Source organism: Flavobacterium sp. (assembly GCF_039932285.1).
Classification (GTDB): Bacteria; Bacteroidota; Bacteroidia; order Flavobacteriales; family Flavobacteriaceae; genus Flavobacterium.
The window spans coordinates 1-57,671 of the sequence record NZ_JBDTQE010000003.1; the positions used below are offsets into that span (position 1 = coordinate 1).

The 57,671-nt window shown below is 32.2% G+C and carries 56 protein-coding genes and 1 riboswitch (1 of these 57 running past the window's edge); of the genes, 25 read left to right on the top strand and 31 right to left on the bottom strand.

The window, feature by feature from the left end; genetic code table 11:
- Positions 1–172: 172 nt before the first annotated feature.
- Positions 173–2,989 carry a TonB-dependent receptor gene (locus tag ABI549_RS01090; RefSeq protein ID WP_348074599.1) on the bottom strand — a complete coding sequence of 939 codons (2,817 nt, stop codon included), beginning with the start codon at positions 2,987–2,989 and terminating at the stop codon, positions 173–175.
- A 318-nt stretch (positions 2,990–3,307) separates the two neighbouring features.
- Between ABI549_RS01090 and ABI549_RS01095 the strand changes: the two genes are divergently transcribed.
- From ABI549_RS01095 to ABI549_RS01110, 4 genes are all read left to right on the top strand, one after another.
- Positions 3,308–4,417: an endonuclease/exonuclease/phosphatase family protein gene (locus ABI549_RS01095; RefSeq protein ID WP_348074600.1), complete on the top strand. Its 1,110-nt coding sequence runs from the start codon at positions 3,308–3,310 to the stop codon at positions 4,415–4,417.
- Positions 4,418–4,489: 72 nt separating this feature from the next.
- Positions 4,490–4,855, top strand: coding sequence for a hypothetical protein (locus tag ABI549_RS01100; protein WP_348074601.1), 366 nt, complete (start codon positions 4,490–4,492; stop codon positions 4,853–4,855).
- Positions 4,856–4,879: 24 nt separating this feature from the next.
- Positions 4,880–5,416: a 3-hydroxyanthranilate 3,4-dioxygenase gene (locus ABI549_RS01105; protein WP_348074602.1), complete on the top strand. Its 537-nt coding sequence runs from the start codon at positions 4,880–4,882 to the stop codon at positions 5,414–5,416.
- A 25-nt stretch (positions 5,417–5,441) separates the two neighbouring features.
- Complete coding sequence (locus tag ABI549_RS01110; RefSeq protein WP_348074603.1) at positions 5,442–6,437, top strand: NAD(P)H-dependent glycerol-3-phosphate dehydrogenase; 996 nt, start codon at positions 5,442–5,444, stop codon at positions 6,435–6,437.
- A gap of 155 nt (positions 6,438–6,592) precedes the next feature.
- Here ABI549_RS01110 and ABI549_RS01115 read toward each other — a convergent pair whose 3' ends face one another.
- The 4 genes from ABI549_RS01115 to ABI549_RS01130 all read right to left on the bottom strand — a co-directional run bounded on the left by ABI549_RS01115 (position 6,593) and on the right by ABI549_RS01130 (position 8,921).
- Complete coding sequence (locus tag ABI549_RS01115) at positions 6,593–6,973, bottom strand: hypothetical protein (RefSeq protein ID WP_348074604.1); 381 nt, start codon at positions 6,971–6,973, stop codon at positions 6,593–6,595.
- 30 nt (positions 6,974–7,003) lie between these two features.
- Entirely contained in the window at positions 7,004–7,411 is a 408-nt protein-coding gene (locus ABI549_RS01120) for a hypothetical protein (protein WP_348074605.1), read from the bottom strand.
- 90 nt (positions 7,412–7,501) lie between these two features.
- On the bottom strand, positions 7,502–8,521 hold the full coding sequence (gene pheS, locus ABI549_RS01125; RefSeq protein WP_348074606.1) for a phenylalanine--tRNA ligase subunit alpha: 1,020 nt from the start codon (positions 8,519–8,521) through the stop codon (positions 7,502–7,504).
- Positions 8,522–8,564: 43 nt separating this feature from the next.
- Positions 8,565–8,921: a hypothetical protein gene (locus tag ABI549_RS01130; RefSeq protein ID WP_348074607.1), complete on the bottom strand. Its 357-nt coding sequence runs from the start codon at positions 8,919–8,921 to the stop codon at positions 8,565–8,567.
- Between the two features lie 118 nt (positions 8,922–9,039).
- Here ABI549_RS01130 and ABI549_RS01135 point away from each other — a divergent pair, with 118 nt between their 5' ends.
- On the top strand, positions 9,040–9,558 hold the full coding sequence (locus tag ABI549_RS01135; RefSeq protein WP_348074608.1) for a CvpA family protein: 519 nt from the start codon (positions 9,040–9,042) through the stop codon (positions 9,556–9,558).
- 2 nt (positions 9,559–9,560) lie between these two features.
- On the opposite strand, the gene ABI549_RS01140 is transcribed toward ABI549_RS01135, so the two are convergent.
- From ABI549_RS01140 to ABI549_RS01155, 4 genes are read right to left on the bottom strand one after another with little or no spacing between them, the layout of a single operon-like run.
- Positions 9,561–10,472, bottom strand: coding sequence for a GYDIA family GHMP kinase (locus tag ABI549_RS01140; RefSeq protein WP_348074609.1), 912 nt, complete (start codon positions 10,470–10,472; stop codon positions 9,561–9,563).
- A gap of 4 nt (positions 10,473–10,476) precedes the next feature.
- Positions 10,477–11,793: a hydroxymethylglutaryl-CoA reductase, degradative gene (locus ABI549_RS01145; RefSeq protein WP_348074610.1), complete on the bottom strand. Its 1,317-nt coding sequence runs from the start codon at positions 11,791–11,793 to the stop codon at positions 10,477–10,479.
- 27 nt (positions 11,794–11,820) lie between these two features.
- Positions 11,821–12,102 (bottom strand): type II toxin-antitoxin system RelE/ParE family toxin, encoded by a 282-nt coding sequence (locus tag ABI549_RS01150; protein ID WP_348074611.1) that lies wholly within the window; start codon positions 12,100–12,102, stop codon positions 11,821–11,823.
- Entirely contained in the window at positions 12,092–12,325 is a 234-nt protein-coding gene (locus tag ABI549_RS01155) for a hypothetical protein (RefSeq protein WP_348074612.1), read from the bottom strand. The genes ABI549_RS01150 and ABI549_RS01155 overlap by 11 nt, the downstream gene beginning before the upstream one ends.
- Positions 12,326–12,480: 155 nt before the next feature.
- Between ABI549_RS01155 and ABI549_RS01160 the strand changes: the two genes are divergently transcribed.
- The 5 genes from ABI549_RS01160 (at position 12,481) to ABI549_RS01180 (ending at position 19,070) form a co-directional block, all read left to right on the top strand.
- A complete protein-coding gene (locus ABI549_RS01160; protein ID WP_348074613.1) occupies positions 12,481–14,646 on the top strand; it encodes a S9 family peptidase in 2,166 nt (721 codons plus the stop codon).
- 28 nt (positions 14,647–14,674) lie between these two features.
- Positions 14,675–16,351 (top strand): peptide MFS transporter, encoded by a 1,677-nt coding sequence (locus ABI549_RS01165; protein WP_348074614.1) that lies wholly within the window; start codon positions 14,675–14,677, stop codon positions 16,349–16,351.
- A 74-nt stretch (positions 16,352–16,425) separates the two neighbouring features.
- Positions 16,426–17,937 (top strand): peptide MFS transporter, encoded by a 1,512-nt coding sequence (locus ABI549_RS01170; protein WP_348074615.1) that lies wholly within the window; start codon positions 16,426–16,428, stop codon positions 17,935–17,937.
- Positions 17,938–17,985: 48 nt separating this feature from the next.
- Positions 17,986–18,441, top strand: coding sequence for a thioredoxin fold domain-containing protein (locus ABI549_RS01175; protein ID WP_348074616.1), 456 nt, complete (start codon positions 17,986–17,988; stop codon positions 18,439–18,441).
- A gap of 59 nt (positions 18,442–18,500) precedes the next feature.
- Positions 18,501–19,070 (top strand): thioredoxin family protein, encoded by a 570-nt coding sequence (locus tag ABI549_RS01180; RefSeq protein ID WP_348074617.1) that lies wholly within the window; start codon positions 18,501–18,503, stop codon positions 19,068–19,070.
- Position 19,071: 1 nt separating this feature from the next.
- On the opposite strand, the gene ABI549_RS01185 is transcribed toward ABI549_RS01180, so the two are convergent.
- Genes ABI549_RS01185 through surE form a run of 4 tightly spaced genes read right to left on the bottom strand, consistent with a single transcriptional unit; the run spans position 19,072 to position 23,309 of the window.
- Positions 19,072–21,105 (bottom strand): ComEC/Rec2 family competence protein, encoded by a 2,034-nt coding sequence (locus ABI549_RS01185; protein WP_348074618.1) that lies wholly within the window; start codon positions 21,103–21,105, stop codon positions 19,072–19,074.
- A gap of 16 nt (positions 21,106–21,121) precedes the next feature.
- Complete coding sequence (gene lpxB, locus ABI549_RS01190) at positions 21,122–22,246, bottom strand: lipid-A-disaccharide synthase (RefSeq protein ID WP_348074619.1); 1,125 nt, start codon at positions 22,244–22,246, stop codon at positions 21,122–21,124.
- Positions 22,247–22,259: 13 nt separating this feature from the next.
- Complete coding sequence (locus ABI549_RS01195; RefSeq protein ID WP_348074620.1) at positions 22,260–22,532, bottom strand: hypothetical protein; 273 nt, start codon at positions 22,530–22,532, stop codon at positions 22,260–22,262.
- Between the two features lie 3 nt (positions 22,533–22,535).
- Positions 22,536–23,309, bottom strand: a complete 774-nt coding sequence (surE, locus tag ABI549_RS01200) for a 5'/3'-nucleotidase SurE (protein WP_348074621.1) — start codon at positions 23,307–23,309, stop codon at positions 22,536–22,538.
- Between the two features lie 155 nt (positions 23,310–23,464).
- Here surE and ABI549_RS01205 point away from each other — a divergent pair, with 155 nt between their 5' ends.
- Positions 23,465–25,639 (top strand): carboxy terminal-processing peptidase, encoded by a 2,175-nt coding sequence (locus ABI549_RS01205; protein WP_348074622.1) that lies wholly within the window; start codon positions 23,465–23,467, stop codon positions 25,637–25,639.
- Between the two features lie 80 nt (positions 25,640–25,719).
- Positions 25,720–26,586, top strand: a complete 867-nt coding sequence (locus ABI549_RS01210; protein ID WP_348074623.1) for a DMT family transporter — start codon at positions 25,720–25,722, stop codon at positions 26,584–26,586.
- A gap of 4 nt (positions 26,587–26,590) precedes the next feature.
- Here the strand turns inward: ABI549_RS01210 and ABI549_RS01215 are convergent, their stop codons facing one another.
- The 7 genes from ABI549_RS01215 to ABI549_RS01245 form a co-directional block, all read right to left on the bottom strand.
- A complete protein-coding gene (locus ABI549_RS01215; protein ID WP_348074624.1) occupies positions 26,591–27,154 on the bottom strand; it encodes a ferritin-like domain-containing protein in 564 nt (187 codons plus the stop codon).
- Positions 27,155–28,210 (bottom strand): NAD(P)/FAD-dependent oxidoreductase, encoded by a 1,056-nt coding sequence (locus ABI549_RS01220; protein WP_348074625.1) that lies wholly within the window; start codon positions 28,208–28,210, stop codon positions 27,155–27,157.
- A gap of 189 nt (positions 28,211–28,399) precedes the next feature.
- Complete coding sequence (locus tag ABI549_RS01225; RefSeq protein WP_348074626.1) at positions 28,400–28,639, bottom strand: NifU family protein; 240 nt, start codon at positions 28,637–28,639, stop codon at positions 28,400–28,402.
- 77 nt (positions 28,640–28,716) lie between these two features.
- Positions 28,717–29,850, bottom strand: a complete 1,134-nt coding sequence (locus tag ABI549_RS01230; protein WP_348074690.1) for an Mrp/NBP35 family ATP-binding protein — start codon at positions 29,848–29,850, stop codon at positions 28,717–28,719.
- A gap of 239 nt (positions 29,851–30,089) precedes the next feature.
- Positions 30,090–31,238, bottom strand: coding sequence for a cystathionine gamma-synthase (locus ABI549_RS01235; protein ID WP_348074627.1), 1,149 nt, complete (start codon positions 31,236–31,238; stop codon positions 30,090–30,092).
- A gap of 145 nt (positions 31,239–31,383) precedes the next feature.
- Positions 31,384–31,839 (bottom strand): DinB family protein, encoded by a 456-nt coding sequence (locus tag ABI549_RS01240; RefSeq protein ID WP_348074628.1) that lies wholly within the window; start codon positions 31,837–31,839, stop codon positions 31,384–31,386.
- 12 nt (positions 31,840–31,851) lie between these two features.
- Positions 31,852–32,289, bottom strand: coding sequence for an acyl-CoA thioesterase (locus tag ABI549_RS01245; protein WP_348074629.1), 438 nt, complete (start codon positions 32,287–32,289; stop codon positions 31,852–31,854).
- Between the two features lie 123 nt (positions 32,290–32,412).
- Here ABI549_RS01245 and ABI549_RS01250 point away from each other — a divergent pair, with 123 nt between their 5' ends.
- The 8 genes from ABI549_RS01250 to ABI549_RS01285 all read left to right on the top strand — a co-directional run bounded on the left by ABI549_RS01250 (position 32,413) and on the right by ABI549_RS01285 (position 37,910).
- On the top strand, positions 32,413–32,769 hold the full coding sequence (locus ABI549_RS01250; RefSeq protein WP_348074630.1) for an ArsC/Spx/MgsR family protein: 357 nt from the start codon (positions 32,413–32,415) through the stop codon (positions 32,767–32,769).
- Entirely contained in the window at positions 32,762–33,643 is an 882-nt protein-coding gene (locus ABI549_RS01255) for a DMT family transporter (RefSeq protein ID WP_348074631.1), read from the top strand. Before ABI549_RS01250 ends, ABI549_RS01255 begins: the two co-directional genes overlap by 8 nt.
- Positions 33,643–33,951, top strand: coding sequence for a hypothetical protein (locus ABI549_RS01260; RefSeq protein WP_348074632.1), 309 nt, complete (start codon positions 33,643–33,645; stop codon positions 33,949–33,951). The genes ABI549_RS01255 and ABI549_RS01260 overlap by 1 nt, the downstream gene beginning before the upstream one ends.
- A gap of 59 nt (positions 33,952–34,010) precedes the next feature.
- On the top strand, positions 34,011–34,871 hold the full coding sequence (locus ABI549_RS01265; protein WP_348074633.1) for a YicC/YloC family endoribonuclease: 861 nt from the start codon (positions 34,011–34,013) through the stop codon (positions 34,869–34,871).
- A gap of 27 nt (positions 34,872–34,898) precedes the next feature.
- Positions 34,899–35,396 (top strand): MepB family protein, encoded by a 498-nt coding sequence (locus tag ABI549_RS01270; protein WP_348074634.1) that lies wholly within the window; start codon positions 34,899–34,901, stop codon positions 35,394–35,396.
- 22 nt (positions 35,397–35,418) lie between these two features.
- Entirely contained in the window at positions 35,419–35,994 is a 576-nt protein-coding gene (gene gmk / locus ABI549_RS01275) for a guanylate kinase (protein WP_348074635.1), read from the top strand.
- Entirely contained in the window at positions 35,987–36,610 is a 624-nt protein-coding gene (locus ABI549_RS01280; protein WP_348074636.1) for a hypothetical protein, read from the top strand. The genes gmk and ABI549_RS01280 overlap by 8 nt, the downstream gene beginning before the upstream one ends.
- 121 nt (positions 36,611–36,731) lie before the next feature.
- Entirely contained in the window at positions 36,732–37,910 is a 1,179-nt protein-coding gene (locus ABI549_RS01285; protein WP_011962518.1) for an acyl-CoA dehydrogenase family protein, read from the top strand.
- Between the two features lie 77 nt (positions 37,911–37,987).
- Here the strand turns inward: ABI549_RS01285 and ABI549_RS01290 are convergent, their stop codons facing one another.
- The 3 genes from ABI549_RS01290 to rplU all read right to left on the bottom strand — a co-directional run bounded on the left by ABI549_RS01290 (position 37,988) and on the right by rplU (position 39,560).
- Entirely contained in the window at positions 37,988–38,437 is a 450-nt protein-coding gene (locus ABI549_RS01290) for a 6-carboxytetrahydropterin synthase (RefSeq protein WP_348074637.1), read from the bottom strand.
- 154 nt (positions 38,438–38,591) lie between these two features.
- Positions 38,592–38,852, bottom strand: a complete 261-nt coding sequence (gene rpmA, locus ABI549_RS01295) for a 50S ribosomal protein L27 (RefSeq protein WP_011964306.1) — start codon at positions 38,850–38,852, stop codon at positions 38,592–38,594.
- A gap of 30 nt (positions 38,853–38,882) precedes the next feature.
- On the bottom strand, positions 38,883–39,560 hold the full coding sequence (gene rplU / locus ABI549_RS01300; RefSeq protein ID WP_348074638.1) for a 50S ribosomal protein L21: 678 nt from the start codon (positions 39,558–39,560) through the stop codon (positions 38,883–38,885).
- Positions 39,561–39,783: 223 nt separating this feature from the next.
- On the opposite strand from rplU, the gene ABI549_RS01305 reads away from it, so the two are divergent.
- Together ABI549_RS01305 and ABI549_RS01310 are read left to right on the top strand one after the other, a co-directional pair.
- Positions 39,784–41,109, top strand: a complete 1,326-nt coding sequence (locus tag ABI549_RS01305) for a pitrilysin family protein (RefSeq protein ID WP_348074639.1) — start codon at positions 39,784–39,786, stop codon at positions 41,107–41,109.
- 9 nt (positions 41,110–41,118) lie between these two features.
- On the top strand, positions 41,119–43,158 hold the full coding sequence (locus ABI549_RS01310) for a pitrilysin family protein (RefSeq protein WP_348074640.1): 2,040 nt from the start codon (positions 41,119–41,121) through the stop codon (positions 43,156–43,158).
- An 872-nt stretch (positions 43,159–44,030) separates the two neighbouring features.
- Here the strand turns inward: ABI549_RS01310 and ABI549_RS01315 are convergent.
- The 4 genes from ABI549_RS01315 to greA form a co-directional block, all read right to left on the bottom strand.
- Entirely contained in the window at positions 44,031–45,218 is a 1,188-nt protein-coding gene (locus ABI549_RS01315; protein WP_348074641.1) for a C1 family peptidase, read from the bottom strand.
- A gap of 116 nt (positions 45,219–45,334) precedes the next feature.
- Positions 45,335–47,248, bottom strand: a complete 1,914-nt coding sequence (locus tag ABI549_RS01320; protein ID WP_348074642.1) for a S9 family peptidase — start codon at positions 47,246–47,248, stop codon at positions 45,335–45,337.
- 64 nt (positions 47,249–47,312) lie between these two features.
- Positions 47,313–47,702 carry an HIT domain-containing protein gene (locus tag ABI549_RS01325; RefSeq protein WP_348074643.1) on the bottom strand — a complete coding sequence of 130 codons (390 nt, stop codon included), beginning with the start codon at positions 47,700–47,702 and terminating at the stop codon, positions 47,313–47,315.
- 98 nt (positions 47,703–47,800) lie between these two features.
- Positions 47,801–48,277, bottom strand: coding sequence for a transcription elongation factor GreA (greA, locus tag ABI549_RS01330; RefSeq protein WP_091475959.1), 477 nt, complete (start codon positions 48,275–48,277; stop codon positions 47,801–47,803).
- A gap of 164 nt (positions 48,278–48,441) precedes the next feature.
- Between greA and ABI549_RS01335 the strand changes: the two genes are divergently transcribed.
- Both ABI549_RS01335 and ABI549_RS01340 read left to right on the top strand, forming a co-directional pair.
- Positions 48,442–48,861 carry a hypothetical protein gene (locus ABI549_RS01335; RefSeq protein WP_348074644.1) on the top strand — a complete coding sequence of 140 codons (420 nt, stop codon included), beginning with the start codon at positions 48,442–48,444 and terminating at the stop codon, positions 48,859–48,861.
- A gap of 72 nt (positions 48,862–48,933) precedes the next feature.
- Positions 48,934–49,323 (top strand): hypothetical protein, encoded by a 390-nt coding sequence (locus ABI549_RS01340; RefSeq protein ID WP_348074645.1) that lies wholly within the window; start codon positions 48,934–48,936, stop codon positions 49,321–49,323.
- Between the two features lie 193 nt (positions 49,324–49,516).
- Here the strand turns inward: ABI549_RS01340 and ABI549_RS01345 are convergent, their stop codons facing one another.
- From ABI549_RS01345 to hflX, 4 genes are all read right to left on the bottom strand, one after another.
- Positions 49,517–51,679: a TonB-dependent receptor gene (locus tag ABI549_RS01345; protein ID WP_348074646.1), complete on the bottom strand. Its 2,163-nt coding sequence runs from the start codon at positions 51,677–51,679 to the stop codon at positions 49,517–49,519.
- Between the two features lie 85 nt (positions 51,680–51,764).
- A riboswitch (TPP riboswitch) is annotated at positions 51,765–51,859 on the bottom strand.
- Between the two features lie 39 nt (positions 51,860–51,898).
- Positions 51,899–52,651 carry a UDP-2,3-diacylglucosamine diphosphatase gene (locus tag ABI549_RS01350; RefSeq protein WP_348074647.1) on the bottom strand — a complete coding sequence of 251 codons (753 nt, stop codon included), beginning with the start codon at positions 52,649–52,651 and terminating at the stop codon, positions 51,899–51,901.
- Positions 52,652–52,693: 42 nt separating this feature from the next.
- Positions 52,694–53,905: a TCR/Tet family MFS transporter gene (locus ABI549_RS01355; RefSeq protein WP_348074648.1), complete on the bottom strand. Its 1,212-nt coding sequence runs from the start codon at positions 53,903–53,905 to the stop codon at positions 52,694–52,696.
- A 37-nt stretch (positions 53,906–53,942) separates the two neighbouring features.
- Positions 53,943–55,175 carry a GTPase HflX gene (gene hflX, locus ABI549_RS01360; RefSeq protein ID WP_348074649.1) on the bottom strand — a complete coding sequence of 411 codons (1,233 nt, stop codon included), beginning with the start codon at positions 55,173–55,175 and terminating at the stop codon, positions 53,943–53,945.
- A 174-nt stretch (positions 55,176–55,349) separates the two neighbouring features.
- Between hflX and ABI549_RS01365 the strand changes: the two genes are divergently transcribed.
- A protein-coding gene (locus tag ABI549_RS01365) for a fibronectin type III domain-containing protein (RefSeq protein WP_348074650.1) crosses the window boundary here: on the top strand, positions 55,350–57,671 show its start. 3,690 nt of this gene lie beyond the right edge of the window; the window shows 2,322 of its 6,012 coding nt (coding positions 1–2,322); its start codon is at positions 55,350–55,352; its stop codon lies off the right edge, out of view.

Below are 57,671 nucleotides of genomic sequence, written 5' to 3' on the forward strand. Positions count from 1 at the left end.
GCTACTAGAGTATATGGGCTAGTGCCAGGTGTGTCAAAATTTTCAGACAACAAAACAGTTGCTGGTGCTGGGTATTCAACGTCACTATCTTTAGTGCAACCAGAGAACATTGAAGCCACTATGGTTATGATGAATATTGCTTTTAATTTTATTGATTTCATAATTAATTGAGTTAGAAATTAAGATATAAATTTACAAAATATGTTCTTCCGAAGCCATAAAAATATTTAGGTGCAAAAGCAGGTGTTCCGCTACTTACATCTTGGTTCATTTGTGTGAAATTAGAATTTCTTGCTTGTTCGAAACCACCTGTTTTGTATAAAGTATCTAAAACATTGTTTACACTAGCAAAGAAGCCAAAAGTTTTATCTGCTATTTTCCAAGATTTACCACCTGTAATGTTTAATAAATTAAAATCGGCGAATTTTTCTTGTTTCAATAATTCAGCACCTCTTTCATAAGTAGCACCATCTACTGGAGTACCAGGTGTTAATAAAGGAGCATCATAATAACGTGAAGTTCTTGTAATAGGAGCCACATCTATGTAACTGCTTCCTAAATAATTGATGTTAGCACCAATATACCAAAACTTAGGATCTCTATATTCTAAACCTAATGAAGCTGCTGTTTGAGGCATTCCAGATTGTTTGTAGTTTTTAAGTTTTGCTTCACCAAAATTAAATATTGGATTAGTATTTGTTTCAGTTGCTCTACTATCAATTGAAAGTGATACATTAGGATTGTTATCATAAATGTATTCACCATAAGCTGCGCTTCCGCTTACCTTTAACGTAGAAGTTATAGGGTATTCGAAACCAAACTCTAAACCAATATTTCTTTTGTTGATGTTTGTTATTGTTTCAGAAACGAAAGCACTACTTTCATCAACCGTAGTTGTAGCATCATCTACACCAGCACCATCTCCAAAGAAAAATGCACTCTGAGTCTGATTTTGAATTTTAGAAAAATAAGCAGTTAATCTTGTTTTGAATTTTGGATTATTCATAATGTAACTAGCATCAGCACTTGTAATTTGCTCACTTCCAACACCACTTACTGTATTATTGTTTACACGAGCGTTATTAAACACATTTCTTAATGCAGGAGCTTTAGTCATAAATGCACCATTCACAACAAAAAATTGTCTACCAGTAATTTTGTAAGTAATACCTCCTTTGAAACCGAAATTTTCAAAAGAAACTTTTTCGCTTTTTCCTAAAGAGTTTCCAGGGTAGTAACCATTTTTGTATAAACCTTCTCTTTGGTATTGAGTATGAGTATAACTTTGAGCAATGTAGAAATCAACTTTTTTGTATACAAATTTAAATTGTGTAAAGGCATCAATATTATTTGACATTAAATTGTAATCGTAACCAAAAGAATCACCAACCCCTATTTTTCTGTTAGGATTATTCAAATCTTGTTGAATCTGATCAGTGTGAAATCCGTCTGAATTACCAAATAAATTGACATCAAGGAAATAATCACCACCTAAAAGGTCTAACATATTTTGGAAATTGTGAGATTTTAGATTTTTGTAAGTAGCTCCAGCATTTAAGACAATATTGTCGGCTAGCTGAGAGCTTAATATACCGTTTGCAGTAAGCAATTTATCATCTGTTCTTTCTTCATAAGAGGTATAGTAACTATGCCCGTCGCCAGAATGAGTGTTTGCATAAACCAATCCATCCCAGTTTATTTGACCGTCTGCAACAAAAGCAGCTCTTTTAGCATCAGCTTGTGCGTAATTAGGAGTTAAATTACCGTTATCGTCGTATATTGAAGTTTCGTAACTTGGTAAGTTTCTGTAATAAGTTGGATCTGGATTGTCAGCTCCTTGATAAGTTAATTTAGAGTTTCCAATTTTTCCAAACTGGTAAGCTACATTTAAATTCAAATTAGTTTTTGGTGTTATTTTCCAATAGTCACTTAAGATGAATATAGGCTCTTCAACTGTTTTTTCCCTTGAATTTCTTTTTTTACCATCTTGCCATCCCCAATATGAATTGTATTCTACATCTTTTAAATTTGTAACTTCATCAGTATTTGGAGAGTTTTTACCTCTTGTATTTTGTCCGAAGACAGTTGTAAGATTTAAGCTGTTATTTTCAGACAGTTTCTTTTCAATACTTGCAAAAAATGAATTTGCACTATAGGTTGTGCCATCAAAAACTCCTTCGTTTGCAAAACGTCTAGAAGCAGAAATAGTATATGCCCATCCGTCATTACGCATACCAGAAGCAATGGTTCCCATTAGTCTTCCTGTATAGTTACTGTTTGTTCCAGCTACAGATATTCTGTTTCCTTTTCTGTATCCGGAAGCTCTTGTGTTAATTTCATTACTTCCTAAAATTCCGCCAAAAGTATAATCTGATGGAGCGGAACCGTTAGTAAATTCTTGATTACGCGTGGCATCATTTAGTCCGCCCCAGTTACTATACTGTGGTCTGCCATCATAAACTTTGTTCATTACAATACCATTTATCATGGTAGTTCCGTACTCATTGTCAAGTCCCCTCATTTTAAATCTAGCCTGACCCCAATTGAAAGCGGCAGCTTGTTGAAAAACGTCACGAGAAGCTTGTAATAAGCTTGAAGTACTTTCTGAACCACTATTGTCGTCACCTAAATCATTATCAGTGATAGCAATTAAACTCGTTTGTTGTTCTTGAGTTAAATCTTCTTCCAGAACTACAACTCCTAAATCTAGCATTTCATTTGCTAAAATCTCAATCATAAGCAATTGGTTTTTATAACCAACACTTTTTATTTGTAACATTTGACTACCTACAGGAAGTCCAGCAAACGTAAATTTACCTTCAGCATTTGTGATCTGAGTAAAATTTGTGTTTTGAATCGAAGCAACAACGTTTTGTAATGGCTTTTGCGTTTTAGCGTCAACTACCTTACCAGAAATACCAGTAGCAGTTTGAGCGAAACCAAAAAAAGCTTGTAATACAAAGAGTGTACTAATAACAAGTTTTTTCATAAATTAAATTAAAGTTAATTCCATTTTTAAGTTTAAACAAATTTAAATGGGCGACAAATTTACGAGATTAAATTACATATTGAACATTTTTTACAAAACTTATGTTAAAATTGATGAAAATTTAATATTTTGTTGTTTAATCTCGATCTTTATTTATTCCATTTATTCAATTTTAATAAGGTTTAACAAGACTTTCTTAAGTTTTTTTTTAAAATATGTATTTCTTAACAAATCAAAATTAGTCTTTGTCTAATATTATTTTACATTTGTAGCCCCAAAAGTTAATTTTGCTTTTGTATTAACCAATTATATTGTTTTATGAAAATTAGAAATTTTTTTACACTTTTATTGTTTTTATCACTTACAATAAGTGCAAGTGCGCAAACCAAAAAATTTGCAGTTCACACAGTTGCATTTTATAATTTTGAAAATCTTTTTGATACTATTAATGATAGTAGAATTAATGATGAGGAATGGTTGCCAAATGGAGCTCAGAACTGGACTTCAAAAAAATACAAACAAAAAATACACAATCTTGCAAGGGTTATAAATGAAATTGGAACTGGTGGAGAAAATAAAAATTCACCAACCTTTGTAGGTGGAGCAGAAATTGAAAATAGAGGTGTTCTTGAAGATTTAATAAAAGATCCGCAACTAATAAATAGTGATTACGGAATTGTACATTTTGATTCTCCAGATCACCGTGGGATTGATGTGGCTCTTTTATACCAGAAAAAACATTTTCAGCCAACAAGCTATATCAATATTCCTTTACTGATATATAAAAAAGACACTAAAACTAAGGATGAAAAAGAAACCGAAGAAGATAAAGCGGATAAGGATAAAATAGAGGTTTCTAAAGATAATAGGGTTTACACAAGAGATGTTCTTTTAGTAACTGGCTTACTTGATGGTGATGAGATAAATGTAATGGTAAATCACTGGCCATCACGTTCTGGAGGAGAAAAGAAAAGTAGTCCGTTTCGTGAGGCTGCAGGAAGATTAAATCGTAAAATAATGGATTCTATTTATAAAGTAAATCCTAATGCTAAAATAATCTCGATGGGAGATTTAAATGACGGAACTTATAATAAAAGTGTAAAAGAAGGCGTTGGAGCGAAACTAAAAAAAGAAGAAGTAGAAAGATTTGGAGTTTATAATCCATTTGAAGAAATGGCAAGAAAAGGAAATTCTTCTTTGTTTTATCGTGATGCCGGAGATATCTTTGATCAAATAATGGTATCAGAGACATTAATAGAAAAAGATTATTCTTCATTCAGATATTGGAAAGCAGGTATCTATAATAAACCATTTATGATTACAACAACGGGGCAGTATAAAGGATATCCGCTACGACATGGTAACAATGAAGTCGGGTTTAGTGATCACTTTCCAGTTTATATTTATTTGATTAAAGAAGTAAAATAATTGTATACAATCTTAAAAATCGAATGTCTTAATAATTTAGACATTCGATTTTTCATTTATAGTTTATAAATCATGAAAACTTTTTTCGCTCTATTTCTTTTTATCACTTCACTAAATGGTTTTTCACAGGACACCATTACTACTGCACAAACAAAAGATTATATAAATAGCTTAGCTTGTGTAACAGGAAAGGTAGTGTCATACAAATTAGCTTCCGAAGGGAAAAGCACAAATTATATTAATATTGATGCTGCATACCCTAACAATATTTTTACAATTGTTTTTACAAACGATTATTTAGAAAAAGCAAAAATAAAAATTGAAGATTTAAAGGATAAAATTATTTTTGTTTACGGAAGAATAACAACTTACAAAAATGACCTAAAACAAATTCCACAAATTTTTAATCCACGGTGGATTGAAGTAAAAAAACAGTAATTTTATACTTTCAAAAATAAAATTATGGCAATTGCAAAACCATTCAATATTAATAAGTGGGTAAATGAAAACCGTCATTTACTAAAACCCCCCGTGGGGAATAAAAATCTATATGTAAACTCCGATGATTATATAGTTATGGTTGTTGCTGGTCCGAACGCCAGGAAAGATTATCATTACAACGAAACAGAAGAATTATTCTATCAACTAGAAGGTGACATTACAATTTATATTCAAGAAGATGGTCAAAAAGAAGCGATGAAACTTTCTGCAGGAGATATGTATTTGCATCCTGGTAAAGTGCCGCACTCCCCTGTTCGATCTGAAGGTTCTATAGGCTTGGTAATAGAAAGAAAACGAAATAATATAGATGCTAAAGACGGTTTATTATGGTTTTGTGATAATTGTAACACAAAATTATACGAAATTTACTTTGGCTTAAACGATATCGAAAATGATTTTCAGAAGCATTTCAAGCATTTTTACAATTCTAAAACATTAAGAACTTGCAAGAACTGCAATCACGAAATGGAAGCAGATCCAAAATATACTAACGATTAGTGCTGAAAAACAACAACATATATAAATGATTACAAAACCAAAATTTGCAGTAATAGGGGGAGGAAGTTGGGCAACAGCCATAACAAAAATGTTGTGTGTAAATCTAGACGAAGTAGCATGGTATATGCGTAATGTAGATGCTATTGCACATCTAAAAAAGCACCATCATAATCCAAATTATTTGAGTGCTGTAGCGTTTGACACAAAAAAATTAAGATTAACTTCCGATATTAATGAAGCTGTGGCTTATGCGGATTATATTATTTTTGCTATTCCATCAGCATTTTTAAGTGGTGAACTCGAAAAAATGACCGAAAGTCTTGAAGGTAAAATTATTTTTTCAGCAATAAAAGGAATTGTTCCAGAAACGAGCCTTATTGTTGGGGAACATTTTAATAAAACATACGATATTCCTTTCGATAATATAGGTGTCATTACAGGGCCATGTCACGCCGAAGAAGTAGCGTTAGAACGTTTGTCGTATCTAACTATTGCTTGTGGTGATGCCAAAAAAGCCAAAGTAGTAGCAAATTGTTTGTCGGGAGATTTTATTAAAGCAAAGATTTCCGATGACATTATTGGAACCGAATATGCTGCGATGCTAAAAAATATTTATGCCATTGCTGCAGGAATGGCTCATGGTTTGGGTTATGGTGATAATTTCCAATCGGTTTTGATGAGTAATGGTATTCGTGAAATGAAAAAATTCATCAAGAAAGTGCACAAAATGAAACGTAACATAAACGATTCGGCTTACTTAGGCGATTTGTTAGTTACAGGATATTCTGTATTCTCTAGAAACAGGATGTTCGGAAACATGATTGGAAAAGGATACACTGTAAAATCAGCTCAAATGGAAATGAGTATGGTTGCCGAGGGGTATTATGCGACAAAAAGTGCGTGGAAACTAAACCAAGACTACAAAGCCAAAACTCCTATTATTGATGCTGTTTACGAGATTTTATACGAAGGAAAAAACGCTAAAAAAGTATTTGAAAAACTGACTAATAAGTTGGATTAGAGAATAGAATTAAAAAAATATCTCGCCAACTTTATGGAGGCTGCATAAATTTACCGAGAAAGATTACAGAAAAAACTTCTTTTTAAATTTGAGATGGTAAATTAGGGAGGTTTAAGTTTTGTAGTTGTTAAAAAACAGTTATTGTAGAAGTGAATTTAGTTACCGTTCATTTTTTCTTCAAACTCTTTTATTGAGATAATGCCAAGTCTTGATAATGCCATAGAAAAGTATGGTTCAAATTTTTCTCCAATACCATTGTTTTTTAATTCTGTTAGCATTGGTATAGTATGTGGATGGTTTTTAAAGAGATGGATTCTTTTCAGAGCTACAAATTTTACATTAATATCTGAATCATCTTGGATTGCATATTTAAGAAACGGAAAGAAATCTAAATTTCCGCTATCTCCCAATATCATAATCACCCTCATTCTGTTCTCAGAGATTAATTTTGGAAATTCTTCTATTGTTGGAAGTCTTTTTGGTTCCGAATTATTTTTTTGTTCCTTCCTTCCGAATAGTTTGTCAAATATGCTCATTGTGTTTTTGTTATCATATAACTTATATTTTTACCTCACAATTACGCCATCTACAAATAAAATAGGCACTTCTTCTAGCGGATTATTGTTTGCGAAATTAGTTTTGAAAATAAATTTCTTATCATATAAAGTATTTTCGATAAAGTAGGTAACCATAAACTCATTGTTGAGTTTTAGTACACTTTTTTCTATCATTTCAACTTTTTTGACTGAAACTGGTGGAATTTCTACAAAAGCGTGACGAAGTGACGATGTTTTTTTCATTTCGCCATCAATAGTTCCAAAAGCTTTTGAGACCAACATAACGCCATCGAGCTGAAAATCGGAATCATTGATGAGATATATATTCCATATTTTTTCCATAAAGTCATCACTCCATTCTTGCACTGCAGCTAGGAAAACGTTTTCTACGGTTGGGATGTTAATATCTGATTTCATATTTAGTCTAAGGTCTTAAAGTCTAAGGTCATAAAATCTTATAGCGGTCATTTTGCTTTATGACTTTAAGACATTTGACTTTATGACTATTTATATATTGGATTTAAATTGCTCTAGAAAACGCACGTCGTTTTCGTAAAACATTCGGATATCGCCTATTTGGTAAAGCAACATGGCAATTCTTTCGATCCCCATTCCGAAGGCAAATCCGTTGAATTCATCTGGTTCGATGCCACAATTTTTTAGAACATTAGGATCTACCATTCCGCAACCACCTATTTCTAGCCAACCTGTTCCTTTTGTGATTCGGTAATCAGTTTCGGTTTTTAGTCCCCAATAAATATCTATTTCGGCACTTGGTTCTGTAAATGGGAAGTAAGATGGACGTAGTCGGATTTTCGATTTTCCGAACATTTCTTTGGTGAAATATAACAAGGTTTGCTTCATATCTGCAAAGGAAACGTCTTTGTCTATGTACAATCCTTCCACTTGATGAAAAATACAGTGAGAACGTGAGGAAACGGCTTCGTTACGAAAAACGCGCCCTGGAGAAATGGTTCTTATTGGCGGTTTGTTGTTTTCCATATAACGGACTTGTACCGATGAGGTGTGTGTACGCAACAAAATATCAGGATTGGTTTGTATAAAAAACGTGTCCTGCATATCTCTGGCAGGATGATATTCTGGAAGGTTTAATGCGGTAAAATTATGCCAATCGTCTTCAATTTCTGGTCCTTCGGAAACGTTGAATCCGATGTTTGAAAAAATATCGATTATTTGGTTTTTTACCAATGATATTGGGTGACGAGAGCCTATTTTTATTGGTTCTGATGGTCGTGACAAATCACCATAGAAGCTTTTTATTTCTTCCTTGCTTTCTAGTTCTTCCTGAATGGTTTTTACCTTTTCTTCTGCAATGGTTTTTAGTAAATTGATTACTTGTCCGAATTCTTTTTTCTGATCGTTTGGCACGTTTTTGAATTCGGCAAAAATATCTTTGACTAATCCTTTGCTTCCTAAGAATTTGATTCGGAATTCTTCTAGTTTTTCTTTGCTTTGTGTCGAAAATTCTTTTGCTTCGGCAATGTATTCTTTAATCTTGTCTGTCATCGTTCAGGTAATAAAGGTGCAAATTTAATGAATTTCTGCCAATTTATTCAATTAGTTTTTTCTCTAAAAAGTAGTTTACAATTGCATCTTTCATCAGCACCGACTGTTCTCCAGCTTTTAGAGGTGGTAATTCTTCTTTAACCCTATAATGAGGCCAACCATCTCCATCGAAAAACTCGAATTCATAGTAACCATAAGGTTCTAGTAATCTACAGATAGCAATGTGCATTAGGTTTAATTTTTCATCTTTTTTGTATATCTGACTGAATTTCCCCAATTCCTGTACGCCTATTAAATAAATAATGGCATCTAAATCTAGGTCTTCTCCTTGCGAAAATTGATCTGATAATATGTTTACAAGCTGTTCCCAGCGTTCTTTAAGTTGTATATCTCTTGACATTTTGAATATTATACTTTAGATTTTAGATTTATCCTAAAATCAAAATTATTGGCAAATATAAGAAGTTGAAAAGGGATTATTCCTTTATATTTGTTTTAAAAAATTAAATTAAGATATCATGAGCTTTTTAGATATTGTTTTAGGTGCCTTACTGGTTTATTCTTTGTATAAAGGTATAAAAAACGGTCTTTTTGTAGAATTAGCCTCTCTTATTTCGCTTGTACTAGGCATTTATGTATCTATTAAGTTTTCTTATTTAATTAAATCTGCTTTGGGGAATGTTGTCTCATGGCAACCCAAATATATAGAAGTTACTTCCTTTGCGATTACTTTTTTCTTAGCAATTGTTTGTATTCATTTGCTTGCAAAAGTTTTTACAGGAATTGCAGATTTTGCTTATTTGGGTTGGTTAAACAAACTTGGAGGAGCAGGTTTTAGTTTATTAAAAACGATATTGGCTTTGAGTATTGTTTTTAATCTTTTTCAGAAAATAAATGTAAATAATTTTATTGTAAAAGAAGAAACCTTAAATAAATCTATGTTTTACAATCCCATTCAAGAAGTTTCAAAATTTGTCTTCCCAACTTTAGAGGAATGGTATGATCATTTTAAAAATGAAAAGAATTCAAAAAAATAATTTTATAAAATTATGTTACTATATGAAATAACAACATCATAACCTTTATCTCCAAAATAAGCGACAGGATTATTCTTAGAGATAACCATTACAAAATCGCCGCCCCAAGCACCAAGACTTTTTATAGCGCCATCAAAATCTGGAAATAAAGCTTCTTTTACTTTTTGCATTCCTAGAATTTCGCCCATCAAGATTTCGTGTTTTTCTATTTGTTTGGTAAATTCGTTTAATTCCGTTGTATTAATTATTGCATCTGTAATTTCATTTATTTTTGAAATTGAATTTGCAAAAACATCTTTTTTGTTGCGATAATTTGCAATTGCCGTTTTGCTATTTTGCTTTTTGTTTAGGTAAACAAAATAAATATTGTCTGTGAAAGTTGGATTAAAATTAATGGCTTTTATAATAGGTTTTTCGTTTACCAATTGATATAAAACTGCCGAATCATTTTGAGCACAAGCAATGTCATAACCGCTTCCGCCGAAGGCATTTTGCAGCAGTTTATAAGCATCGATTTGCAACCAACTAGCGATATTATTTATTAAAGTTGACGAAGTGCCCAAACCCCAAAACTTAGGAAAAGTAAGATTTGTAGCAACGACATAGCCATCAGAGTCATTAATAAAACTGGAGTTTAATTGGTGAGATTCATGTAAAATTTCGACTAAAGTTGTTTTGACGGTATTATTTTCAAAAGACTTTTTACTTGTAATATCGGAAAATAAAATTGTGTCATCAAACCAAATGCTACCATCGGAATCATAGCTTTTCCAAATGATTTTTTTATCGGAACCATTTTCTACAATTAGATTTTGACCCATTTTTGTTGGTAAAGCCAAAGCAACTGCGCCATCTAAAACGACATATTCGCCTGTAATGAGTAATTTTCCGTTGCTGTAAAATGTTTTTTTCAAGAGATTATTTTCTTAAACCATCAATAAAAGCAACAACTGCCGAATGTGATACTGTATTTTCTTTGAAATGATTTTTTATCAAAACCCTTTCGTTTTCAGTAGCTTCAAACTGATTGATGATATTATTGAGGTGCATTTTCATGTGCCCTTGCTGAATTCCAGTAGTGGTTAAACTTCGTAAAGCAGCAAAATTTTGTGCCAATCCAGCGACAGCCACAATTTGCATAAGTTCATGCGCCGACGGTTTTCCTAACATTTCCAACGACATTTTAACTAATGGATGCAATGAAGTAAGCCCGCCAACGGTTCCTAATGCCAACGGAATTTCTAACCAAAAAGTAAAAATATCATTTTCTATTTTGGCGTGTGATAAGCTCGAATATTGCCCGTTTCTAGAAGCATAAGCATGAATTCCCGCTTCGACAGCACGAAAATCATTTCCTGTTGCTAGAACAACTGCGTCTATTCCGTTCATAATTCCTTTGTTGTGCGTCACGGCTCTAAAAGGTTCTATTTCGGCGATTTTGACTGCTCTAATAAATTTTTCAGCAAATTCTTGTGGGTTTTCTATATTTTTTTCGGCCAAATCGGAAATCGGACAAGAAACTTCAGCTCGAACAATGCAATTGGGTACATAATTCGAAAGAATACTCATTACTACTTCAATATTTTTTTCTGGTTCAGATAAAAATTCAGATTGTAAAGCTTCTTCTTTTAATGTTTTAGCAAATTGCTCTAAACAGGAGTTAATGAAATTAGCACCCATCGAATCTTTGGTTTCAAAAGTAGCGTGCAACTGATAATAATTTTCTAATTGAGTTGTTTTGTCACGCAATTCGATGTCGAGAATTCCGCCACCGCGTTTTTGCATATTTTTAGTAATGCTTTCGGTTTGGGCAAAGAATTTTGGTTTTATTTCATTGAAAAAGGCAATTAAATTTTCTGAATTACCTTTGAAAATAAAATGCACCTGTCCTATTTTTTCGGAATTCAAAACCGTGGTTTTAAATCCGCCACGAGTTCCCCAGTATTTAGCTGATTTTGATGCGGCTGCCACAACTGAACTTTCTTCGATAGCAAATGGAATTGTGTGATTTACACCATTTATCAGAAAATTGGGCGCAACACCTAATGGCAAATAAAAATTTGTAATGGTGTTTTCTATAAATTCATCATGTAACTTTTGCAATTCTAAATCGGAATTCCAATATTTTTTGATGGTTTTCGTAACTTCTTCTGTGTTAGTAAAATGAGTAGAAGCTATCCAATTTATTTTTTCTTCTTTGGTTAATTTTGAAAATCCAGTAATTGATTTTGGCATTTAAGTTAATGTTTTTTGTAAATGAATCTATAACGATTCCATGTATTTTATAAATTCGAAAACTTCTACTGTATCTTTAGGTTCATTAATAAAATAAACAATAGTATAACCTTTGAAAACGTAATCTCTAATTGAGATGTTATTAAAATATATAGATTTTTTATAGTTAAAAGGAAATTGTAAATCTTTTTTTAAGCTTTTTAGGAGGCTGTTTTTGAATTTTCTTGATGCTTGTGGTTTGTCTTTTGCAATATAAGAGACTTGCTCACTCAATAAATTAAAAAACTCTTTAGTAAAATCAACTCTCATATTTAGAAATTGTTTTTTCTAACATAGCGTCTAATTCGTCAATACTATAAAGTTCCGTTTCGCCGTTTTTTAATTTTTGATACGATTCATGTAGCCGTTTTTTAGTTTCTAAAAAATCATTATCCTCTTCAATAATATGCAACTCATTTTTAGAAAAAGAATTCAAAAACTCGATTAATTTTTCTTTAATATTTGGTTGAAATTCTATTTTTATAGTTTCCATAATCAGTTATATTGTAATTCAAAATTAGCAAAAAAAACGATATAAAATTATATTTTAGTACTTGTTTGTAATTTCTCAGAACAGAAATTAACACTCATAATTGCGATTATGTCCAAATTTTTCACTAAAATTGGCATGATTTATAATATTTTCAAATGAAAACAATACAAAAAGCATTCGTTTTATTCTTATTTACTTCATTATCAGCAATTGCACAGCAAAAAATTACTTTAGAGGAAATTTGGGGCGGAGCTTTTCGAACGCAAGGAATGACAGAGTTGGCAGCTTTGAAAAACACCAACCAATATACGGTACTAAATTCTGATAGAACTTCGAGTGTAATCGATTTATATGATTTTGCTACTTTAAATAAGGTTTCAACCTTAATAAACAGTAAAGATTTTTCAGAGTTACAAGGAATAGATAGTTATACTTTTAGTAGTGATGAGAAGAAAATATTGATTGCTAATAATTCAGATCAAATATTTAGACATTCTTCGGTTTCGCATTTTTACATTTATGATATTGCTACAAAGTCATTAACAAAAATTTCTGAGGATAAAATAGAAGAGCCTACTTTTTCTCCTGATGGTTCTAAAATCGCTTTTGCTAAAGACAATAATTTGTATGTATATGAATTAGCTTCTAAAAAAACGACGCAAATTACTAACGATGGCAAGAAAAATGAAATTATAAACGGAATTACGGATTGGGTTTACGAAGAAGAATTTGCTTTTGTTCGCGCTTTCGATTGGAATGCTTCGAGTGATAAAATTGCTTTTATTCGTTTCGACGAAAGTCAAGTTCCAGAATTTTCGATGAATATATATGGTCAGGATTTATATCCTGTTACCGATAAATTTAAATATCCGAAAGCTGGCGAAAAAAATTCGGACGTTTCGTTACATATATATGATGTGAAAACGGCAAATACCAAAAAAATAGATTTAGGAAATTACAACGATTTTTATATTGCACGTTTAGATTGGACAAATGAAGCAAATACTTTGTCGGCACAGGTTTTAAATCGCCATCAAGATAATCTAGATTTGTTATTTATCGATGGGAATACAGGTGCTAAAAAAGTAGTGCTTAACGAGAAAGACAAAGCTTATATTGACGTTACTGATAATTTAACGTTCCTAAAAGACAATTCATTTATTTGGACTTCAGAGAAAGATGGATTCAATCATATTTATCAATATGATAAAACAGGAAAACTAAAAAACCAAATTACAAAAGGCAATTGGGAAGTAACTAATTATTATGGTTTCGACGAAAAAACAGGCACAATTTACTATCAATCGGTAGAAAATGGTTCGATAAATCGTGATGTATATAGTGTCAAATTAAACGGAAGTGGCAAAACACGTTTAACGTCCTCGGTAGGAACAAATGCAGCAACATTTAGTCCAAATTTTCAATATTTTATCAATTCCTATTCTAGTGCTAAAAACGCACCAAAATATACTTTGAATGAATCTAAAACGGGAAAAACAATTAAGACAATTGTGTCTAACGAAGCTTTAGAGACCAAATTAGCTGCTTACAATTTGCCATCGAAAGAGTTTTTCGAACTAACTACAGCAAAAGGAAATAAGCTAAATGCTTGGATGATTAAGCCAAAAGATTTTGATGCTACTAAAAAATACCCAGTATTTATGTACCAATATTCAGGTCCAGGATCACAACAAGTAAATAATGATTGGAATGGTGCTGACGATTACTGGTTTATGATGTTGTCCCAACAAGGTTATATCATTGCTTGTGTTGATGGTCGTGGAACAGGTTTTAAAGGATCAGCTTTCAAAAAATGCACACAAAAAGAATTAGGAAAACTAGAAGTAGAAGACCAGATTGATGCTGCAAAAGTTTTTGGAACTTATGCCTATGTAGATAAATCGAGAATTGGAATATTTGGTTGGTCTTACGGAGGTTTTATGGCTTCAAACTGTATTTTTCAAGGAGCTGATGTTTTCAAAACAGCTATTGCCGTTGCGCCAGTAACTTCTTGGAGATATTATGATAGCGTTTATACCGAAAGATACATGCAAACCCCACAAGAAAATGCGAGCGGTTACGATAACAATTCGCCAATTAACCACGTGAATAAACTAAAAGGTAATTTTCTTTTAATACACGGAACTGCCGATGATAATGTGCATGTACAAAACTCAATGAAGATGATTGAAGCTTTAGTACAAGCCAACAAACAATTTGATTGGGCAATATATCCAGACAAAAATCACGGTATTTATGGCGGAAAAACAAGATTGCAATTGTACACTAAAATGACCAATTTTATTAAAGAAAAATTATAAATAAAAACTAAAACTAAAACAAATTAATATGAGTGAAGTAGTAGCGCAAAAAGGACATCCAAAAGGACTTTGGGTATTATTTGGAACAGAAATGTGGGAAAGGTTCAACTTCTATGGAATGAGAGCTATTTTAACCTTGTTCCTTGTGAATTCATTAATGATGAAAGAAGAAGATGCATCGTTAATTTACGGTGGATTTTTAGGTCTTTGTTATTTGACTCCAATGTTGGGCGGATTTATTTCAGATCGTTTCTTTGGAAACAGAAATTGCATCATGCTTGGTGGATTAATGATGGCTTTAGGTCAATTTTTATTATTTTTTAGCGCAAGTGTTTTTGGTTCAAATCTTTCTTTGGCAAATACATTAATGTGGTCAGCATTAGGAATTATTATTTTTGGTAATGGATTTTTTAAACCAAACATCTCTAGTATGGTGGGAAGTTTATATCCAAAACAAGAAAAAAGCAAGTTAGATACTGCATTTACTATTTTCTATATGGGAATTAACTTAGGAGCTTTCCTAGGACAGTTAATTTGTCCTATTGTTGGAGATGTGAAAGACGCTGGTGGAATTAGAGATATTCATGCTTTCAAATGGGGATTCTTAGCTGCTTCAATTGCAATGTTAATAGGGACTACTATATTTTATTTCCTTAAAAATAAATATGTAGTAACTCCGGAAGGAAAACCTCTAGGAGGATTGCCAAAAGACAATGACGATTCTCATTATGAAGAAGGAGAATCTCAAAAAGCGGTATTCTCTAAAAATGCCTTAATTGGTGCTTTAGTTGCGTTTTTTGCTTTAGGAGCAATTTTTCATTATGTTATTGATCAAAACTGGATTTACACTGTAATATATTCAAGTGGTATTACATTAGCTGGATTAATTATTTCAGATTCATCTTTAACTAAAGTAGAAAGAGATAGAATTTTAGTAATTTATATTGTTGCATTTTTTGTAATATTTTTCTGGGCTGCTTTTGAACAAGCAGGTTCCTCATTAACATTTATTGCAGACAATCAGTGTGATAGAAATTTCTTCGGATACAACATGCCTCCATCAATGGTACAAATCTTTAATGGTCTATTTGTTGTTGCTTTTGCAGTTCCTTTCAGTATGTTATGGGATTATTTAAGAAGTAAGGACAGAGAACCAATCTCCCCAATGAAACAAGCATTCGGATTGGCTTTAATTGCTTTAAGTTATTTTATTATTGCTCACAATGTAAAAGATTTAGGAAACAGTGGTTTATTAGCTATTAAATGGTTAATCCTATTGTATTTAATTCAAACTGCTGCCGAATTGTGTTTGTCACCAATTGGATTGTCTTTAGTTGGTAAATTATCACCAAAACGTTTTTCTTCATTATTATATGGAGTTTTCTTTTTATCTAATGCATCTGGTTACGCTTTAGCAGGAACTTTAGGTTCTATTATGCCAGCAACAGGAGATAAATTCAACAAAGCAAAAGAACTTGGAATCGATTTACAAGCTATTTTAGATAAAAAAATTGTACCAACTGCGGAACAATTAAAATTATTGGCTACTAATCAAATTAGCGATCATAACCCAATATTTGCTGGTTTTGAAATTCATAATCTTTTTGAATTTTTCATGGTATTTGTTGTGTTAACAGGACTAGCATCGTTAATATTATTTGCTCTAACACCAGTTTTGAAAAAAATGATGCACGGTATTCGTTAATCATTCAAAAAATAGTTATAATATCTTTCAAACCTACAAGATTTCTTGTAGGTTTGTTTTTTAAAATATGAAAAATGAGTCAAAACTTAACAATAGATCAAATACAAAGTTTTAAAGGGAAATATCCAAAGCAACTTTGGTATTTATTTTTCTCAGAAATGTGGGAACGTTTCAGTTTTTATGGAATGAGAGGAATGCTATATGTTTTTATGACTAGTCAGTTGTTAATGAAAGACACTGACGCAAATTTGCAATATGGCGCTACCCAAGCTTGGGTTTATGCTTTTACATTTATTGGAGGATTGTTTGCTGATAAAATTTTTGGTTTCAGAAAATCATTATTTTGGGGTGGTTTATTAATGATTGTGGGGAGTGTTATTCTAGCCATTCATCCTAAAGAATTTTTTTTCATTGGCGTTAGTTTTACTATTGTAGGTACAGGTTTTTTTAAGCCAAATATTTCTTCGATGGTTGGAAAATTATATAGAGATGATGACAATAGGAGGGATGCAGGTTTTTCATTGTTTTATGCGGGTGTAAATCTTGGTGCACTAATAGGTGGATATATTTGTATTGCTGTAGCAAATGGTAATCTTTGGACATCATTTGTTCCTGAAAATCTTAGATGGAATTATGCTTTTGGATTTGCATCAATAGTTATGGTTATTAGTTTACTGACATTTATACAAACTCAAAAAAGCATGGGCGATATTGGGCTTTCTCCATTATTGCATTTAGAAACTGCGAAAAGAAAAATCTTCGAAATTAGTACTTACATTGGTTCTATACTTATTATTCCAATAATAATGATAATGGTTTCCAATACTGTTTATACAGATTATTTTATGTATTTGATAGGACCAGCTTCAATCATTTATTTGGTTTATGAAATGAGGGGTTTTACGTCATCTCAAAATAAAAAATTAATTGCAGCGGTTATTTTTATGTTGTTTTCTGTCGTTTTTTGGGCTTTTTTCGAACAGAGTGGCGGTTCATTGAGCGCTTTTGCAGTAAGTAATTTAAACAACACTATTCTTGGTGTGCAATTAGATCCAAATGGAGTTAATAATGCAGCTAATTCATTATTTGTAATTGCTTTTGCAGCTTTAATTGGATTGGTTTGGTTGTGGATGCATAAAAGAAAAATAGAACCAAACACGGTTGTGAAATTTGGTTTGGCATTTTTGTTTCTTGCGGGTGGGTTTTATGTTTTCTATTACACTAAATTTTTTGCTGATGCTTTTGGAAAAACATCATTGGGATTATTCAGTTTTGGTTGGTTTGTAATTACTTTTGGAGAATTATGTTTGTCTCCAATAGGAATGTCGGCAATGACAAAATTATCTCCGCAAAAAACCCAAGCGGTTATTATGGGAATGTGGTTTTTAGCGAGTGCTTACGGACAATATTTTGCAGGAATTTTAGGTGCAAACATTGCTGAAGCCTCAGAAAAAGCATCCAATGTAGAAAAACTAATTGTTTATGCAGATGGTTATAAGCAACTCGCAATTTATGCACTAATTGCAGGAATAATTTTAATCTTAATATCTCCATTGGTAAAAAAATTAATGCAAGAAGTTAAATAGATTTAGTAACTTCGGCATTGTTTTTGATTATTAAATGAAAAAAGAATGATGAAAAAAATACTCTTAGCCTTGTTTCTAATCATTGGAACTATTTCTATCCAAGCCCAAGAAATTAGATGGATTGGCCTCGATGAAGCATTGGCTAAACAAAAAAAGAGCCCAAAACCTATTTTTATGGATGTATACACGGATTGGTATGCACCTTGCAAAATGCTCGATAAAGAAACTTTTCAAGATTCTGAGGTTATTGATTTTATCAATAAAAATTATTATGCTGTAAAGTTTAATGCAGAGGGAAATACTACAGTTAACTTTAAAGGAAATAATTTTTCCAATCCAGGATTTGATCCTAATAGAAAAGGAAGAAATAGTGCTCATGAATTAACCACCTTTCTAAAAGTTCAAGGTTATCCGTCTATATATATCATCGATAGAAATGGAGATACTCAAAAACAAATAATAGGTTATAAAACACATGAAGAATTGTTAAAAATTTTAAGATAACTATTTTAGTTATAATTTCTTTTTTACATTTACAGACAATAATTTAAAAAATAAGTCCAATGAATAAACTTAAATATTTACTTTTTTTAGTGCCAGTTGTGGCAGTAATATTATTTTCTAGCTTTAATTCTAATAAAATTCTAACAACAAAATCAACAACGGAAGATTTAGTTTGGCATACAGATATTAAAGAAGCAATGGATCTTGCTAAGAAAGAAGACAAACCATTGTTTTTATTCTTTACAGGTAGCGACTGGTGCGGTTGGTGTATTCGTTTGCAAAAAGAAGTTTTTAAAACGCCAGAATTTGAAGCTTGGGCTAAAGAAAAAGTAGTTTTAGTAGAATTAGATTTTCCTAGAAGAACAGAACAAACTGCCGAATTAAAAAATCAAAATAATCAATTGCAACAAGCGTTTGCAGTGCAAGGATTTCCAACAGTATGGTTTGCAAAAGCAGATAATAAAGCGGGAAAAATAAATTTCGAACAATTAGGAAGCACTGGATATGTTGCTGGTGGACCAAGCGTTTGGCTTTCTGGAGCAGATCAGATTATTGCAAAATTTGTTCACGATTCTAAAAAAGGATCAATGACCAAACCTGCTAAGATCAAAAAGATCAAAAAAAGCTAAATTATAATTTATAAAATCCCTTTTCATAAGTACTATGAAAAGGGATTTTTTCTTTAGTACAGGTTTGCTTCCAAATGACAACATAGCTTTTGTAATTAGAAGCATCGGCGATAATAATTTTTGGTTTTACAGAAGACAATAATCGTTCTAAATTTACTTTTGGAGAGTCTCTTAAAATTATAATATCTGGATTCATCGTGTTTTTATAAATACTGGATTTGTCAATAATCAAAATCTTATTGTTATTGAAATAAATTGTATTTTTAATCGATTTAGATTCACTTATTTTACAAAAATTAGCTATCGCATACGATTGAATCATTTTCTTTTCGAAGCCATTTTCTGTTAAAATGTTGCTTGTAAATAGCACAATTTTTTTGCCCATTCGTTCGCCAATAATCGTATTTTTTTTGGTATTAAAAACAATTAATTCCTTTTTATTTTCGGATTGCCAATTGGTAGTAAAAAACAATATCTGAAAAATTAAAACACTAGCTAAAGACAAAATCATTTTTGTAAAATTGGGTTTTTTAAACCAAATTATCCAAGAGAAAACAATAAGATAAGAAGCGATAAGTAACGAAAAACTTAACGGAATATCTTTAATAACAAAAGCTTCAATCGAAGCAATCCATTTGATATAAGTGTTGGTAAAAGTGATACTCAACTCTACTATTTTAGAAAGAAATAAAGGAACAAAATCAAAATATGCCAACAGCATAAGTAAAACACCTATTGCCATTATTACCGAAAGACAGGGAATTAAGACCAAGTTTGTTACAAAAAACAATCCTGGAAACTGATGAAAATAATAAATACTAAGTGGCATGGCTCCAATTTGTGCTGCAAATGAAACAGTGATAATGTCCCAAAAATAAGTAACGATTTTGTTTTTTTGTTCCCAAAGTGATTTAAGCATTGGCTGTAGCCAAAGAATAAAAAATAAGGCAATATAACTTAACTGAAACCCGATATCGAATAAAAATAAAGGTTCAACTAGCAAAATTAAAAATAAGGAAACTAACATAGTATGAAAAATATTTGTTTCTCGATTTAGAAACATACCTATAGCCACAAAACTAAACATCGCCGCCGATCTAACTACTGATGGTGCTAATCCAGCAACAATGGCAAATAGCCATAAGGAAACTAAAATTATGGTTAATCTAATGAAATTTCCATATTTGTTTTTGGGTAATGGTTTTAATAAAAAAGTGATAAATAAAAGTATAAACCCAACGTGCAATCCCGAAACAGAAAGAATATGAACTGCACCAGCATACTGATAATCGCGTAAGACTTCAGGCGAAATATCTTGTTGTTGACCCAATATTAGAGCTGATATTACTGCTAATTCTTCTTTTTTGAATCCGCTTTTTTCTAAATTTAAAATAATTTTATTTCTAAAAGTTGAAGTATAATACCAGATGTCTTTATCAATAATAGTACTAATTTTTAGTTGTGAAGTTTCTGCAAATAGTTGTGCATAAATCCCTTTTGTCTCTAGATATTTTCCGAAATCGAACTGATTTGGATTGTTAGGTTTAAAATTCTTAACTAATTGCTCTTCAATTCTAAGTCTGGTTCCAATAACAAAATCTCTAGTAATTGAATCTTTTTTTAAATTCAACAAAATTTTTCCAGAAGCAGTTTTGTTGTCAATTTGAGTTATTTCGGCAATATATCTATTTTTGTTAATTGTATTTTTAAGTTTTTCGGCAATAGTAACCTGTATTTGATGATTTGTATCAAAATTTGTTGCTTTATGAATATAGTGATTTGCTCTAAAAGTATCCTTATGAACTAAAGTTGTTGAAATTCCGATGACGAAAAATAAAATATATAGGGAAATTGAAAATGCTTTCTTCTGTTCGAACTTATGATAAGATTGAAACAAAAAACATCCAAAAACTATGGTTGAAATAGCTAGTAAACTGAAAACATATTTAATGTTGGGATTATAATAATAAGCGACTATAATGCCTAAAACAAACCAAAAACAAATTCTAACAATAGGGAATTGTAATATCTTCATATAGGAAAGATACTAATTATTTCGTTCGAGCTTGCATCTCTTTAACGATTAAATGTGCTGTTTTGTCGCTTGCTCCAGCACCTCCCAATTGTCTTTCTAATAAATCATAATTCGCTAAAAGGGTATTTCTGTAAGAAGGTTCTATTATTTTTTCCAGTTCTATTTTTATTTTTTTTGAATTGCAATCATCTTGTATCAGTTCGGTAACAACTTCTTTATCCATAATAAGATTAACTAACGAAATATATTTAAGGGTTATAATACGTTTTGCGATTTGGTAAGAAATCCAACTTCCTTTATACAAAACTACTTCAGGAACTTTAAACAAAGCAGTTTCTAATGTTGCTGTTCCTGACGTGACCAACGCTGCATGAGAAACACTTAATAAATCATAGGTTTTGTTAGATATAAAATGTACTTGGTCATTCGTTAAAAATTGCTCATAAAACGAGTATTCCTGACTTGGTGCGCCAGCAATAACAAATTGAAAATCAGGAAAGTCTTTTACAATAGATAACATTTCGGATAACATTTTTTCAATCTCTTGTTTTCTGCTTCCTGGCAAAAGAGCAATAATAGGTCTTTTGTCCAGGTTATTGTTTCTTTTAAATTGTTCTGGGTCGGTTTTCTGTCGATTATTTATAGCGTCTATTAATGGATGTCCCACAAATTCTACCGGGAAATGATGTTTCTTTTCGTAAAAATCTTTTTCGAACGGAAGGATAACATACATCTTATCGACATCGCTTTTTATGGCTTTGATTCGGTTTTCTTTCCAAGCCCAAATTTGTGGCGAAATATAATAATAATTACGAATGCCTAATTGTTTAGACCATTTGGCAATTCTCATATTAAAACCAGGATAATCTATAAATATAATAGCATCAGGCTTAAATTTTAAAATGTCCGCTTTACAAATTTTAATATTATTAAGGATAGTTTTCAAATTTAAAACTACTTCTATAAAGCCCATAAACGATAAATCGCGATAGTGTTTTACTAAAGTCCCTCCTGTTTGTTTCATGAGATCGCCTCCCCAAAAACGAATTTCTGCTTGAGAATCTTCTTTATAAATGCCTTTCATTAGGTTCGAACCATGCAAATCGCCCGATGCTTCGCCAGCAATAATGTAGTATTTCATTTTTTGTTGATTTTTAAACAAACATTGTAATTATAGCCAAAAGAATAGTTGCTAGTACAACGCCACGAGCCATCAATTCTTTATTCATTTTTAACAATATAAAAAAAGCAACTAAATTAAGAATTGCACCCAATGTAATCACTTTTCCAAGAAAACCTTGACTTTTCATGCCGTTTACACCTTCTAAAAAGCTATATTCTGTACAAAAAGTAAAGAAAATATAGGTTCCTAAAAAAGTGGCAACAAATCCTATTAAAACACCTATAAGTAAATCTGTTTTCTTCATAATTTAGTTGTTTAAATTCCAATTATTTAATTGTTGAATCGCATGATGCGCTGTCATATCAAACTGAACGGGCACTACCGAAATATATCCGTTTTCTAAAGCCCACTCATCAGTATCTTCTCCTTTGTCTTGGTTTATAAATTCTCCTGTAAGCCAATAATAATCTTTACCTTGAGGTGTTTTGCGTTTGTCGAACTTTTCTTCCCACATGGCTTTTGCTTGTCGGCAAATTTTTATTCCTTTTATTTCGTCTTCTTTTCTTTTTGGGAAATTCACATTAAGAACTACACTATCTGGCAGTCCTTTTTGTAGAACTTCGAGTGCAATCTTTTTTATATAAGATTTAAAAGTTTCAAAATCGGCATTCCAATCATAATCTAATAACGAAAACCCGATGGCGGGAATTCCTTCAATGCCTGCTTCGACAGCAGCACTCATGGTTCCTGAATAAATCACATTTATCGATGAGTTTGATCCGTGGTTTACACCAGAAACACATAAATCTGGTTTTTGTTTCAAAATCTCATTTACAGCCAATTTTACACAGTCTACAGGAGTTCCAGAACAACTATATTCAGTTACAAGTGCGTTATCTGCAGAAATTTTATTCAAGTGTAACGTACTGTTTATAGTTATGGCATGTCCCATAGCACTTTGAGGACTATCGGGTGCAACTACAACAACAGTTCCTATTTCATGCATGACTTCGATAAGTGCGCGTATTCCAGGTGCCGAAATACCATCATCGTTTGTAACTAATATTAGTGGTTTTTTCATTCGTGATTCAAAGTAATATCTAAAAATTTAACATAAAAAAGTCAGGCTAAATTAAGCATTTTTACTCGTAAGTAACTAATTTTACATCTTTAACAAAAAATTATGTGGTAATTGTTATTGTGGCATGGTTTTTTATGTACTTTAGTTAAATATTTATGAATGCAATTTTGAACTTTATGAAAAGAAATTATAAAATAATTTTAGCTGTTCTTGCTATCTCCGCTACTTTGTGGAGTTTTATGCCAAAGAAAGAAAATGATCCGGAGAAAGACAAAATGCTTTTAGATCTTATAACATTTGTTATAGAAAAAGGTCATTATGATCCTGCCGTTATAGATGATAAATTTTCTAAAGGTGTTTATAAAGATTATCTCGATGCATTAGATCCTTCTAAAAGGTTTTTTGTACAATCAGATATTGATGAGTTTAAGATTTATGAAAATCAGATAGATGATATGATTCATGATCGTGATTTAACTTTTTTTAAATTAACGTATGATCGTTTGCAAAAACGTATGAGAGAAGTTGAAGTGGTGTATAAGTCACTAAACGAAAAACCGTATGATTTTAAGGCCGATGAAACTATTAATTTAGATTCTGATAAAAATGCTTTTGCTAAAAATTATTCAGAGCTAAAAAATAGATGGAGATTGCAAATGAAACTTTCTATATTAGCTACTGTAGTGGAAAAAGAAAAAATAGAAGCTTCAAAAAAAGAAAAAAACCCTAAATATGTTGCCAAAACTTTTTCGCAATTAGAGAAATCAGCAAGAGAAACAACACAAAAAACATTAAAAGACTATTTCGATTTTATAAAAGAGTCTAATGAAGATGATTGGTTCGTGGCTTATGTAAATGCGATAGTTACCCAATTTGATCCACATACTTATTATTTTGCACCAGACGAGAAAGAAAAGTTTGATGTAAGTATGAGTGGTAAGTTAGAGGGGATTGGAGCACGTTTGCAAAAAACAAATGATTTCACAGAAATTTCCGAATTAATTTCTGGCGGACCAGCTTGGCGAGGAAAGGAATTAGAACAGGGAGATTTAATCCTTAAAGTTGCACAAGGAAATAGCGAAGCTGTAGATGTTACTGGAATGAGGCTTGATGATGTGGTAAAAAAAATAAAAGGGCCAAAAGGAACTGAAGTAAAACTTACAGTTAAAAAAGTTGATGGTTCAATAGTTGTAATTTCAATTATAAGAGATATAGTAGAAATTGAAGAAACTTATGCTAAATCTAGTGTCGTGGAGAAAAATGGAGTAAAGTATGGAGTAATTTATTTGCCTAAATTTTATATCGATTTCGAGAATAATGACAATCGTGATGCAGCAAAAGACGTTGCCATTGAAGTTGAGAGACTAAAAAAATATGGAGTACAAGGTATCGTTATGGATTTACGTGATAACGGTGGGGGATCTTTAAAAACTGTTGTAGATATTACAGGTTTATTTATAAAAGAAGGACCGGTTGTACAAATAAAATCAGCTAAAGGAAAGAAAGAAGTTCTTTCTGATCATGATTCGAGCGTGCAATGGGACGGGCCGCTCGTTGTAATGATTAATAATTTTTCGGCTTCAGCCTCAGAAATATTCGCTGCTGCAATACAAGATTATAAAAGAGGTATAATTATAGGTAGTAAACAATCATACGGAAAAGGAACAGTGCAAAATGTAATCGATTTAAATCAGTTTGTTCGTAATAGTCCTAGTATGGGAGATTTTGGAGCATTAAAAACGACTACTCAAAAATTTTATAGAATAAACGGTGGTTCTACACAACTTGAAGGTGTCTCTAGCGACATTCAAACTCCAGATCGTTATTCTTATATAAAAATAGGAGAGCGTGACGTAGAAAATGCTATGCCATGGGATAAAATAGATCAAGCAAATTATGAGCCTGTAAAATCTATAAATAATTTTGAAACTGTAGTTGCTAATAGTCAAAAAAGAATATCAGAAAATATGCAATTCAAATTAATTGATGAAAATGCAAAATGGATAAATGATAGAAAAGAAGATAATATAGTTAGCCTGAACATTAATAAATTTAGAAATGACCAAGCTGTAATTGAAGAGGCAACCAAAAAATTTAAAGCGATTACTAAATTTCAAAATCAGCTTAAATTCTCTTCTCTACCTCAAGAAATGGAGCTTATTAAAAAAGATTCATTATTAGGTCAAAAAAGGAAAGATTGGCACGAAAGTTTATCTAAAGACGCTTATGTTGAAGAAGCTATAAATGTACTTGGAGATATAAAGAAACCAATGATTATTACAAAAGGTCTTACTATTAAAAACAGAAAAGATAAGTTGGCTAAATCATAATAAATAGAATTATAATTTATAATTACGCTCCGGAAAATTAAAAATTCTGGAGCGTTTTAGTTTAGTGAGAATATAGATTTATGAAACTTAAAGATAATAAATGGATTTTACTAATTACACTTTCGCTTATTTGGGGAAGTTCTTTTATACTAATGAAAAGAGGTTTAGTCGGATTAAATCCTTATCAGTTAGGTTCTTTACGTATCATTTTTGCGGCTATTTTTTTATTTACTGTAGGGTTTAAAAGCTTGGCTAAAATTCCTGTTATCAAATGGAAGTTTATAGTCTTAACATCCTTTCTAGGCACATTTCTTCCTGTTTTCTTATTTGCTTATGCACAAACAGGTATAAAAAGTTCTGTTAGTGGGATTTTAAATTCCTTAACACCATTATATACAATGATTTTAGGTGCATTGGCTTTTGGTTTTTCTTTCAGAAGAAATCAAATAACAGGAGTTGTTTTAGGACTTAGCGGATGTTTTATATTAGTGGTTAATGGAAATTCGGCACACGGTCAGAATAATTATTTTTGTACAACTTTAGTTGTTGTTGCTACCATTTGTTACGCTTTGAATGTAAATTTAATCAAAAAATATTTATCTGATATTAGTCCATTAAGTATTACAACGGGAAATTTCGCGGTATTATTAATCCCAGCAATTATTATTTTATTTAGTACTGGTTTCACAAATGTAATGACACAAACAGCTGTTCAGCATTCAGCATTGTTTGTTATAGTGCTGGGCATGCTTGGAACTGGGGTTGCTAATATTTTGTATTTTCAATTGGTACAAATAACATCACCATTAACGGCTTCATCGGTAACCTATTTTATTCCAATTGTGGCCATGAGTTGGGGAATTCTTGACGGAGAAATGCTTAATCCGTTGCAGTTTTTGGGTGCTTTTGTAATTTTAATAGGCGTTTATTTGGCCACTAGAAAGTAAAACATTATTTTTTGCAATAATGATCTGAATTTTCGAAAGGATATTTTTTCTCTAAATCAATATTGTTGAAACTTTGAGTGTTGCCCCAAGAAAAATATTTTTCGTAGTATGGTAGAAATTTATTGTTTTTTATTTTTTCTAAAAAGTAAATTTCATGTTCCTTTTCTTTTATTCCCATATCGTAAAGCAGCTCATCATAATCACTTATTTTAAGAGAATTAAAGTACTGTCTTATTCTGAAATACTCGCAAACATTTCCACTTTCTAATCTTCCAGCAAAATAAAAAGGCATAAACCAGCCTATAATATGACAACTTGCAGAGATTACTTTGCCAATGATATAAAACTTTAATTCATAGTATTTTGAAATTGAAATATCAAAATCGTTCATGATTTGTAGCACTTCCTTACGATGCAACCATTCGTCAATTTCTATTTGGCGAATTTCTTTTTTCTCTGTTTCATCTTTTACCGAAGCGGCATGGCCTTGATAAGCAAATGCTGCAGCTTTCTCCGCAGAATAAGCTTTTTTTAGTAAATCGATTAACTCTGGATGATTTAATGTCATTTACTCAATAGATTTTACGACTTGTTTCTCTGCTTCTTTTCTAGTTCCGTCGAAACCATCAATTCCTGAAACAGTAGTATATTTTAGGACGTATTTTTTCCCTGGATTCATGCGCTGATAAACACTTTGAACCATAAGAGTTGCTTCGTGAAAACCGCAAAGAATTAATTTTAATTTTCCAGGATACGTATTTACGTCGCCTATAGCATAAATCCCTTCGATGTTGGTCTGATAATCTAAAGCATTATTTACTTTGATGGCATTTTTTTCAATATCTAATCCCCAGTTTGCAATAGCTCCCAGTTTTGGTGTAAGACCAAAAAGTGGAATAAAATAATCACAAGGAACTGTCGTACGGGCTGTACCCACTTGAATATCTACCGATTGTATTCTTTCGGAACCGCTAAATCCTATGACCTCACCTGGAGTTACTAGTTTTATTTTTCCTGCCGATTTTAATTCCTGTACTTTTTCTACCGAATCTAAAGCACCGCGAAATTCGTTTCTACGATGTACTAATGTTACTTCGGAAGCTACGTTAGACAAGAAAATACTCCAGTCTAAGGCAGAATCTCCTCCGCCAGAAATCACTACTTTCTTATCGCGAAATTTTTCAGGATCTTTTACAAAATATTCCACGCCTCTATCATTTTCGTAAAAATCTATATCTTTTAGAATAGGTTTTCTAGGTTCAAAACTTCCTAATCCTCCTGCGATAGCAACAGAATTGGCATGATGTTTCGTTCCTTTGTTAGAAGTTACTATAAATGTTCCGTCTTCCAATTTATCAATAGTTTCAGCAGTTTCGTTAAGTGTAAAACCTGGTTGAAATTGCTTAATCTGCTCCATTAAATTAACAACTAAATCACCTGCTAAAACTGATGGATAGCCTGGAATATCGAAAATTGGTTTTTTAGGATATAATTCTGTTAGTTGTCCGCCAGGTTGTGGAAGTCCATCGATTATATGACATTTTAATTTGAGAAGTCCTGCTTCAAATACTGTAAAAAGTCCAGTTGGACCTGCTCCGATTATTAGTATATCTGTTTCAATCATTTGTTTAAGGTAAAAAGTTTATTCATTTAAGTGGTAAAGGTCTTGAAATGAAAACTTCTATTTTATGATTTTTATCATTTATGGATTTGATTTGCGTGAGGGGCAGAGGCGGTATCCTTTTTTGAAGAACGAAAAAAAGATATGGACAAGCCCGACCCAGTTTTTTATACTGGGTCATGCCATCGTTATTTATGCTACATTGACCACAGTTTCTATTTGTGGTGCATATTTTTTTATAGTAGTTTCTACACCAGCACGCATTGTCATTTGGCTTACGCTACAAGAAGTGCAAGCGCCTTCTAGTCGAACTTTAACGTGTTTAGAGTCTTCAATCGAAACTAATGCAATATCACCACCGTCAGAATTCAAAAAAGGTCTGATTTCTTCTAATGCTTTTTCTACGTTTAATGTTAATTCTTCTGGTGTCATTTTTTTAGATTTTTGGATTTTTAGATTTTTGGATTGTTCAAAAATACCATAATCGAACAATCTGAAAATCGAATAATCTATTTTTTATTTACTGCGCTACAACCAGCCATTGTAGTTATTTTAATTGCTTCGGTAACGGGTAATTTTTCGTTTCTAGCTACAGTTTCTCGTACTACATTCCTAGTTACTTCTTCAAAAATATTTTCGATTATTGATGCGGTTTGCAATGCTGCTGGGCGACCATAATCTCCTGCTTCGCGAATACTTTGTACCAATGGTATTTCTCCCAAAAAAGGTACTTGTAAATCTTCTGCAAGGTTTTTTGCGCCTCCGTTTCCGAAGATATAATATTTGTTGTTAGGTAACTCTTCTGGTGTAAAATAAGCCATATTTTCGATAATTCCTAAAACAGGCACATTGATGCTGTCTGACAAGAACATAGAAACTCCTTTTTTTGCATCGGCTAATGCTACTGCTTGTGGCGTGCTTACTACAACTGCTCCAGTTATTGGCAACGATTGCATAATTGATAAATGGATATCTCCCGTTCCTGGTGGTAAATCGATTAACATAAAATCAAGTTTTCCCCAAGCGGCGTCAAAAATCATTTGATTTAATGCTTTTGCAGCCATTGGTCCACGCCAGATAACGGCTTGACTTGGTGCTGTAAAAAATCCGATGGATAAAATTTTAACTTCAAAACTTTCGACAGGTTTCATTTTAGATTTCCCATCAACTTCAATAGAAATAGGTTTTTTGTTTTCTACATCGAACATGATTGGCATACTTGGTCCGTAAATATCGGCATCTAAAACACCAACTTTAAAACCCATTTTAGCTAATGTTACGGCTAAGTTTGCAGTAACGGTCGATTTTCCTACGCCTCCTTTTCCTGAAGCTACAGCAATAATATTTTTGATTCCAGGAATGGCTTTCCCTTTTATTTCGTTTGCTTTTTCAGGTGTTTCTACCTTGATATTTACTTTTACTTTGGCAGTAGCCAAAAAAGTATCTTGTATTAATTTTCGAATATCGTCTTCTGCACGTTTTTTGATGTGCATCGCCGGTGTAGAAAGGACTAAATCGACCACTACTTCGTCACCAAAAGTGATTACATTAGTTACTGCGCCACTTTCGACCATGTTTTTTCCTTCGCCTGCTATAGAAATGGTTTCTAAAGCTTTGAGTATTTCTTTTCTATCTAATTTCATATTGCATCTCTTGTCTTTATTAAGACTCATTTTAGATTACAAAGATAGTGAAGAAGTTGTAATATGACAAAGTAATCGCATTGTAAAGTTTTAGATTTGCAACTATTTTTTACATATTTAAAGTAACTAATTAGAAATAGAATATCAAATCTACGATTTCTTTTGAAAGTGTTTATTTGTAAAAAAAATGCCGAGATTGTAAAATCTCGGCATTTTATAATTTTATGAATAGTAATGTTTTACGATAATGCTTGTTTCAAATCTTCTATTAAATCTTCAGCATCTTCTACACCAACACTTAGTCTTACTAAATCGTCAGTAATTCCGATTTCTTTTCTTTTATCTTCAGGAATTGAAGCGTGTGTCATCAGGGCCGGATGGTTTGCTAATGATTCAACACCACCAAGAGATTCTGCCAATGTAAAAACTTTTACTTTTTCTAGAAATAAAATAGCATCTTCTTTTTTACCTGATTTGAATGTGAAAGTTACCATTCCGCCAAAACCACCAATCATTTGCTTTTTTGCAATATCATGATAAGGATGCGAAGGCAATCCTGGATAATACACTTTTTCAACTTTAGGATGATTCAACAAAAATTCAGCAATTTTTGTTCCATTTTCACAATGACGTTGCACGCGAAGGTGTAATGTTTTTATACCTCTAAGTACTAAAAAACTATCCATTGGTCCCAATGTTGCTCCTGTTGCAAATTGCTGAAAATGCAATTGACTTCCCAGTTCTTCATCTTTTACGATTAATGCTCCTGCAATAACATCAGAATGTCCGCCTAAATATTTAGTTGCCGAATGCATCACGATATCCGCTCCTAAATCTAAGGGTTTCTGCAAATATGGTGTTGCAAAAGTATTATCGACTGCAAAAAGGATTTTATGTTTTTTTGTGATTTTTGCTATCTCGGCAATATCAGCGATTTTCATTAATGGATTGGTTGGTGTTTCTACCCAAACTAATTTTGTGTTTTCGTTGATTAATGATTCGAATTTTGCCAAATCATTCATATCTACAAAATGAAATTTGATTCCAGAATTTGCATAAATACGCGTAAACATTCTATACGTTCCACCATACAAATCATCCATTGCGATAATTTCGTCACCTGCTTTAAACGAACGCAAAACACAATCTGTGGCAGCTAAACCTGAAGAAAAAGCCAATCCACGTGTTCCGTTTTCGATACTTGCTAAGGCGTTTTCTAGCGCGGATCTTGTTGGATTTGCAGCTCGAGAATATTCGTAATCAGGATTTAATGGTTGTCCTGGACTGGTTTGCACAAAGGTTGATGTTTGATAAACTGGAGGCATCACCGCTCCTGTACTCGGGTCGTGGTGCTGACCACCGTGTATAACTTTTGTATTGAATTTCATTGTATTAATTTTTGAATGGCAAATTTACTTTTTATTCTTAGGAAAATTAGGAAGTTTAACGATTTTTTAGCCCTGATAGTAGTGAAAATCCTTTTCTTTTTTCCTTTAAAAAAGAAAAGATTGAAACGAATAGCAGGATTAGCTCCTAAATAAATTTCTTAATCTGCATCATAATTCCTGTATGTAACGCCTCGTGATAATTATTGAATTCTGTTGCGTCTTTTGCACTTTTTACTGTAAATCCGACTCCTGTTGTAAACTCCATATAATCTTCGAAAAGATTGTTTGCAAAATCTTCTTTTGTTTGTTCTAAAGTAGAAAAAAGTAATTTTTTAATTGTATTTACTTCATCTTGTGAAATATTATGCTCTGGTTTTGTTCCTTTTTTATAAGTTTCGACCATTTCGTCCGAAATCATCATAGGCAAACCTGACAATTTATAAACTAACATTTGTTGTACAGTTACGATGTGACCAATATTCCAAATGAGATTGTTGGCAAATCCTTCTGGAATTTTATTTAATTGTTCTAAAGAATGGTTTTCTAGAAATTGTAACAACAAATTTCTACTAGATAGGTTAATTTCAAAAGTTGTTTGCATGTGTTTATTTTTTTATAAAATTATAAAATCCTCTGTTTTTGGAAATGAATTCATGACTTGCTGAACAATTAGCGGTGTTGGTTGCGCTAATTTTCTCAGATGTGTGTCCATCCAAGCGCCATCAATGGTTAGAGTTGCACAAATTACTCCTTCATCATTTTTTAGCTCGTGAATAATGGTCCATCGAGAAGCATCTTCTTTCAACTTTCCTACTTTGGTACTGATTAAAATTGTATCGCCCAAACGAATTTCTTTTCGGAATACACATTCTTCTCGAAAGATTATTGGTCCAAAATGCTGTTTCTGCATGATTTTCATGGTTACACCCTGTTGCTCCAGAATCTCAATACGGTGTTGGGCACCAAAATCGTAAAATACGCTATGACGCATATGAAAATTCGGGTCTAAATCCGACCAACGAATGGATATTTCTTTTGTAAAAACACTCATTTCTTATAAAATTTATTCAAAAATACTTAGAAAAATTAATATCTGTACTTCGATTGCATTTAAATTGAATCTATTTTGATGAAAACCGTATTTTTGCAAATGAAATTGATAAATACTCAAATAATGAACAAAATATATTACCTCGCTTCTTGTGACACATGCCGAAAAATAATAAAAACCTTACCCAATGCGGATAAATTAACATACATTGATATTCGTCAGAATCCTATTTCGGAAGCAGATTTAGCAGAAATGTACAAACTTTCAGGAAGCTACGAAGCGCTTTTTAGTAAGAAAGCCCAATTATATAAATCGATGGATTTAAAAAACAAAAATCTTACCGAAGATGATTATAAAAAATATCTTTTAGAACATTATACCTTTTTGAGTCGCCCAGTTATTATTCTTAATAATGAAATTTATATTGGTAATACACAACCCAATATTCTGAAATTAACGAAAGCTATGACAAGTGTCTAAAAGAAATCTCGCCATTATTGGCGCAACAATCGTTTCTATAATATATGGTGTAACTTTTACAATTGCTAAAGATGTTATGCCAAAATATATAGATGCTTTTGGCTTTATTTTACTTCGTGTTGGCGGAACAACTGTGCTTTTTTGGATTATTTCTTTATTTATTAAAACAGAAAAAATCGAGAAAGCAGATTTTCCTAGAATTATCGCTGCTGCTTTTTTTGGTGTCGCACTCAATATGCTAACTTTTTTTAAAGGATTAAGTTACACTTCGCCTATTATGGGAGCTGTAATCATGGTTACAACGCCTATGATTGTTCTTATTCTGTCTGCCATTTTGATAAAAGAAAGAATGAAAACAAAAAAAATCCTAGGTATAATATTAGGATTAGCAGGAACATTATTCCTCATTTTATATGGAAAATCGATGAATAATGCGCCAAAAGCAGGCTTGGGAAATCTATTGGTTTTTATCAACGCTGTTTCTTATGGATTTTATCTTATTATTGTTAAAAAACTAATGGATAAATACAAGGCGCTTTCATTTGTAAAATGGATTTATTTATTTGGTTTTGTAATGGTTTTACCTTTCGGATATAATGAATTTCAAGACGTAAACTGGTCTGTTATACCTATAGATATTTTTTGGAAAATAGGTTTTGTAGTTTTATTTTCGACTTTCTTTACTTATTTATTGAATTTACTTTCGATGAAAGAGCTCAAACCTACAACAGTAGCTGTTTTCATTTATTTACAACCATTATTTGCAACTATATTTGCTATTGGATTAGGAAAAGACGAATTGACCCTTGTTAAAATTGGCTCGGCAATATTGATTTTTTCAGGAGTTTATCTAGTAACACAGAAGAAGAAATAATGAAATTTAAATATATTATAATTTTAGTATCCACGATATTATTATTTTCTTTTCAACAGAAAAAAAATGACACCATAAAAGGCATATGGACTAATAAATCTACAGAAAATGCCACATTTAAAATAAACAATAAAACAATTTATTATGTTGATGATTTTACAACTTATAAATACACATACAGTAACAATACAATAAAAATTTATTACTCTGATTATATTTATGAAGCTAAAGTTACCTTCTCAAAAGGAATTATGACACTTAAATCTTCAGATGGAAGTATTTCTAAATTTTGGCGATTTAAAGGATAATTTAAGAATTTACGCCAAAACTTTTAATTTCATTATCTTTGGAATCTTTATAAAAACATATGATACAATCCATGACTGGTTTTGGGAAAGCTTCTTTGCAATTACCAACCAAAAAAATAACAGTTGAAGTAAAATCTTTAAACAGTAAAGGTTTAGATTTAAATACAAGAATGCCATCCGTTTACCGTGAGATGGAATTGGGTTTACGCAACCAAATTGCACAACAATTAGAACGAGGAAAAATCGATTTTTCTTTGTTTATTGAAGTTACTGGCGAAGAAACATCAACTAAAGTAAATGCGCCAATCGTAAAAGCATACATCAGCCAAATGCGTGCTATTTTAGCTGATGCTGATGAAACCGAGCTCATGAAAATGGCTGTCAGAATGCCGGATGCTTTAAAAACAGAACGTGACGAAATAGACGAAAACGAATGGACAGAAATTCAGAAAGTAATCGTTGAAGCGTTACATAATATCCTAAATTTCCGTCAAGCGGAAGGATTATCGTTAGAAAAAGAATTTTCGTTACGAATAGCAAACATCCGTCAATATTTGAATGAAGCTATTGCGTTAGATCCAGAAAGAATTCAGAACATTAAAGACAAATTACAAACAGCCATTATGGAACTAAAAGTAAATGTTGATGAAAACAGATTCGAGCAAGAACTTATTTATTATCTAGAAAAACTAGATGTAACTGAAGAAAGAGTTCGCCTAAACAACCATTTAGATTATTTTCTTGAAACAATCAACGGAAGTGAAGCGAATGGAAGAAAATTAGGATTCATTACGCAAGAAATGGGAAGAGAAATAAATACATTGGGTTCTAAATCCAACCATGCTGGAATGCAAAAACTAGTGGTGATGATGAAAGATGAATTGGAAAAAATTAAGGAACAGGTTTTGAATGTGCTTTAAAGAAATATATAAAAGATTTTTATTTATATGAACTCCATTTTAATTCATACCAAAAACTTACTTTACAATCTATGCAATTTTGAATTATCAAATATTGAAAAAGAAAAAGAAAGTGCAGAATACGCTGCACATCGATTTGAGATTAATAATCTAAAAATCTTGTTCCGTCAAGCAAAAATTACGCCAACCAAAGTTGGTCAATTTGTAACTTTATGGAAACGGGCAAAAGAAAAAAATCCAATTGAACCTTTCGAAATCACTGATAATATTGATTTATTTGTAATAACGGTAAAAACAGAAAAACGATTTGGTCAATTTGTATTTCCAAAATCAGTTTTAATAGAACAAGGGATTGTCTCAAATAAAAAAGAAGGAAAGAGAGCTATTCGAGTTTATCCTCCTTGGGACAAAACAGAAAACAAACAGGCTCAAAAAACGCAAAAATGGCAATTGACTTATTTTTTAGAGATTCCTTTAGATAAAACAATAAATATAAATCAAGCAAAAAAACTTTATTTTCAATAGAAAAGTAAATAAAAATATAATAATGGACAAAGGAAAATTGCTCGTATTCTCAGCCCCTTCAGGATCTGGAAAAACAACCATAGTTAGGCATTTATTAAAACAAGAAGATTTAAACCTAGAGTTTTCTATTTCGTGCGCAACCCGTGAACCAAGAGGAGAAGAAATAGACGGTAAGGATTACTATTTTATCTCTTGGGAAAAATTCAAACAACACATTAAAGCCGAAGAATTTGTAGAATGGGAAGAGGTTTATACCGATAATTATTACGGAACACTTCGAAGCGAAGTAGAACGCATTTGGGCCAAAGGAAAAAATGTCATTTTTGATATTGATGTTTCTGGCGGATTGCGAATTAAATCAAAATTTCCTCAAGAAACATTGGCCGTTTTTGTAAAACCACCAAGTGTTGATGAACTGAAAAGACGTTTAAAACAACGCTCGACAGAAAGTGATGATAAAATAAATATGCGTATCGCAAAAGCACATGTAGAGCTAGCAACTGCTCCACAATTTGATGAAATTATTAAAAATTACGATTTAGATGTAGCTAAAGAAGAAGCCTATCAATTAGTAAAAAACTTTCTAAAAGATGAATAAATTACTGCTTTTTGTATTAGCCTTTCTAGTATTATCCTGCAATGACAAAAAAATATTTTTGCCTCTAGCAGACACCACTATAGTTTTGGATGTAAAAGATCATTCTCCAGTTTATATATTCTTTAAAACCGACAATAAAGACACGATAGCAGAAGTAAACAGAAAGAATACAATTAGCACTACAAACTGGATTTTTAATATTGACAAACGCTTGCCTCTAAAATTAATCGTTCCAGAAATTATTAAACTACAAGAAAAAAAGAATAGTAGTGCTCACAAAAATGAAGAAAGCGAAAATTATTATTCTTACAGCAATGATATAAAAAAGAGTTTGGCTTTTTTCCCATTCACAAACACACATTATTACTTCGATACAAAACCTAAATCTGGTGTCATTATTTTTTTTAATAAAAAAAACGAGCTTTTTATAAGTAAGGTTTTGGTGAAAAAATCAGAATTAGAAAAAAATTTTAGTACTTTAATTACTGTAAATTATATTCTATGTTTTGACAGAAATTGCAGTTATGAAAGTTATATTCAAAATAAAATTTTAATAGAAAAACTTAAAAAATCAAATACAAAATCAAGCATTAGCAATGAAGAATTTATTTTTTAAATAAGCTCATCAATCTATTTTTCAAAGTGTTTATATCCCAAAAATGATAAATTATAACATTTGTTCATTGATTTGTCATATTTGTTTTTGTAAATTTGCATCGATTTAAAAAACCATCAAAATGAAACCAGATTTATTCCAATCTCCTGATTATTACTTATTAGATGACTTATTGTCTGAAGAACATAAATTAGTCCGTGATGCTGCACGTGCATGGGTTAAGAAAGAAGTATCTCCAATTATTGAAGATTTTGCACAAAGAGCAGAATTTCCTAAACAAATTGTAAAAGGTTTAGGCGAAATAGGTGGTTTTGGTCCTTATATTCCTGTAGAATATGGCGGAGCTGGATTAGACCAAATATCTTACGGATTAATCATGCAAGAAATTGAGCGTGGAGATTCTGGAGTTCGTTCTACCTCATCAGTACAATCTTCATTAGTAATGTATCCAATTTGGAAATACGGAAATGAAGAACAAAGGATGAAATATTTACCAAAATTAGCTACTGGAGAATTCATTGGTTGTTTTGGTTTAACTGAACCAAATTATGGATCAGACCCAGGAAGTATGATTACCAATTATAAAGATATGGGAGACCATTATTTATTGAACGGTGCAAAAATGTGGATATCGAATGCTCCTTTTGCAGATATCGCTGTAGTTTGGGCAAAAAATGAAGAAGGAAGAATTCACGGTCTTATCGTAGAAAGAGGAATGGAAGGTTTTTCTACTCCTGAAACTCATAACAAATGGTCGCTACGCGCTTCGGCAACTGGTGAATTAATATTTGATAATGTAAAAGTTCCTAAAGCAAACTTATTACCAAACAAATCTGGATTGGGTGCCCCACTTGGCTGTCTTGATTCAGCTCGTTACGGTATAGCTTGGGGAGCAATTGGTGCTGCAATGGATTGTTATGATACTGCATTGCGTTATGCAAAAGAGCGTATTCAGTTCGACAAACCTATCGCTGGAACACAATTACAACAAAAGAAATTAGCCGAAATGATTACCGAAATTACCAAAGCACAATTGTTAACATGGCGTTTAGGAGTTTTAAGAAACGAAGGAAGAGCAACAACTGCTCAAATCTCGATGGCAAAAAGAAATAATGTAGATATGGCAATAAATATTGCTCGTGAAGCACGTCAAATACTTGGTGGAATGGGGATTACTGGAGAATATTCTATCATGCGTCACATGATGAATTTAGAAAGTGTAATTACCTACGAAGGAACTCATGATATTCACTTACTTATTACTGGAATGGATATTACAGGAATTCCCGCTTTTAAATAAAATACACGATTATAAAAACGAAAATCTGTCTAATTAATTTTAGACAGCTTTTTCGTTTTTAGTAATTATCATTTAAATTAATTATCATCTGAAAACCATTCTGCAAAAGAAGTTTCAGTTTCTTGTAATCTCAAAGAATATAATTTGATAGATTCTGGTAGTCTTCTCTTTATTTTTTCAGCAAAATCGATTACCATATTCTCACTTGTAGGCTGATAATCTACTAAAATCACTTCATGTCCACGAGATTTAAGTTCTTTTGCCAACTCTACATGAGGTGTAGTTTCGTTAAAAACAGTAGCGTGGTCAAAAACATCTACAATGTCTTCTTTTACAATTTTTTTTAAGTCAGAAAAATCGATTACCATTCCAAATTTCACATTATTTCTATCAGAAATTGGTATTCCTATAACTGTTACCGAAAGTTTGTAGCTGTGCCCGTGTACATTTTTACATTTTCCGTCATAACCATATAAAGCATGACCGGTTTCGAAACTAAATTGCTTGGTAATTCTTATTTTGCTCATAAAAAATCAAATTGTACGCAAAGGTATTAAATAAAAGTATTAACCGCTAATTCGCTGATTTTATTAATAATTAAAATTAGCGAATTAGCGGTTTGTTTTTATAAAAAAAACGTCCAATTTCTTGGACGTTTTGTAAACTATAAGTTAGCTTAGACTAAGCTTCGAAAGCAACTACAGAAACATAAGATTTGTTTTCACCTTTTTTCTGAAATTTCACTAATCCAGCAACTCTTGCATGTAAAGTATGATCTTTACCCATGTAAACGTTTTCTCCTGGATTGTGTTTAGAACCTCTTTGTCTAACAATGATATTTCCTGCTATTGCAGCTTGACCACCAAAAATCTTAACACCTAAGCGTTTTGATTCTGATTCTCTACCATTTTTCGAACTACCGACACCTTTCTTGTGAGCCATGACGTTTTGGTTTTATAAGTTAATAATTAATTAAACAGCTTTACCACCGTTTAATTCATCTTGTAATTTCTTTAATTCGTCCATTTTACCATCTGCAGCAAGTTGTGCTTGTTGCGCCCAAGTAGTTGGATCTAAATGTTGTACTTTAGCTTCTGCACCATCTAAAATCGCATTGATTTTATCCGCTTTAGTTTTAGCTAATTTTGCGAATGTATCTATTCCTGCAGCAACTAATACTTCAGCAGCTTTAGGTCCAATACCTTCAATAATTTTCAAATCATCAGCTTTAGCAGCTTTAGCTTTTGGAGCTTTAGCTTCTGCCACAGGAGCATCTACTAATTTTTCTGCTTTTGGAGCTGCAACTTTTTCTGCTTTTGGAGCTGCTTTTTTAGCACCTGAAGCTGAAATGCTTTCAATTACAATTTGAGTAAGATACTGTCTGTGACCGTTTCTTTTCTTGTAACCTTTTCTTCTTTTCTTTTTGAAAATAATTACTTTGTCTCCTTTTAAGTGTTGTAACACTTTAGCTTCTACTGAAGCACCTTCTATAGCTGGGGCGCCTAAAGTGATTGTGCCATTGTCGTCTAATAAAAGAACTTTATCAAAAGAAACTTTTGATCCTTCTTCATTAGTCAAACGGTGAACATAAACCTTTAAGTCTTTGCTTACTTTAAATTGTTGCCCTGCTATCTCTACGATTGCGTACATAACAATAATGTTTAGTTAATTTTTTTAAGTCTGCAAATATACAACTATTTATGAAACAAGCAAGTTGCCTGTAAAAAAATATTTAATTTCATAGAATTTCAACTTTTTATAAAATTAAGTTAAAAACAATTCAACTTTTTTTTAAAATAAAGTACATTTGATGTAACAAGAATGACTGTTTTAATACAAATAGTCAAAATCAACAAACATTTTATAAATTTTTATGAAAAAATCATTAATCACTTTAAGTTCAATGCTTATGCTAGGAGGGAATGCTATAGCTCAAAAAGTTGCTTTTGAGGAATATGATTTGAGCAATGGGCTTCACGTTATTTTACATAACGATTCATCTGCGCCAGTAGTAATTACATCTGTAATGTACCATGTAGGTGCAAAAGACGAACAATCAGATAGAACTGGATTTGCTCACTTTTTTGAACATCTTTTATTTGAAGGTACCGAAAATATAAAACGTGGGGAATGGTTTAAAATCGTTTCTGGAAACGGTGGTGTAAACAATGCTAATACTACCGATGATAGAACTTATTACTATGAAGTTTTTCCTTCTAATAGTTTAAAGTTAGGATTGTGGATGGAATCTGAAAGACTAATGCATCCTGTAATAAATAAAATTGGAGTTGACACTCAAAATGAAGTTGTAAAAGAGGAAAAAAGAAAAAGTTACGACAATAGACCTTACGGACAACTAATGGCGCAAGTAAAGAAAAATATGTTTATTAAGCACCCATATCGTTGGACTACTATTGGAGATATGGCACATTTAGATGCGGCAAAACTAGAAGAATTTCAAGCGTTTAACAAAAAGTTTTATATCCCAAACAATGCCGTTTTAGTCGTTGCTGGAGATATTAGCAATATTGCACAAACTAAAGAATGGATTCAACAATATTTTGGATCTATAAGTAAAGGCCCTGCGATTGTAAGACAAACTTTCGTAGAAGACCCAATTACAAAACCAATACTAGCAACTTTTGAAGATTCAAATGTTCAAATCCCAATGATGATAACTGCATACAGAACTCCATCAATGAAAACGAGAGATTCAAGAGTTTTAGACTTTATATCAACCATCTTGAGTGACGGAAAAAGCTCTAGGTTATATAAGAAAATTGTTGATGATAAGAAAATGGCACTACAAATTGGTGCCTTCAATAACAGTCAGGAAGATTACGGTACATACATCATATATGGTTTACCACAAGGAAAAAACACAATTTCTGATTTAGTAAAAGAGGTTGATGAAGAAATTACAAAGCTACAAACAGAATTAATTTCTGATAAAGAATTAGAAAAGCTTAAAAACAAATACGAGAGTAATTATGTAAACGACAATGCTAATGTAGAAGGAATTGCTTCTAATTTAGCTTCATATTATTTATTGTATGGTGATGTTAATTTAATTAATACCGAAAATGAAATGTACCAATCTATAACTCCAGAAGAAATTAGAGACATTTCTAAAAAATATTTAAATCCAAATCAAAGATTAATTTTAGACTACGTTCCAGCAAAAGCTGACAAAAAATAAATAATGAATATGAAAAATATAACCATTTTAATATCAAGTTTGTTACTAACTGTTATGATGCAAGCACAAGACAGAACACAACCCAAACCAGGACCATCACCAACAATTAATATCAAAAAACCTGAAAGTTTTACTTTGTCAAACGGATTAAAGGTACTAGTTGTAGAGAACCACAAGCTTCCTAGAGTTTCTTTTAGCCTTTCTACAGACAATGCACCCTATACCGAAGGTGCTAAAAAAGGAGTGAGTGATTTGTTGGGAGCACTAATTGGTAACGGATCAACAAAAACACCAAAAAACGCTTTTAATGAAGAAATAGATTTCCTAGGAGCAGATATAAGCTTCGCTCCTACTGGCGCTTTTGCTAGTGGACTTTCTAAATACGCCAAAAGAATATTAGAACTTACAGCGGAAGGATTATTGCAACCTAATTTTACACAAGAAGAACTTGATAAAGAAAAAGATAAATTAATAGAATCTTTAAAATCTCAAGAAAAAAGTGTTACAGCTGTAGCTGGTAGAGTAGAAAATGTTTTGGCTTTTGGGAAAAACCATCCATCAGGAGAATATTTGACAGAAGAATCTATTAAAAATATTTCTTTGGCAGACATTCAAGTAAATTACAATACTTATTTTGTTCCAGAGCATGCTTATTTAGTTGTCCTTGGTGATGTAAAACTAGCAGATGTAAAAAAAGAAGTTGAGACTCTTTTTTCAAATTGGGTAAGTGCAAAAGCGCCAAACGTAAGTTATTCGAATCCTAAAAATGTACAGTATTCGCAAATTAACTTTATAGATATGCCAAATGCAGTACAATCGGAAATATCGATAATAAATACTATAAATGTAAAAATGTCAGATTCTGATCTTTTTCCTTTAATTCTTGCCAATCAAGTGCTTGGAGGAGATTTTAATGGGTATTTGAATATGAATTTACGTGAAAAACATGGCTGGACTTATGGTTCTTACTCTAATATTGGTTTTAATAAATATGTGTCAACTAAGTTTAAAGCCAATGCACAAGTCAGAAATGCTGTAACAGATAGTTCTGTTGTTGAAGCGATTAAAGAAATTAAAAGAATAAGAACTGAAAAAGTAACTGATGAAGTTTTAAACAACGTAAAAGCAGGTTATGTGGGTAAATTTGTGATGCAAGTAGAGAAGCCAGAAACGGTAGCTAGATATGCTTTAAACATTGAAAAAGAAGGTTTGTCAAAAGATTTCTACGAAAACTATATTAAGAATATAAACTTGGTAACGGCTGATGATATTATGAGAGTGGCTAAAAAATATTTTTTAGCAGATAATCTAAGAATAATAGTAGTAGGAAAAGGTTCTGATGTACTACCTGGATTAGAAAAAACAAAAATACCAATGTTTTTCTTCGACAAATATGGTAATCCAGTAGAGAAGCCTGTAACTAAAAAAGTAGATGCATCAGTAACTGTAAAGTCTGTTTTGGATAAATATATTTCAGCCATAGGTGGAGAAAAAGCTGTAAAAGATATAAAAACAACATTTTCAAAATCTACAGCGACCATACAAGGTATGCCAATGGAATTGTCTGTCAAAACATCTGCGGGTAAGTTATTAGTCGAAATGAATGCAATGGGAATGACGATGATGAAGCAAATGGTAAATGACAAAACTGGTTATATGGAACAACAAGGACAACGTAAAGTTCTTGAAGGAGATATGCTAACTGAAATGAGATCTCAAGCACAACCGTTCCCAGAATTAACTCTAGCAACAAAAGCAGGTGTAACGCTATTACCTATACAATCTATTGAAGGTAAAGATGCATACGGAATAAAAGATGGAAAAAAAACCTATTTTTATGATGTAACAACAGGGCTAAAAATTGGAGCTTCAGAAGTTCGTGAAGCAAATGGACAGACAATGACTCAAAATTCAAGCTTTAGTGATTATAAAGATGTAAAAGGAGTAAAAATGCCACATAAAACAATAATGAATGTAGGAATAGATATAGAACTAACTACTACAGAGATTAAAGTAAATGAAGGTGTTACAGATGCTGATTTTCAATAAACTAGTTTAAATATATACTGTCCTAAAAACTGTATAGGTTTAAAATAACGGGGTTTAACTTTTTAATTAAAGTTAAACCCTTTTTTTAAATATAGTTAAGAATGAATTTAGTATTAATATCCAATTCAGCTTCGTCCTACTAATCGAATGTAATGAGTAAAAGGGTGTTAATCGGTAAATCGTAGTAAGTGACTTTAAGCCGCCTGTCATAATCTGGATAGTTATAAAATCTTATGACAGATCGTTAAAAGCATAAATTAATTCCTTACCTGCCATTGCACTATTTTATTTAGTTTAATATTTTCAGCAGAAAGAATTTTGTTTGAAGAAATGTTGTTGGTGTATGCCTAACAGAGATTGTTTTCGTATAGACTGTTACATTAGTACTCTGACTTCCAGCAAATATCCTTTAGCCGTAGTAGAAATATCTCTCCAAAAAAACTATAACCCGATTGCCATCACAAATAATGGACTGACTGTACTTACCTAGTATTGATGATAATTATCAAGATCTCCTTGATTGCCATAATTAGAACTTTCGGTATAGTTCCATTTACTGTCTGTACCATGTGCTCCATGCATCTGTAATTTGTTGTGGCTAATTCATTTTATTTAGTATTTAATGGTTGTTTTTTAATTTCAACAACATAAAAATCTACATTTCATATTTTATGTTGTTGTTTCCAAAAACACAAAAAAGCCCTTAGCTAGAATCAAGTATTTATACCTGTTTTATCAAAATTAAACTGTTAAAGGAAGTCAAAGCATATTGTTTTTAAATGTAGTGATACAAATAATTTTATTAAGAGAGGTTATATAAAAAAAGGAGCGTCATCTAGACACTCCTTACTTTGTAATATTTTATTTAAAAACTAAACTTTCAACTTCTTAGCCATGTCTGGCGAAAGTGCTTTTTTGTTTAGCATGATATCAGTAGTTTTATATTTTACAAATTCTTTTGTCATATATAAATAACCTTTGTAGTCGTTTGTTGTTCCCCAAGAGTTTTTTACGATATAATATTCTTTACCAGTTTGGTCTTTAGATAAACCTACAATATGCATTCCGTGATCATCAGTTGTGGTATAATTATCAAAAGCTTTTTGACGCATTTCTTCAGTAACAACGGCTTCTTTTTTAGGGCCGTTAAATAAATCTGCCTTTTCTTCTGGTGTCATGTCTTCCATTTTCTTTTCAGGAACAAAAGCGACTCCATTTTTCCAACTGAATGTTTTCTCACTCACATCGCCACCCCAAGCTACTGAATAACCTGATTTTAATGCATTGTCAATCACATCTGTTAGTTCATTAATTTTTACGTTATATACTTGGTCGAAAGCCCAGTTGTCTGGAACCATTAACACAAATTTCGAATAATAAGGATATTCTTGTAAAGATGAAATTTCGATATAATCATCGGCATTAATTCCTACTACTTCTTTTGCAAAAGATTCTGGTGTGTATTTTTTTCCGTTGTAATCGAAAGATTTAGGTGTTTGTCCTAAATAAGAATCAATTACAGCTGTATAGGCTTTTTCCCAGTTTGGTGTGAGTTCTCCGTTAGGATTTTTTACAACTGCTGCTAATAAAGCTTCGCCTAAAGCTGCCATTTCGCCAAATTTGTTTTTGTCGGTTCCGTAATTTAAACCTGTATAAACAGATTGTGGTACAGCGCCATACTTGCGATACATATTCATTACATCATGAAAAGCGCCACCGTCACCAAGTGTCACTGCGCCATGCATACGAACGTAATTTCTTCCTTTTTCTACATAAGCGTTACGTGCTGAGAAAATTTGAGACAATTCTACTGGTTTTTTACCCATTTTGATCATTTCTGATTCTAAAAATGAGTTTGCCGAATAACTCCAACAAGTTCCAGATGAACCTTGGTTTTTTATCGATGTGTTTTCGATATTCACAACATCTGTAAATTTGAAAGCTTCTTTGCTTTTTTCGCTCGCATTTATTTTTAATGAATTCACTAAATTGTCTTGTGCAAAGCTCGATGCACCCACAATTAATGAAGTCGCTATAAATAGGGATTTAATTGTATTCATAATTTTTGTTTTTTAATGGTTTGTAAAATTAAAAAATGTTCTTTCTTATTTTCTAATTTAACAACAATTTAGGTTTTAATTAAGAAAAAAAACCCCGAATGAATCGGGATTTTATATTACAATGTTTCTTTCAACCATTTGTAAAACTCTTTTTGCCAAACTTGTGCGTTTTGTGGTTTCAATACCCAGTGATTTTCTTCTGGGAAATATAAAAGCCTACTGTTTATTCCTCGCAATTGTGCTGCTTGAAATGCTTCTTGACCTTGACCGATTGGCACTCTAAAATCGTTTCCGCCTTGTATGATTAAAATGGGTGTGTTCCATTTCTCTACATAATTTATAGGATTGAATTTAGTATAGGTTTGTTGTGCAATTTTATTGTCTTTTTCCCAATATGCACCACCAAAATCCCAGTTGTTAAAGAAAACTTCTTCGGTTGTACCAAACATACTTTGGGTATTGAAAACACCATCGTGTGCGATAAAAGTTTTGAATCTATTATTGTGAATTCCTGCTAAATAAAACACAGAATATCCGCCGTAACTAGCACCAACACAACCCAAACGAGATTTGTCTACATATTTTTCTTTAGTAACATTGTCTATCGCCGATAGATAATCTTGCATCACTTGTCCGCCCCAATCACCAGAAATTTGCTCGTTCCAAGCTTGTCCGTGACCATACATTCCTCTTCTGTTTGGTGCTACAACGATATATCCTTGCGATGCCATAAGAGAGAAATTCCAACGGAAAGAATACGATTGTGTCAACGGACTTTGTGGTCCTCCTTGGCAATATAATAAAGTTGGATATTTTTTAGTAGCATCAAAATTAGGAGGAAGTATCACCCAAACCAACATTTTTTTGCCATCGGTAGTAGTTACATAACGTCTTTCGTATTTTGGCAAAGCCAATTTAGCGTATGCGTCATTGTTTACTTTGGTGAGTTGCAACCATGTTTTTTTCTTTAAGTTGTATGAATAAATTTCTAATGCGTGATTCATGTCTGTTCTTGTAACAATCGCATTATCGGCAGTGATATCTACAATATCATGCACATCGAAATCGCCAAAAGTAAGTTGTGTTACCGTAATAGCAATTCTTGTTACACCAGGAAAATTAACTTCAAATAATTGTTGTGTTCCATCTATTGCTGCAAGAAAATATACTTTTTTACCGTCTTTACTCCAAGAAAAACTAGCTACCGAATTGTCCCAATTTGCAGTTAGGTTCATTTTCATTCCTTTAAAATCGACAATAATATCGTTTTTATCGGCTTCATAACCATCGCGTTTCATTTGCAAATAGGTTAAATTACCTTGTGGCGAAAAAACTGGATTGGTGTCGTAACCTAAATTGGCTTCGGTTCTATTACTGGTTTTTTTGGTTTCAAGATTGTATTCGTAAATATTAGTATTGGTCGAAATAGCATATTTTGTCCCAGCTACTTTCTTAGACACATACAAAATGCTTTTGCTGTCTGGTGACCAAATATAATCTTCGTCGCCACCAAATGGTTTTTGTGGTGAATCGAAATTCTCACCAGCCATAATATCAATAGGAGCAGCTAGTCGAACATTGTCCGCAGGAACGCCACTGTAAAAAACATGGTTAAATTTTCCTTCGTTCCAAGTGTCCCAATGGCGATAATCTAAACCATTGTATATTTGAACATTCGATTTTTCTAATTCTGGATAATAATCTTTTCCGTGAACTTTATCAATTTTTACTTCTTCATTATAAACAAGATATTTTCCGTCGGGAGAAATGTTTTTGTCTGACAATAAGCTTTTAGTATCTGTTACTTCTGTTGCGTTTCCGCCAATTACAGGAATGGTGTAAAACTTAGAGCTCGATTTATTTTCTTCTATTGATGGTGTCGAAACGCTATATACTACGTTTTTTCCATCTTTAGAAATCCCTAAAGCTGTAACTCGTCCTAGTTTCCATAATAATTCTGGGGACATTGTGTTTTGTGCAACAACGTTTAAACTCATTGTGAATAGTGTTAAAATCAGTATTTTTTTCATGTTATGTGTGTTTATTAAATTAAAAAACCATCAGTAATTACTGATGGTTTGATATAAATAAAATTTATAAATTTCCCTGAATGGTTGCAACCAAAGCTAAAAATTCTTCTTGTGTTAGACTTACTTTTTTCACGAAACGCATTTCGTCCATTTCGTTAAGCGGAATAAGATGTACGTGAGCGTGAGGAACTTCTAATCCTATCACTGCCATACCAATTCGCTTGCACGGAACCGATTTTTCTAAGGCGATTGCGATTTTTTTGGCGAAAGCCATCAATCCCAAATACAAATCATCGTTTATATCGAAGATCTTGTTTATTTCTTGCTTCGGAATACACAAAGTATGCCCTTTTGCATTCGGGTTTACATCGAGAAAGGCAAGAAAATTGTCATCTTCTGCAATTTTGTAACAAGGAATTTCTCCGTTTACTATTTTGGTAAAAATACTTGACATTTTTTTTAGATTTTTAGATTTCTGGATTATTAGATTATTAGACTTTCCGTTAAATTTTAATCTAAAAATCTAACTTTCTAAAAATCGAATAATCTAAATTAATCTCTTGTAATTTCTAAGACTTCAAATTTTAAAGTTCCATTAGGAACAGTAATTTCGGCAATTTCTCCAACAGATTTTCCTAGTAATCCTTTTCCAATAGGAGAAGTTACAGATATTTTACCTGTTTTAAGATCTGCTTCACTTTCGGCAACTAAATGGTAAGACATTTCCATGCCATTAGATTGATTTTTGATCTTCACATGAGATAAAACCAATGCTTTTGAAACATCTAACTGAGATTCATCAATTAAACGAGCATTAGAATATACTTCTTCCATTTTTTTGATTTTCAACTCTAAAAGACCTTGTGCTTCTTTAGCAGCATCATATTCGGCATTTTCAGACAAATCACCTTTGTCTCTTGCTTCTGCAATGTCTGCCGATGCTTTTGGGCGTTCTATTGCTTTAAGTTGCTCTAATTCGTCTTTTAGTTTTTTTAATCCTTCGGCTGTATAATAAGATACTGTACTCATAATTTATTCGTTTATATAAATAGAAAAAATCCCATCGCGACGGGATTTCTTTCGGCAAAGATATTATTTTTTATTTCAGTTTGTAATTTTATATGACAATCATACTATTACAAAGTTAATTAAATTAAATTTGTTCTAACAATATAGACTAAAAAAATTTGAAAATGAAACCATATTTCCTCATAATAATAGCAATTTTTACTTTGTCTTGCCACAAAGACAAGGTTGTAAACGAGAATCCGTACTTGCCTAATTATTCTTTTTCGGTAGTTATAAATACGAGTTTGCCTTCTTATAGCAACCTTAATTTTCCTAGCAATCCAGTTTTGATTACCAATGCGGGAGCCGGAGTAAAAGGAATTATCATGATGAAAGTAGGAACCGATGATTATCGCGCTTACGAAGCTAGTTGTCCTAACCAATATCCGAGTGATTGTTCACAACTTACCATAAACGGAATTAATGGAAAATGTCCTTGCGATAATGTAGAATATAGCCTTTATACAGGAGTTGGCGCTGGGCAATATCCATTAAAATCATATAGAGTTGAGGTAAGTGGTGCTAATTTGAGGGTTTATAATTAATTCAAAATCATAGAAAGTTAGAAGTTATTTTTCACAAAACGCTGAAATTCAATAAACTAATACAATTATAAAATGAAAAAATATTCTTTATTATTTATATCTATTTCGTTATTACTTTTAAGTTGCAAAGAAGAAATTTTGAAGTTTTCAAAAGTAAATTCAAATCAAAATCTCGGAAATGGAGAATGGTTAGATTCGTCAGATACTTTAAATGGAATAAGTATTCGCGAAAATAAAATAGCTTTCTTTAAAAAAATGGAATTCAATTCTGAAGATATTTTCAAATATCATATTATAGATTCTGTTTATAAAGTAAATGAAACTGAAAAAAACGTCGTAGAATATTTATTGGTTGAAAAAAATACAGACACTTTGAAATTTAAAATAGTAAAAAGAGATAAGAAAGAAATTATTTTGAAAGATTCGAAAGAAATCACAAAAGAATATAAATTTTGGAGATAAATAATCCAGCTGCTAACAGTTGTTTCGCACAAATTCAAATTTTGTATTAAATTCATGTTCACGCTTCGTAAGAATTTTTCTCTTTAACAGAAAATAATCTGTTCCTAAGTTTGCAACCTCGTAAATTTAAAAAAAGAATCGCGCTAATTAGTACTAATTAGCGCGATTATTTTTGAATATTAACTCAATAAAACTAAAATTTCAGTGTTAAACCTGCTAAAATATTCGCACCTGCTTGCGGGTAATATCCAGCACCTTCAATCGTTTTTATACTTGATGGAATAGAGTTGTCGTCGTAAGTATAAAAATAACCATTTGAAATATATTTTCTGTTTAAAACATTGTTCGCTAAAACCGAAATCACTATCGATTTAAACACTTTTTTAGTTTCTATTTCGTAAGTAATATTCAAATCATTAATAAAATAACTATCTAGTTTAGATGCTTCTGAATCAATGTTTCCCATAAATTGCTCGCCTACAAACTTAGATAACAATGAGATTTGCAAAGGCTTTAATGGTGAAAAAGTTAAAATATTTCCAGCAATAATTTGTGGAGAATAAGAAACATTTGTTTCTCCTAGATTTTGCAAAACACCATCTCTTTGAAAATAAAAATCTTGATTCTTACTTTGGCTAATAGCCACATTTGGCTGAACCGACCACTTATTTGTAATTTCTATTTTTGCATCAACTTCAAGGCCTAATCTGTAACTTTTTCCGCTATTTTCTGCAATTGGAGTTCCTACATCGTTTAGTGCGCCTGTAAGTACCAGTTGGTCTTTGTAACGCATGTAATAAACATTTGTATTTAATTTTGTTTTTGCATTTGCAAAACGCCAACCTAATTCGAAATCGTTTAGTTTTTCAGGTCTTACATTTTGATTTTCAAAATCTTCACGTTTTGGCTCCCGATTGGCTTTAGCATAAGAGAAATAAATATTGTTTTTCTCGTTTGGTGCAAATGTTAAACCTGCTTTTGGATTAAAAAAATCGAAAGTTTGATTAACTAATGTTGGTTGAACACCGTTGGCTTTATAATTTACTTTTCTGACTTGTAAATCTCCAAAAAAGTTCAGTTTTTCTATGATTTGATAATTTGCTTTTGCAAAAATATTCACGTCTGTTTTTATCCCATAATTGTCATAATAATGATCTCCCAACTCGCTTGTAGAAGCCAGTCTTGCCCAGATTACTTTACCAAAATGTTTTCCTTCATATTTGTTTGCACCTCCACCAAAAATCATCGATAGTTTTTCGTTCTTGTAATTTGCAGAAAATGTAGTACCATAAAAATCGTTATCTAACCATTTCTGACGAATAATATCAGTTGTAGTTGCTAGTCCAACTGGTGTTAAATTATAATCAGCAAAATTAGCATCTTCTTTATAATTTTCATAAAAACCTTTTCCTTTTGTGTAATGAAACGCCAAGTTTGTATTCCATTTTTCCGAGACTTTCTCGTTCCAATGCAACTGATAATGATCTTGTTGGTAATTATCTACTTCATTGTCATAGAAACGAGTATTGCCAAATTCGTCAGTAAAAACTCCTGAAGAATTGTATGTTCTGTCATTTTCTAATTTATCTAAATCCTCTAAGCCATTCCATGATTGGTACGTGATTTCTTTTCCACCAAAAGCCAATGCTTTAATTCTTGTGGTTTTACCAATGTATGCGCCTTGCAAGAAATAAGATTTCAAATCAGATTTTGCTCTATCAATATATCCGTCGGAATTAATTTTAGACAATCTTCCTGAAATTTCGAAGTGATCATTCATTAATCCTGTATTGAATTTGACCGTATGTTTTCTTGTTTTGAAACTTCCAAATGAGTTTGAAATTTCTCCACCAGCTGATGCATTGTCAGATTCGGTTAATAGATTTAAACTGGCACCAAAAGCACCAGCTCCATTTGTAGAAGTTCCCACGCCTCGTTGCAGCTGAATACTTTCAACCGAAGAGGCAAAATCGGGCATGTTTACCCAATAAGTTCCATGACTTTCTGAATCGTTGTAAGGAATCCCGTTGATGGTTACATTTACACGAGTAGCATCTGAACCACGCACCCGAATTCCGGTGTAACCAACACCATTTCCAGCATCGGAAGTGGTTACGACTGATGGTAAAAAGTTCATCAAAATTGGAATATCTTGACCTAAATTTCTTTTTGTGATTTCTTTTTTTGTGAAATTAGAAAAGGTAACTGGTGTTTTTTCGTTGGCACGAGTGGCTTGCACCATTACTTCGTCTAGTTTTTTTGTTTTTGTAGTGTCTGCTTCTTGAGAATAAGAAAGACTAAAAGCAAGAAGACTGATGGAAAGCAAAAAGCTTTTGTAATTAAATAAATTTTTCATTCGTAAAGATTTTACGAATAAAAGGGGGAATTATTCTTTTTTTAAATTAATAAATTGATGTTTCCATGACATAACTAACGTGCACATTAGTTTTTGTCATTATTCCCTTGGCAACATTACTTGCCCAGGTTCTTTGGGTATAATCTCAGCTCGTTATTTAGAGCACCCCTTTGAGACGCTGCAAAATTAGTTTTTAAAGATAGATTACACAAATTTCTTTTAATATTTCTTAAGCTCGAAAGTATTTCCATCGAAAACACCATAGGTAAAATAACCAATCCAGTCGCCTAAATTAATATATTTTGAATTTTCTCCTACTTGAATCTCCATGGGTAAATGACGATGGCCAAAAACAAAGAAATCATAATGCTTAGTTTGTAGTTTGTATTTAGCATACTGCACCAACCATTCGTTGTCTTCACCTAGAAAACGAACATCCTCATCGCCCGAAATCAATTTGTTTTTTACCGATAAGTATTGCGCTAGTTTTACACCAATATCTGGGTGCAACCATCTGAAAATAAATTTAGAAAAAGGATTGGTAAATACTCTTTTCATGCGTTTGTAGCCTTTGTCGCCAGGGCCCAAACCATCTCCGTGACCAATAAGAAAAGTTTTATTATTGAAAATAAATTCTTTAGTTGTATGATAAACAGGGATGTTTAGTTCTTTTTCGAAATAATCACCCATCCATAAATCATGATTTCCTACGAAGAAATAAATAGGAATTCCGCTGTCACGAATTTCGGCTAGTTTGCCTAAAACTCGAACAAAACCTCGTGGCACAACTGTTTTGTATTCAAACCAAAAATCAAATAAATCGCCTAATAAAAAAATCGCTTCGGCATCTTGTTTTACTTCGTCAAGCCAAGCAACAAACTTTTGTTCTCGAAGAAAACTAGCTTCAGGAGTTGGCGCACCCAAATGTTGGTCGGAGGCAAAGTATATTTTTTTAGATGATGAAAGAGTCATAATAATACTGGTTTTTGTAAAGATAAGAATTACTTAGAAAATTTATTTATACTTTCTAAACGAAAAGTAGGCAATAATTGTACTCACAAACATTAATATCCCTCCTAAAACAAATGGGGCTCCTGGAAACTGAAAAGGTGCTTCTTTGTGTGTAAAAAAGTAAAAAACACTAGACATAAGAGGAGGCCCAATAATAGAAGACGCACTCATTAAGCTAGTTAATGTTCCTTGTATTTCTCCTTGTTCTGTAGCCGGTACTTGGCTAGAAACGACAGCTTGTAAAGCCGGACCAGCAATACCTCCTAGACAATAAGGAATTAAAAATACAAACATCATCCATCCTTGTGTTGCCGATGAAAATAAAAACATACCTATCGTATATAATGCCATTCCTACATAGATGCTTTTTTGGTTTCCTAATTTTGGATTTATCCAACGAATTAAACCACCTTGTACAATTCCTACCAAAAGACCAATAACGCCTAAAGAGATGCCTACCATTCTTTCATCCCAATTAAAACGGAGCATGGTAAAATAACTCCAATTACTTTGTACAGCATGAGAAGCAACGTACAAGATAAATATGGAAATTATTAATCCGATGAGATTTGGATATTTTTTTAAATTTAGAATTGCTCCAATTGGATTTGCTCTTTTCCAATTAAATTCTCTTCTATTTTCTTTGCTAAGAGATTCAGGTAAAATGAAAAAACCGTATAAAAAATTAACCATACATAAAATTGCAGCTGCATAAAATGGAATGCGAGAACCGTATTGTCCTAAAAACCCACCAATAACAGGGCCAATGATAAAGCCTAATCCGAAAGCAGCCCCAATCATCCCGAAGTTTTTAGCCCTGTTTTCAGGCGTACTCACATCAGCAATATAAGCTGAGGCAGTTGTAATACTAGCACCAGTAATTCCAGCCAATATTCGCCCAATAAAAAGCCAAGTGATTGTTGGGGAAAACGCTAACAAAAGATAATCTAACGAAAAACCTAAAAGAGATATAAGTATAATAGGTCTTCGCCCAAATTTATCACTCAAGTTACCTACTAATGGAGCAAAGACAAATTGAGTTATTGCATAAGCAAAAGTAAGCCAACCTCCATATTTTGCAGCTTCACTAATGTCACCATTTATAAGTTCTTTGATTAATTTTGGAATCACGGGGATAATAATTCCCCATCCAGTGATATCGATAAGCATGGTTATAAAAATAAAACCTATGGCTGCCGATTTTTTATTTTTCATCAATTTTTTTGATTTTAATTTTACAACAAACTAGTTTCTATATTTCGTCGTCTTTTTCGATGGCATCTTTATAGTCAGGATACAAAAATTTATTATATGGAAATCTCGTAATGTGAATTTCTCTTACGGTTTCATAGACTTTTTCACGAAATTCTTCAAAATTTTCTTTATTGGTTGCTGAGATGAATAAGGTGTTGTTTTTCCCTAGTTTGTTCATCCAAGTATTTTTCCATTCTTCGAGGGTATAGTGTTTAGTGGTTTTTTCGGTCATTAAATCATCAGCGTCAATAGTAAGATGTTTGTAAGCATCAATTTTATTAAAAACCATAATTGTAGGCTTGTCTGCACTTTTTATGTCTAATAAAATTTTATTTACGGCTTCGATATGATCTTCGAAATCGTCGTGAGAAATATCAACTACATGCAAAAGCAAGTCTGCTTCACGAACTTCGTCGAGCGTGCTTTTGAAAGAATCTACAAGTTGTGTGGGTAATTTTCTAATAAATCCTACGGTATCAGAAAGTAAAAAAGGCAGATTTTTAATGACTACTTTTCTAACGGTTGTGTCTAGAGTAGCAAAAAGTTTGTTTTCGACAAACACATCACTTTTCCCAACAGCATTCATTAAGGTTGATTTTCCAACATTCGTATAGCCAACTAAAGCCACACGAACCATTGCGCCTCGATTTCCTCTTTGAGTAGCTTGTTGTTTGTCTATGATTTTTATTTTTTCTTTAAGTAAAGCTATTCTGTCACGAACAATTCGGCGATCGGTTTCTATTTCCGTTTCTCCAGGACCACGCATTCCAATACCTCCTTTTTGACGTTCTAAGTGAGTCCACATACCAGAAAGTCTAGGTAGTAAATAAATACATTGTGCTAATTCTACTTGAGTTCTTGCATAAGATGTTTCAGCTCTTTGAGCAAAAATATCTAAGATAAGATGGGTCCTATCAAGGATTTTACAATCTATAATTTTGGAAATATTCTTTTGTTGTGAAGGAGTCAATTCATCATCAAAAACAATAGTTGATATATTATTTTCTTTAACATAAAGATTAATTTCCTCTATTTTTCCTGTTCCTAAAAATGTTTTAGGATTAGGACGTTCCATTTTTTGAGAAAAACGTTTCACAACTTCTCCACCTGCTGTAAAAGTCAAAAACTCTAATTCATCTAGATATTCTTTAAGCTTTTCTTCACTTTGATTTTGAGTTACAATACCAACAATGATACTTTTCTCAAAATTTATAATTTCTTTTTCTAACATATTTTTAATAAAGTACAAATTTACACAATTGAAATTAAGAAAACATTAATTATTTTCATCGTAAGACTTATTTTGTCGATAATAAACAACATTTTATCGTTTATTGTTATACAATTGTTAATTTTTTCTATATTTGGGGATTGAATATACCAGATAACCAAAATATTAATAACTATGAAAAAAATTATTTTATCATTTTTCATGATGATTCTTCCTTTTTTGGGTTTTTCCCAAATAAATGAAGGATTTGAAGGAGCAACATTTCCACCTACAACTCCAGGTAACTGGGCGGTTTTAGATAATGGAGTTGGTACAGCAATTAGCTGGACTGAAACAACAGACCCAACAAGAGTGCACTCTGGGTTAAAAGCAGCCATAGTAGATCGTGAAAATGTGGGTGCAGGAAATACTTCCCAAGATTGGTTGGTATCTCCTCAGATTACAGTGACGACCAATGCCCAGTTACGTTTTTTTACTAGGCAAACAATTGTGCCAGATAATGGGACTATTTACGAAATTAGAGTATCTACAAATGCAAGTCAGACTAACCAAGCGGCATATACTACAGTGCAGTCTTGGAATGATATAACACTTAATACTTCTCCTCTTGTTTATGAAGAAAAAATAGTTAGTTTAGCTGCTTATCCAGCAGGAACACAACTATATATTGCATTTGTGAAGGTTAATACACAACCGGCAGGTCCAACTACAGGAGACAGATGGTTAATAGATGATGTTAGTGTTGTTCAGCAATGTTTGGACCCAACATCTTTAAATGTAACCAATTTAGCTTCAGTTTCTGCGAATTTAAACTGGACAAACGTTGGAAGCGCTACACAATGGGAAATAGAAGTTCTTCCAGTAGCTTCAACACCAACAGGGGTTGGAGTAGTTACTGGAGCAACAACATATGCGGCAACAGGGCTTAATCCAGGGACTGATTATATTTTTTATGTTCGTTCACTTTGTTCAGGCGGAGTTAATAGTGCTTGGGTATCATTATTGTTTTCTACAAAACCTTTGGGGTCAATTTGTATATCGCCTATTATAATAGGTAGTTCAACATATAGTGACAGTAGTGATACTATTTTATATGGTAATGATGTAAGTGTTCCACAAGGTACAGGATGTGCGGGTGGAGCAACAAATTATCTTCAGGGTTTTGAGGTATTTTATTCTTATACAGCTACAACGACTGAAAATATAAGCGTAACAATGACGCCAACAAACACTAATTCTTCTCTTTTTGTTTATAATGGTTGTGCAAATGTTGGGGTAACTTGTTTAGGAACAGGTGTTGCTAATACTACCGCTGCTCCTAGAGTTATACCGAGTTTAGCAGTTGTTGCAGGTCAAACATATGTTTTTGTTATTTCAACAAATGCAACAACACAGTCAACACCTTATACATTAGTTATTCAACCAGTAACTTGTGCACCACCAACAGCATTAACAGCAAATACTATAGGAACAAGTACGGCAAATTTGTCTTGGACTAATCCTACAGCAACATCTTGGCAAGTAGCTGTGCAACCAGCAGGTTCAGCAATCCCTTCAGGACCAGGTGTAACAACTAATACAAATATTAATTTTGGTGTTTCAGGATTAACATTAGGTACAGCATATCAATATTGGGTAAGATCAGATTGTGGGAATGGAACTTTTAGTCCTTGGGCTGGTCCATATTTATTTAGAACTAATATTTGTGAAGTTGTAGATCAATGTACTTATACATTTAGATTACAATCAACAACTGCACAATGGTCTGGTGCAAGAATGGAAGTTAGACAAAATGGTTATGTTGTAGCGACTTTAGGTCCACAATTTACAACAGGAACCCTTCTTAATGTACCAGTAACTTTATGTCAAAATTATCCTTTTGAATTGGTATGGACTGTAGTAGGTACAGTTCCTACGAGGGTTAATATTTCAATAATTAATAATGCTCCTTTTTTACAAACTATATATACAAAACCAGCAACGGTATTGTCTTTAGGTCAGCTGTATGCAACTTCATTTAATTGTAGTCAGGCAGCATGTTTAGATCCAACAAATTTAACAGCAACATTAATAACGACAACCACTGCAAGATTAGGTTGGACAGCAAACGGATCAACGCTTTGGGATGTTTATTTAGTCCCTACAGGTTCTCCTGCGCCTACATCGGCATCAATTCCAACTTATGCTGGAGTTTCAACAAATCCTCTTAATGTTACTCTACTTACACAAAATACAACTTATGATTTTTATGTAAGAGCAGTTTGTGCTACAGGCAGTAGTAACTGGTCGATTGTTAAAACGTTTACAACATTGCCAACGTGTTTGGCACCAACAACATTAACAACTACAGCAATTACATCGTCTACAGTTACGGTGGGATGGACAAATGTTGGGGCTGCAACTTCATGGAATTGTATTGCATTACCTTGCGGATCTCCAGCGCCAACAGGAGTATCTACGGGATGGGTTCCTGCGCCTACAAATCCTTTTGTAATG

What these genes read in the sequence shown, in the direction of transcription:
- ABI549_RS01250 (WP_348074630.1), top strand. Translation starts at nt 32,413, where the DNA reads ATGAACAAAATATATTACCTCGCTTCTTGTGACACATGCCGAAAAATA.
- hflX (WP_348074649.1), bottom strand. Translation starts at nt 55,175, where the DNA reads ATGTTAGAAAAAGAAATTATAAATTTTGAGAAAAGTATCATTGTTGGT.
- greA (WP_091475959.1), bottom strand. Translation starts at nt 48,277, where the DNA reads ATGAGTACAGTATCTTATTATACAGCCGAAGGATTAAAAAAACTAAAA.
- ABI549_RS01335 (WP_348074644.1), top strand. Translation starts at nt 48,442, where the DNA reads ATGAAACCATATTTCCTCATAATAATAGCAATTTTTACTTTGTCTTGC.
- ABI549_RS01150 (WP_348074611.1), bottom strand. Translation starts at nt 12,102, where the DNA reads ATGAGAGTTGATTTTACTAAAGAGTTTTTTAATTTATTGAGTGAGCAA.
- surE (WP_348074621.1), bottom strand. Translation starts at nt 23,309, where the DNA reads ATGAAAAAACCACTAATATTAGTTACAAACGATGATGGTATTTCGGCA.
- ABI549_RS01195 (WP_348074620.1), bottom strand. Translation starts at nt 22,532, where the DNA reads ATGAAGAAAACAGATTTACTTATAGGTGTTTTAATAGGATTTGTTGCC.
- ABI549_RS01100 (WP_348074601.1), top strand. Translation starts at nt 4,490, where the DNA reads ATGAAAACTTTTTTCGCTCTATTTCTTTTTATCACTTCACTAAATGGT.
- ABI549_RS01120 (WP_348074605.1), bottom strand. Translation starts at nt 7,411, where the DNA reads ATGAAATCAGATATTAACATCCCAACCGTAGAAAACGTTTTCCTAGCT.
- ABI549_RS01310 (WP_348074640.1), top strand. Translation starts at nt 41,119, where the DNA reads ATGAAAAATATAACCATTTTAATATCAAGTTTGTTACTAACTGTTATG.
- ABI549_RS01260 (WP_348074632.1), top strand. Translation starts at nt 33,643, where the DNA reads ATGAAATTTAAATATATTATAATTTTAGTATCCACGATATTATTATTT.
- ABI549_RS01090 (WP_348074599.1), bottom strand. Translation starts at nt 2,989, where the DNA reads ATGAAAAAACTTGTTATTAGTACACTCTTTGTATTACAAGCTTTTTTT.
- ABI549_RS01355 (WP_348074648.1), bottom strand. Translation starts at nt 53,905, where the DNA reads ATGAAAAATAAAAAATCGGCAGCCATAGGTTTTATTTTTATAACCATG.
- ABI549_RS01175 (WP_348074616.1), top strand. Translation starts at nt 17,986, where the DNA reads ATGAAAAAAATACTCTTAGCCTTGTTTCTAATCATTGGAACTATTTCT.
- ABI549_RS01205 (WP_348074622.1), top strand. Translation starts at nt 23,465, where the DNA reads ATGAATGCAATTTTGAACTTTATGAAAAGAAATTATAAAATAATTTTA.
- ABI549_RS01325 (WP_348074643.1), bottom strand. Translation starts at nt 47,702, where the DNA reads ATGTCAAGTATTTTTACCAAAATAGTAAACGGAGAAATTCCTTGTTAC.
- ABI549_RS01345 (WP_348074646.1), bottom strand. Translation starts at nt 51,679, where the DNA reads ATGAAAAATTTATTTAATTACAAAAGCTTTTTGCTTTCCATCAGTCTT.
- ABI549_RS01220 (WP_348074625.1), bottom strand. Translation starts at nt 28,210, where the DNA reads ATGATTGAAACAGATATACTAATAATCGGAGCAGGTCCAACTGGACTT.
- ABI549_RS01305 (WP_348074639.1), top strand. Translation starts at nt 39,784, where the DNA reads ATGAAAAAATCATTAATCACTTTAAGTTCAATGCTTATGCTAGGAGGG.
- rpmA (WP_011964306.1), bottom strand. Translation starts at nt 38,852, where the DNA reads ATGGCTCACAAGAAAGGTGTCGGTAGTTCGAAAAATGGTAGAGAATCA.
- ABI549_RS01170 (WP_348074615.1), top strand. Translation starts at nt 16,426, where the DNA reads ATGAGTCAAAACTTAACAATAGATCAAATACAAAGTTTTAAAGGGAAA.
- ABI549_RS01315 (WP_348074641.1), bottom strand. Translation starts at nt 45,218, where the DNA reads ATGAATACAATTAAATCCCTATTTATAGCGACTTCATTAATTGTGGGT.
- ABI549_RS01235 (WP_348074627.1), bottom strand. Translation starts at nt 31,238, where the DNA reads ATGAAATTCAATACAAAAGTTATACACGGTGGTCAGCACCACGACCCG.
- ABI549_RS01130 (WP_348074607.1), bottom strand. Translation starts at nt 8,921, where the DNA reads ATGTCAAGAGATATACAACTTAAAGAACGCTGGGAACAGCTTGTAAAC.
- ABI549_RS01265 (WP_348074633.1), top strand. Translation starts at nt 34,011, where the DNA reads ATGATACAATCCATGACTGGTTTTGGGAAAGCTTCTTTGCAATTACCA.
- ABI549_RS01320 (WP_348074642.1), bottom strand. Translation starts at nt 47,248, where the DNA reads ATGAAAAAAATACTGATTTTAACACTATTCACAATGAGTTTAAACGTT.
- ABI549_RS01290 (WP_348074637.1), bottom strand. Translation starts at nt 38,437, where the DNA reads ATGAGCAAAATAAGAATTACCAAGCAATTTAGTTTCGAAACCGGTCAT.
- ABI549_RS01245 (WP_348074629.1), bottom strand. Translation starts at nt 32,289, where the DNA reads ATGAGTGTTTTTACAAAAGAAATATCCATTCGTTGGTCGGATTTAGAC.
- ABI549_RS01210 (WP_348074623.1), top strand. Translation starts at nt 25,720, where the DNA reads ATGAAACTTAAAGATAATAAATGGATTTTACTAATTACACTTTCGCTT.
- ABI549_RS01215 (WP_348074624.1), bottom strand. Translation starts at nt 27,154, where the DNA reads ATGACATTAAATCATCCAGAGTTAATCGATTTACTAAAAAAAGCTTAT.
- ABI549_RS01350 (WP_348074647.1), bottom strand. Translation starts at nt 52,651, where the DNA reads ATGACTCTTTCATCATCTAAAAAAATATACTTTGCCTCCGACCAACAT.
- ABI549_RS01280 (WP_348074636.1), top strand. Translation starts at nt 35,987, where the DNA reads ATGAATAAATTACTGCTTTTTGTATTAGCCTTTCTAGTATTATCCTGC.
- ABI549_RS01270 (WP_348074634.1), top strand. Translation starts at nt 34,899, where the DNA reads ATGAACTCCATTTTAATTCATACCAAAAACTTACTTTACAATCTATGC.
- ABI549_RS01160 (WP_348074613.1), top strand. Translation starts at nt 12,481, where the DNA reads ATGAAAACAATACAAAAAGCATTCGTTTTATTCTTATTTACTTCATTA.
- ABI549_RS01285 (WP_011962518.1), top strand. Translation starts at nt 36,732, where the DNA reads ATGAAACCAGATTTATTCCAATCTCCTGATTATTACTTATTAGATGAC.
- ABI549_RS01105 (WP_348074602.1), top strand. Translation starts at nt 4,880, where the DNA reads ATGGCAATTGCAAAACCATTCAATATTAATAAGTGGGTAAATGAAAAC.
- rplU (WP_348074638.1), bottom strand. Translation starts at nt 39,560, where the DNA reads ATGTACGCAATCGTAGAGATAGCAGGGCAACAATTTAAAGTAAGCAAA.
- ABI549_RS01165 (WP_348074614.1), top strand. Translation starts at nt 14,675, where the DNA reads ATGAGTGAAGTAGTAGCGCAAAAAGGACATCCAAAAGGACTTTGGGTA.
- gmk (WP_348074635.1), top strand. Translation starts at nt 35,419, where the DNA reads ATGGACAAAGGAAAATTGCTCGTATTCTCAGCCCCTTCAGGATCTGGA.
- ABI549_RS01110 (WP_348074603.1), top strand. Translation starts at nt 5,442, where the DNA reads ATGATTACAAAACCAAAATTTGCAGTAATAGGGGGAGGAAGTTGGGCA.
- ABI549_RS01185 (WP_348074618.1), bottom strand. Translation starts at nt 21,105, where the DNA reads ATGAAGATATTACAATTCCCTATTGTTAGAATTTGTTTTTGGTTTGTT.
- ABI549_RS01155 (WP_348074612.1), bottom strand. Translation starts at nt 12,325, where the DNA reads ATGGAAACTATAAAAATAGAATTTCAACCAAATATTAAAGAAAAATTA.
- pheS (WP_348074606.1), bottom strand. Translation starts at nt 8,521, where the DNA reads ATGACAGACAAGATTAAAGAATACATTGCCGAAGCAAAAGAATTTTCG.
- ABI549_RS01180 (WP_348074617.1), top strand. Translation starts at nt 18,501, where the DNA reads ATGAATAAACTTAAATATTTACTTTTTTTAGTGCCAGTTGTGGCAGTA.
- ABI549_RS01135 (WP_348074608.1), top strand. Translation starts at nt 9,040, where the DNA reads ATGAGCTTTTTAGATATTGTTTTAGGTGCCTTACTGGTTTATTCTTTG.
- ABI549_RS01230 (WP_348074690.1), bottom strand. Translation starts at nt 29,850, where the DNA reads ATGAAATTAGATAGAAAAGAAATACTCAAAGCTTTAGAAACCATTTCT.
- ABI549_RS01240 (WP_348074628.1), bottom strand. Translation starts at nt 31,839, where the DNA reads ATGCAAACAACTTTTGAAATTAACCTATCTAGTAGAAATTTGTTGTTA.
- ABI549_RS01145 (WP_348074610.1), bottom strand. Translation starts at nt 11,793, where the DNA reads ATGCCAAAATCAATTACTGGATTTTCAAAATTAACCAAAGAAGAAAAA.
- ABI549_RS01115 (WP_348074604.1), bottom strand. Translation starts at nt 6,973, where the DNA reads ATGAGCATATTTGACAAACTATTCGGAAGGAAGGAACAAAAAAATAAT.
- ABI549_RS01095 (WP_348074600.1), top strand. Translation starts at nt 3,308, where the DNA reads ATGAAAATTAGAAATTTTTTTACACTTTTATTGTTTTTATCACTTACA.
- ABI549_RS01340 (WP_348074645.1), top strand. Translation starts at nt 48,934, where the DNA reads ATGAAAAAATATTCTTTATTATTTATATCTATTTCGTTATTACTTTTA.
- ABI549_RS01225 (WP_348074626.1), bottom strand. Translation starts at nt 28,639, where the DNA reads ATGACACCAGAAGAATTAACATTAAACGTAGAAAAAGCATTAGAAGAA.
- lpxB (WP_348074619.1), bottom strand. Translation starts at nt 22,246, where the DNA reads ATGAAATACTACATTATTGCTGGCGAAGCATCGGGCGATTTGCATGGT.